Source organism: Limibacillus halophilus (assembly GCF_014191775.1).
Classification (GTDB): domain Bacteria; phylum Pseudomonadota; class Alphaproteobacteria; order Kiloniellales; family CECT-8803; genus Limibacillus; species Limibacillus halophilus.
Genome location: NZ_JACHXA010000011.1, coordinates 1 through 57671, shown reverse-complemented (window position 1 = coordinate 57671; position 57671 = coordinate 1). Strand labels below are relative to the sequence as shown.

Genomic DNA, 57671 nt, shown 5'->3' with positions numbered 1-57671 from the left:
AATTCCCTTGAGGCGGGCTTCCGGTGAGAAGTAAGCGGGCCATTCCCAAGCTGCGATTGCGACGTTGATCGAGTTGTTCTGGGCGGATACACCCATCATCTCACTGCCGCGCCAGGCAACCGGGCGGACATAGCCATCCGTGATATTGTTGGCCTGAACTACTTCGCGGGCCGCTTCGTCGAGTTCTGCTACGCTGTAGGGAAGTTTGAAGCCCAGGATTTCCGCGGAAGTTTGCAGCCGTTGATGGTGCTCGGTCATCTTGAAGATGTTGCCGCCGTAGACGCGTTCCCCTTCAAAGACGCAGGAGGCATAATGAAGGCCGTGCGTGAGAACATGCACCTTCGCGTCTCTCCAGGGCACCAGTTGCCCGTTCTGCCATATTTTTCCGTCGCGGTCGTCAAATGGGAGCATTGCCATGGCTCGTTGCCTCATTCCTTGATAGAAAGGCCCGGCATGATCACTTGCCGTGCCCGTGGGTTCCTTTTATAAGCACATCAATCCTCGGTGACGAAAGCTACTATCCTGTCCAAAACAGGGGCAGAAGAGTTACTTTCTTACCCAAAGAGTTGACGACAGGTAACATCTTGAAGAAAATATGTCAACATGGCTGACGTAAAAGCAGGCCCCAATCCACTCTTTCTTCGCGAGGAGGAACTTCGGCGAGCGATTGAGCTGTTGTTTTTCGCTTATCGCGATTTCACCGGTGAACCGGATCGCATTCTGGCCAAGTACGGTTTTGGCCGCGCTCATCATCGCGTCATCTACTTCGTGGGCCGCAACGACGGAATCAGCGTGAGCGATTTGCTGCGCATTCTGAAGATCACAAAGCAGTCGCTGTCGCGCGTTCTGGGTCAATTGGTCGCGGAAGGCTTTATTGTGCAGGAGCAGGATGACTCCGACCGCCGCCGCCGTCTCCTCACACTGACCGATAAGGGGCGGATGCTAGAGCGTAGTTTGACGGAGCGCCAAGCGGCGCGGATCGCCCGAGCTTATCGTGCAGCCGGTCCGGATGCGGTAGCAGGGTTCAGCAAGGTGCTGGAAGAAATCATCGATGAGCAGAACCGCCGTTTCCTGGATTGACGCCCCGATGGCCGCCCCGATGGCCGCCTCGATAAGTCGGCGTGCCGGGGGGTGCTGCCGTGAGTTTCAGGATGCGGTATGATGCTGCGATGATGGACGACACACCACATATCCTGATTGTTGATGACGACACACGGTTGCGGAGTCTCTTGCGCAAGTTTTTGAGCGAGCAAGGATTCCGTGTCACGACGGCTGCCGATGGGGCGGAGGCGCGTGAAAGGCTGCGCGGTCTGTCGTTTGATATACTGATACTCGACATCATGATGCCCGGCGAAAGCGGCCTCGATCTGGCTTCAGATTTGCGGCGCCAAAACGATGTTCCCATTTTACTGCTAACGGCGCGCGATGATGTCGCAGACAGGATCGAAGGCCTGGAGGCCGGGGCCGATGACTATCTTTCAAAGCCCTTCGAGCCGCGAGAGCTAGTTCTTCGACTGAAAGCGATTCTGCGTCGTCGCCCGCAGGAGATCGAGGTTGAAGATGAGGTCTGTTTCGGGGAATTCACCTTCGATCTCAATCGCGGGGAGCTCCGTCGAGGCGATGCCTTCGTGCACTTGACGTCGAGTGAGGCTCAGCTTCTGAGAGCTTTGGCCCGTCGGCCAGGACAGGTGGTCAGCCGCGAGGTTCTGGGTGAAGACACCGCCGCGGGGTCCGGTGCGCGCACCGTCGATGTACAGATCACCCGCCTGCGTCGCAAGATTGAAGACGACCCGCGGTTCCCTCGGCATCTACAGACGTCTCGAGGAATCGGATATGTACTGATGGTGGACCGGGTCTAGCCCCGCCGTTAGGCTACAAGTTTGCAGGTCGACACAGCCGGCCAATTATTGGCGCGGCGATAAGGGCGAAGCGCGATGACGGTTGGTAACCCTACGGAAAACACCGGCGCCGAACGTCCTGCCAAGGCTATGGGCCGAGGCGAGGGCATCAGCGACTCGCGCGGTTTCGATTGGCGCGATCCCTGGCGGTTGGGCAAAAGGATAAAGCATATTTTGCCCCGTTCGCTGCTCGGTCGTGCGTTGCTGATCATGGTGATGCCACTAATTCTCGTGCAGATTATAACCGCTTGGGTCTTCTACGACCGCCACTTCGACTACATCACCGATAACCTCGCGCGCGCGCTCGCCAGCGAAATCGCGGTCGTGACCGAGCATCTGCTGCGTGAGGAAGACCCAGCCAAGCGTCAGGAAATCTTCAACCTGCATGGCAACCTCTTATGGATGAAGCTCTCCTTCAAGCAGCACGAGACGCTGCCACCCGACCACGCCACGCGGAAAGGCTACATGGTCAGAAAGCTGCGCCGGGCGTTGAACCGCCGCGTTTCCTTCAATGTCTCCATCGACAGCGAACAAGCCGGCCAGAATGTGGTGGTCTTTGTGCAGATGCTCGACGGTGTGCTTCGGGCGGAGATACACCGCGAACGTCTGTTCAATTCGACATCCGATCTCTTCGTAATCTGGATGGTCGGCAGCTCGATCTTGTTTTTTGGCGTCGCCACGATGTTCATGCGTAATCAGGTGCGGCCGATCCGGCGCTTGGCGCGCGCCGCCGAACGCTTTGGCAAGGGACGTGATACGCCGTCCTTCACGCCGGAAGGGGCCACCGAAGTACGCCAGGCCGCTGCGGCCTTCATTCAGATGCGCGACCGTATCCGGCGACAGATGCGACAGCGCACGGAAATGCTGGCTGGTGTCAGCCACGACCTGCGCACACCGCTAACACGCATGAAGCTGAGCCTTGCCTTGATCGGTGATGGTCCCGAGTTGAAGGAGTTGCGATCCGATCTCGTGGAGATGGAGCGTATGATCGAGGGGTATCTGGCCTTTGCGCGAGGCGAGGGAAGCGAGGCCATGCGCCCGACGTCGCTTGGCGATCTGCTAAGCGAGGTCGTTGAGCAGACCCAGCGTGAGCTTGCGAATCAACAGGGTAAAACCCTGGACGTCCATATCGAGGAGCAGGTTTCTCTGCCGTTGCGGCGCAACTCCATGCGCCGCTGCCTTCAAAATCTGGTCAGTAACGCTCTGCGCTATGGCGACAACGTTTCGATTCGCCTGGGGCGCGAAGGGCCGCACGTCGTTCTTGTCATTGATGATGACGGCCCTGGCATTCCCGAGGAGATGCGCGAGGACGTCTTCAAGCCTTTCTTCAGGCTTGATACCTCGCGTAATCCGGAAACCGGCGGCACGGGCCTGGGCCTTACAATTGCCCGCGACGCCGTGCGCAGCCATGGCGGCGATGTGCGGTTGGAGGCGTCGCCCCTTGGTGGTCTCCGGGTGCGTCTGCGGGTCCCGGTGTAGGATCTAGGACGGGCGCTTAGTTACTTTGGAGTTGGGGCATGCAGTCCATGTAGGGAACGGCCCGGACGCCTCTCTCCTGATCGGGAAGCAATCGCATTTTCCAACTGTGGATGCCCACCTGCGGATTCCCCGGCCAAATTTGCAAACAATAGTTGGAGTTTTCGCGCCATTGGCGAACCTCATCCGGCCAGATTGCGCCCTGGAGTTTTTGCGTTTGATAGGAGTATGCGACGGTAGCCAGCAACAGAACCGTCAGCGGGTAACGCACTTGCGCCAACCAGGTATGGGGCCCGCGGTAAGGCAATAGGAGAAGCGGGGCGAGAAGCAGATTACCCATTACAAAGTAACGGCCGCCATTCTTGTGATGGAAGATCTGCTCCAGTGACGGCGCTTCGACTTGCAAGGACCCCGCGAAGCTCAAGGCGGAGCCCAGTAATAAGGCCGCATAAAGCCACAAGCCGGTCTTGCGAGGGCTATGCCAGGCCAAATGCAGAAGAAATGAAGCCAAGGCAAGGCCTGCCAGAAGATGGGGGATGATCGTATTGAGCCCTCCCTGCTCGACGGCGTCGGCGACATGCCGCGCGCCATCCAACATAAAGGGATAGAGCAGGAGTTTGAGGAGGAACCCTGCGAGGCGGGGCCCCAGTAGTTCCACCCCCCCTGTACTACGCAGCCCTTCGAGTAAGGCCGTCACCATGAACCAACTTTGCAATGCCGCGCAAAGCGTTAGAAGGAGCGCCAGAAACCACCAGTTCCTTTCTCGGCTTATAACGGCCCGCACTAGAAAAAGAGGCGTCAGGAAGACCGAAACAGGGCCCGTCAGCCCGGCAAGCAATACGAGCAAGGCGGCGATCATGAGAAAGCGGCGGCTGGAGAGATCACAAATCAGCAACAGGGCCGTGGCCATCGCAAAAAAGAACTGCGCGTTGATGCTGTTCAACCAGACGCCCGTGTTGACGTAGGGCAGCGTGAGAAAGATCGCGCATAGGGCCCTGCGTCCGGATGAAAGCTCAAAGCTAAGCGGAGCGTAGAGAATCAGGAGTGGTCCGGTCATCATGACCAGCAAGGTTGCGTACCCTGTCGCGAGAGGGGCGTAGTCGAGCGGTACCAGCGTTGCCAGCCCTACCGCCAACCAGACGAACAGCGAATAGTAGCCGTTGAAGGGCAGCAATGCCTGGGCCCAGAATCCTTCGTTCCAAACGAGAGAGAAATAAACAACACCTTCCTCGGCCCAGAAGCGGCCAAGGATGAGTATCTCGGGATCGCGTAGGAAGATGACGAGGAATGTTGCAAAGACGGCGGCCAGCTTAATCTGCTGACTTGCAACGTAAGCCCCTTTTTCTGTCAGATCGTCGGGTCCTGCCATTTGCATGGCCCTGTGATCGTCAAATCATTCAACGCACGGCCTGTTCGGGTCCCCGCCCTCTAAAACGATCGATGAAGGCAGCAACGATCTCCGGCTCGAAGCGTTCCAGCTGAATCCGGTGTCGCCACGCAGAGAGCACCATTCCTTCGCCCAATCCCGGGTCGGCGGTCACGACAATTCCATCCCATTGCCCTGTGTAGAGCCCTGCCCATTCTTCGATGGTTTTACGTACATCGGCGGCAGGCTGGTCAATATAGATGACAACATTACCGTGCTCGAGCGCATGTACGAGATTGATACTCGGTTGCGGGCTGTCGTGGACGCCGGTGCGGGTCCAGATGGAACTGTGGGGCCCGCTTGTCGGATAGCGGTCGCCGTACTGAAAAATCTCACCGAGGCCCAGATGGCGTCGCCCGTTATCCCGATGGCGCTCCAATCGTTCTTCCAGCAAAGGCTCGCCTTCAGCGGCCAGGGCGAGAAGCGTTTCCTCCAGTTTCTGGTCCGCTGACCATGACCAGATAAAGTATCCCACGCCTGCAAGCATTAACGCCACGATGGCAAGAGGTTCCCACCGGCTGGCTTTTTTCTTGGGGCCTCCCCAGTTCAGACCGCGTCCGTTGGAGCTCCGTGTTCTTCCTTGCTTTTTCTTGTTGGCCATTTTGTCCCCCACATTTTTTTGGCTCTACTTGCCTGTAGTTCTACAGGGCATGGACGAAAAATCACCTCACAAGACCTTGAGCGGCCCCGTCGGAGATGCAGTGAGAGAGGAAAGTTAGCGAGTCTGGCGGTTGCGACGGCCTCTAGGCTTGCCGCTTTTCGCGTCGCCGGATCTACGAGCCTTGGAAAGGGCATCTGCGCGCGCGATGCGGTCGACCAATCCGGTTGGACTGCCTGGCGGCAGTTCAAGCTCCTGGTTCTCCAGGCGCTTGATCTCATCGCGCAGTTTCGCGGCCTCCTCAAACTCAAGATTGGCGGCGGCGTCGCGCATGCGCTTCTCTAGATCGGCGATGTGAGCCTTCAGATTGTGGCCGACCAGATGCTGGGTGCCTTCGTCGCCGGTATCGACGGTCACATGATCCCGCTCGTAGACGGACCGCAGTATATCGGAAATCTGCTTCTTGATGGTTTCCGGCGTGATGCCGTGTTCCTGGTTGAAGGCCATCTGCTTTTCGCGACGCCGCTGCGTTTCGCCAAGAGCGGCCTTCATGCTGTCGGTTTCGTGGTCGGCATAGAGTATCACCCGGCCCTCGACGTTGCGCGCAGCGCGGCCGATGGTCTGGATCAGGGAGGTGGTCGAGCGCAAGAACCCCTCCTTGTCCGCGTCCAGGATGCAAACCAAGGCGCATTCGGGAATGTCGAGCCCTTCCCGCAGGAGGTTGATGCCGACGAGAACGTCGAAGACGCCTAGTCGCAGGTCACGAATAATCTCGATGCGCTCCAACGTTTCGACATCGGAATGAATGTAGCGAACCTTCAACCCGGCCTCGTGCATGTATTCCGTCAGGTCCTCGGCCATGCGTTTGGTGAGGGTCGTCACCAGCACCCTGAAGCCCTTTTCAACGGTGTCTCGGCACTCGGCGATGACATCGTCGACCTGGGTTTCGGTCGGTCTGATGATACAAACAGGATCGATCAGACCGGTGGGCCGGATGACCTGTTCCGAGAAAGCGCCGCCGGTCTGCTGTAGCTCCCACTTACCTGGCGTAGCCGACACGTAAACGGTCGCCGGGCGCATGGCCTCCCACTCCTCGAACTTGAGCGGGCGGTTATCGATGCAAGAAGGTAGCCGGAATCCGTACTCCGCGAGGGTTGATTTTCGGGCGAAGTCACCCCGGAACATGCCATTGAGCTGGCCGATGGTGACGTGACTTTCGTCCACGAACAGAAGCGCGTTGTCTGGCAGGTACTCGAATAGCGTCGGCGGTGGCTCGCCCGGCGCGCGCCCGGTCAAGAACCGCGAATAGTTCTCGATCCCGGCACAAGCGCCAGTGGCTTCGATCATCTCCAGATCGAAGGTCGTGCGCTGCTCCAGACGTTCGGCCTCCAGAAGGCGGCCAGCGGAACGCAGTTCCTCGAGGCGCGCCTTCAATTCGATGCGAATGAGCTTAGCGGCCTGTTGCAGCGTCGGGCGCGGCGTCACGTAGTGACTGTTGGCGTAGACGCGCACCTTTTCCAGTGGCTCGATCTTCTCGCCGGTCAGAGGGTCGATCTCGTGAATCGCCTCGATCTCGTCGCCGAAGAAAGACAAACGCCAGGCCCGGTCCTCATAGTGGGCGGGGAAGATCTCCAGCGTGTCACCACGCACCCTGAAGGCGCCGCGCTGGAATGCCACGTCGTTGCGTTTGTATTGCTGCTCGACCAGGGCCTTCATGATCGCCTTGGGCTCGATCTGCTGGCCGACTTTCAAATCGACGATCATTTTTGAATAGGTTTCCGGCGAGCCGATACCATAGATGCAGGATACCGAGGCAACGATCACGACATCCTCGCGCTCGAACAGGGCGCGGGTGGCGGAGTGCCGCATGCGGTCGATTTGTTCGTTGATGGAAGATTCCTTTTCCACGTAGGTGTCGCTGCGCGGCACATAGGCTTCCGGCTGGTAATAGTCGTAGTAGGAAACAAAGTACTCGACCGCATTATCCGGAAAAAAGCTTTTCATCTCAGCGTAAAGCTGGGCGGCGAGCGTTTTGTTGGGCGCCAGGATCAAAGAGGGCCGTTGGGTGTTGGCGATGATCTTGGCCATGGTGAAGGTCTTGCCCGAACCGGTAACCCCCAGCAGCACCTGATCCCGCTCGCCTTGAACCAGTCCTTGGGTCAACTCGTCGATGGCGCGCGGCTGATCGCCCGCAGGTTCATACTCGGAAACCACGCGCAGAGGCCGCGAATCCTGTTTTTCAAAGGTTGCGGGGACGAGATCGAGAGGGACGGGACTGCTTTCCTGCATGGCCGACAATGTAGTGCGCCCGGCCCGGGAAGGAAAGGCGGCGGGGCCTAGTTCGCGGCAACTTGTCTGGCACGCACGAGGTAGCGCAAAGGCGTGTTCGGATCAAAACCGTCGAAGGGGTAGCAGGTGACCAATGTCAGGGCCGGTCGGTCGGGATCGAAGCGGAACAGCTCGCGGCGTGTGTCGATCAGCCTGCCGGCTTCCATCTCGTAAGTATGCCAACCCCCATCGGGGCCTTGCAGGCGAAGTCTGTCGCCGGGCTTTAGGTCCTTCAGGAAAGCGAAATGGCTGTCCCGGTGCGCGGCGAGGACGCTGTGCCCCGAGCTGCCGGGCAGGGCGCTTCCTGTCAGGTGGCCAGGGCCGAAAGCCAGGCTGTCGCCACCGGTGCCAGCCAGCACATAGCGGCTGATCCCGAGACTCGGTATGTCGAGCCTGGCGACCGGATAGGTATCCGACCAGGGCCAGGGCGGTACCGGTGATTGGCTTTCCAGACTCTCCTCCCAGGCTTCCGCGATCAGGAGCGGTGCCAGCCAGGCTTTGGCTTGGAGAAGGGCCGCGCCGCCGAGCTGCCAGCCCGCGAGGACCAGCAGCAAGGCGGCGGGCAGCAGCAGCCGGGCCCGCTGTCGGGGAAGGTTAGCCGACATCGGGCACCAGGCGCCGCCGGGGGCGAGGCATCCTGAGCGCCAGGAGCAAGAGGGTGAGGCCCACCCCTAGCAAAAGGACGCCTGCGAGGAATTTTTGGAGCGCTGGCGAGGCCGTTTGGGGCAAGCCCAGCGTCTTGCCTGCGGTCTGGCTGGCCTGAGGCAGAACCACTTCGACAAGCTGTAGACGTTCTGCTTCCTGGGACGGCAGGAAGGACTTCCGCAGCAAACCGTCGTCGGGCGCTCCCGTCGGGTCGCTGTCCAGTCCGCTGTCCGGGCCGAAGACCTTGTCGGCCTCCCAACCTTTTGGCAGGGGGCGCTCGACGTCACCGCTCACGAGGCCATCGTCCTTGGGACGGGCGATCTCTGAGTCATCGACAGCGACCAGGCTTGTGTAGCGAGTCACCAGCTCGTGGGCCAGGGCCACCTCGGTGGCCGCGCTCCGCAGGGCTTCCTGGTCGCCGCTGAAGCCGGGTTGGTACGCCTGGTCCTCGATCTCCTCGATCTTGTCGCGCGCCCAAAGGGCGGCAAGACCGCGACCAGGGTTGACGACCTCCATCGGGAGGACGGCGCTCCAGGCCTCTCCGCCTAGGCCACCGCTCAGAAGGAGACTGCCACGCAGGTCCGCAAGACGGGCGCCCGGCAGCTTGACCGTGAAGCGCAGCGGCTCACCGGCATAGAGGTCAGGCAGCACCTTTGGATAAACCTCGGCGTCTTTTCGCAAGTGGTTGGGTAAGGCAAGGGAGAGGTTCGTCATAGCCGGGTTTGAAAGTTGACTGAGAAGCCCCGCGACCTTCGCCTCGACCTCTTCGACCTTACCGATCCAAGTGAAGCTCCCGCGGCCAACCTCGGCGGCCTTGCGCATGAAGAAGCCATTTGGAGCGGATCCGATGCCGACGGTGAACAGCCGGTTTCCACCAAGACGGCGCGCAATGACCTGGAACAGCTCGTACTCGTTGCCAACGGCGCCATCGGTCACGAAGACGACCTGCCGCAGGCGACCGGTAGCCGGACGTTCCGCGAGCGCAGCTTCCAAGGCAGGGCGCATCTCGGTGCCGCCGTCAGCCGTCAGGCTATCAACCGCCTTGCGCGCGTAAGTTAAGTTGCTGGGCGTCGCCGGCTGGGCGCTGGCGTAGAGTTGAGAGAAGTCGTGAGAAAAGCGTAGAACGTTGAAGCGATCCTGCGGCGTCAGTCGATCCAGGCTTGCCTTCAGGGCGGCCTTGGCTTGGCGAATTGATGGCCCGGACATAGAGCCGGAGGTGTCTACCACCAAAATCAGATCGCGCGGCAAATCCAGCTTTTTCCTATCGGGCAAACCCGGGGGCAACAGGTCCACCATCAGATAGGAATCGCCGTCGCGCTGCTCACCGAAAAGCGAGGCGTTGGGCAGGGCTGAGGGCACCGGTCGCCAGGTGAGAACGAAATCACTGTTTGGCGCGACGCTTTTCTCGGACAGCGTGATCACACGTTTGCCAAGACCCATATCGTCGATGCGCACCGGGTGGTTGAGGCTTTGGATCTGATCCAGCGGCAATCCTGCGTTGAGCCTGACCACCAAACTGAGGCGATTGCCGGGTGTATCGCTGTTTCGCGAAACGGGTCCGAACAGGTCGCCTTGGCTCTGCGGCAGGCCGCTCCCGACCAGATTGGCAGTCGGTTGGCTGGCCGGTGTGTAGCGAGGTGCGACGACCATCGGGAAGCGATAGCTGTACTGCCCTTCGCGAAAGTCGGCGCGATCCTGGTATCCGATCTCGACGGCGATCTCCTCGCCGGGCGCGATGTTTGCGACGGCGGTGGCGAAAACATTCGGGCGCTCGCTTTCCAGCAGGCTCGCCTTGCGGCCCTGGCTGGCGGCCTCGTTATAGACCTTACGCGCTTCCGCTTTGGGGAGGATTTCGCCTTCGATCCTGCGCTCGCCGACCAGCAGTGTCAGGCGATCGACCGCCGAGCCTTCGGGCAGCGGAAAGACGTAAACGCCTTCCAGCCAGCGCTTGCTCGGGTTGCGAAAGCGCTGGCGCAAGGTGACGCGCGCCACGGGGCCTTCCAGGTCGATAACCACATCGCTTTTGAGCAGCGGCGCCGCATAGGCCTTACCGCTTTCGCCACCCTGGAAGAACAGCCCGGCGGGCGGCGCTTCACTTGCATGGGCGCGCAGCGTGTTGGGACCGGTCAGGATCATGAGGGCCGTCATGATGGCCATCCAAAGCAACACCAAAATAAGCGTCGTGCTCATCTGCTTGAGGAACGCTTGCTGGCGTTGCGGGATAACCTGCCGGTAGGTGAGATTACTGTTTGGCTCAAACATCGCTTTAGTCCCCTGTTCTCATCGCTTCTAGAACGCTTCGATGAAACAGCAGCCAAGGGGCGTGCTTTGGACCGAAAAGCGGCGATCTGGCGGGACTTAGTGGCAAAAGCGAGGCATGGAGGCTCCGCATAGAGATCGGGCGAATCGGCGAAAAATGGTCGTCATGCGGCTTGCCTTGCAAACCTGCGTTCGATAGCTTCGGCGGTGTTGCGGCTGCCTGGCGCCGCTTAATCTCACTTTACGATACCTTGAGGAAATCTCCTGATGCCGTTCCTTGCTTCACGCCTGTCCCGTATCAAGCCCTCGCCGACAATTGCCGTCTCCAACAAGGCGCGCGAGTTGAAGGCTGCCGGCAAGGATGTCATCGGTCTGGGTGCCGGCGAACCGGACTTCGATACGCCGGAGAACATTCGCCAGGCTGCGATTGCCGCGATTAACGGGGGCGACACCCGTTATACCGCGGTTGATGGAACGCCGGCCTTGAAGGACGCTATCTCGGCCAAGTTCAAGCGCGAGAACGGCCTGGAGTACAGCCCCGAGGAGATCACGGTCGGAACCGGTGGCAAGCAGGTGCTTTACAACGCGCTGATGGCCACACTCGATGAAGGCGACGAGGTGCTGATCCCGGCGCCCTACTGGGTATCTTATCCAGACATGGCGCTGTTGGCGGGCGGTGAGCCGGTCGCTATCCCCTGTACCGAAAAGCAGGGCTTCAAGCTGCAACCGGATGACCTGGAAAAGGCCATTACCAAAAAGTCCAAATGGTTGATTTTGAACTCGCCGTCCAACCCGACGGGTGCCGCCTACAATTTCGACGAGATGAAGGCCCTGACGGATGTACTCAAGCGCCATCCGCAGGTTTGGGTTATGACCGACGACATGTACGAGCACTTGGTATATGACAACTTCGTCTTCTGTACGCCGGCTCAGGTGGAACCGGAGTTGCGGGATCGTACGCTAACGGTGAACGGTGTTTCCAAGGCCTACTGCATGACGGGGTGGCGTATCGGTTACGCCGGCGGTCCGAAGGACCTGATCACGGCGATGCGCAAGATTCAGTCACAGTCGACCTCTAATCCCTCGTCGGTCAGTCAAGCGGCGGCGGTAGAGGCCCTGAATGGTCCGCAGGATTTCATCCCGGCCCATAACAAGGTGTTCAAGGAACGGCGCGACATGGTGGTCAAGATGCTGAACGACTGCCCGGGGCTGCGCTGCCCCATGCCGGAAGGCGCATTTTACGTCTATCCCTCCTGCGCCGGTTTGATCGGCAAGAAGACCCCACAGGGCAAAACCATCGAGTCCGATGGTGACTTTGTTACCTACCTTTTGGAGTCCGAAGGCGTTGCCGTAGTGCAGGGCGAGGCCTTTGGCCTGTCGCCTTTCTTCCGGATTTCCTATGCGACTTCCACCGAGGCCTTGCGCGATGCCTGTCTGCGAATAAAGCGTGCCTGCGAGGCTTTGGCCAAGTAAGTCGGCGGAGGTGGTGTCATGCGCGTTCTGGTGGTAGGTGCGGGCGGCGTCGGGGGCTATTTCGGCGGTCGTCTTGCAGAAGCCGGGCATTCGGTTGTGTTTGTGGCCCGCGGGCGTCATGCGGACGCCATGGCGACAGCCGGGCTCAAAATTCGTTCCAACGCCGGCGATTTGCATCTGAAACCGGTGGTCCTCCTGGATCGCCTGGACGAACCGGGGCGCTTCGATCTGGCGCTGATTTGCGTCAAGCTAAAGGACACGACCGAGGCGGCGGAGTTGGTGAAGCCGCTGTTGGCGCCCAAGGGGCTCTGCATTTCGCTCCAGAACGGCGTCGAGGCGGAATCGATGCTGGCCGATGTTCTGGGGCGCGAAGCCGTCCTTGCGGGAATCGCCTATATTTCCGCCCATATCGTTGCGCCCGGCGTCATCGAGCATGTCGGTCAACGCGCCAAGCTGACCTTTGGTGAATTGGAGGAAGGCGTAAGCGATCGGGCGCGTGCGGTTCTGTCACTGTTTCAGACAGCGAAGTTTGACAGCGAATTGTCGGGCGAGATGGAACTTCAGCTGTGGCTGAAGTTTATCATGCTGACGGCTTTTTCGGGGGCATGCTGTTACCGGCGCGAGGCCATCGGCGTTTTGCGCAGCGATCCTGAAGGCAAGGCGCTGTTCCAGGCGTTGATGGAAGAAGCGGTAGCGGTAGGCCGGGCGCGAGGCGTCAAACTGACCGAGGAAGTCGTTGCGCAGCGATTGGATAACGTGGAGCAGCTTCCGCCGGAGATGAAGCCTTCCATGCTGGTGGATCTTGAGCGCGGCAACGCACTGGAGCTTCCCTGGCTATCCGGCGCTGTGGTCCGCTTGGGACAACAGGCGGGGGTGCCAACACCCGTCAGCAGCAAGGTCGTTGATGCGTTAGAGCCGCTTGCCGGGGGGCGTTTGGGGGCGGCATAGCTGGAAAGGTTGTTGGCCCGCCCTACATCTTGCTGCAGTAATTTCATTGCAGCGGAACAAGAAGGCATCATGGCCAAGCCAGAGACTCCCGACGATAAGACGAAAAGCTTTCAAGGCGAGGATTCCCGTGTGGGACGCCGGGTGCAGCGCTATGCCCAGGTCGGGACATCGGTCGGCGGGCTGGCGGCGCAGTTCCTGGGATCGCGCATGCTTGGCCGAAAACTCAATCGGGCTCAGCATTCCGAAGAGTTGAAAACGGCACTTGGCGGTCTGAAGGGTCCGCTCATGAAGGCGGCGCAGATTCTGGCGACCATTCCCGATGCCTTGCCGCGCGAGTACGCGGAGCAGCTTCAGCAGCTTCAGTCCAACGCGCCGTCGATGGGTTGGCATTTCGTGCGCCGTCGGATGCGCACCGAACTGGGACCGGCTTGGGAGTCGCGTTTTGCCAGCTTTGGGCGTGAGGCCGCCGCGGCGGCCTCGTTGGGTCAGGTACATAGAGCAGAAGACGAGGCGGGTCGGCAGCTGGCCTGCAAGCTGCAGTATCCCGACATGAGCTCCGCAGTGGAAGCGGACCTGAAGCAGTTGAAAATGGTGCTGTCGCTCTATCGGCGATATGACCGGGCCATCGACACCAGCGATGTCTTTCATGAGCTATCCGACCGCCTGCGAGAGGAGCTGGACTACGAGCGCGAGGCGCGCCACATGAAGCTTTACGAGCGGATGCTGGCGGAGGAGCCGGGGGTTCGTGTGCCGGAGGTGGAAGACCCGCTTACCACGCGTCGGCTCCTGACCATGACCTGGCTCGATGGCGACGGACTGCTGCGCTTCATCGACCGCCACCGGGACGATCAAGCCATGCGCGACCGGGTGGCAATCAACATGTTCCGGGCCTGGTACGTGCCATTTTATCGGTATGGTGTCATTCACGGCGATCCGCATCTTGGCAATTATTCGATCACCGAGGCGGGCCTTATCAACCTATTGGACTTCGGCTGCATCCGTATCTTCCCGCCAGCCTTCGTGAAGGGCGTCATCGACCTTTATCACGCCCTGGAGAACGATGACGAGGATCTGGCGGTCGAGGCGTACCGGAGTTGGGGATTCAACACGATCAATCGCGAACTGCTTGAGGTGCTGAATATCTGGGCAGGGTTCCTATACGCGCCACTTCTGGAAGACAAAGCTCAACCGATCATGGCGGGGCAGAGCGGTATCTACGGCGCCGAGGTGGCGGGCCGGGTTCACAAGGAGCTGCGCCGCTTGGGCGGCGTGAAGCCGCCGCGTGAATTCGTCCTGATGGATCGCGCGGCAATCGGCCTTGGCTCGGTCTTCATGCACCTAAAGGCGAATGTGAATTGGCATCGGACTTTCCGGGGACTGATCGATGATTTCGATGCCGCAGCGCTCGGCCGTCGGCAAGAGAAAGCATTGAAGGCAATCGGACTTTCCGAAGAGACCTGAATCCAGCGATAATCGGACTGTCCGGTCGAGTCCTGCCACCCACGCTGTTTTCGGAGTGATTGCGCCATGGAACTGCTGCTCGATCCGCAAATCTGGATCGCCTTCATCACGCTGGCGACTTTGGAAATCGTGCTGGGCATCGACAACCTGATCTTCCTGTCGATCATCAGCCAGCGCTTACCGGCGAATCAACAGCCCCTGGCCCGCCGTTTCGGGCTTGTCGCCGCCCTTGTTACACGCCTTCTTCTCCTGCTAACGCTGGCCTGGATCATAGGCCTGACGGCGCCGCTGTTCATGGCGTTTGGCGAGCCTTGGTCCTGGCGCGACATCTTTCTGGCTGCTGGCGGCCTTTTCCTGATCTACAAGGCAACCTCAGAAATTCATCATGAGGTGGAGGGCGGTCCCCGGGTTGTGCCGGTTGGCAAGGCTGTGGCGCAGGGCTTTGCCCTGGTGGTTCTGCAAATCGGTATCCTCGATATCGTATTCTCTCTTGATTCGGTTCTGACCGCCGTTGGAATGGTCGACGAGGTGCCGGTAATGGTGGCGGCGATCGTCGCCGCCATGGTCGTCATGCTGTTCGCCGCCGAACCGGTCAGCGCCTTCGTGGAGCGTCATCCGACAGTCAAGATGCTGGCCTTGTCCTTTTTGCTGATGATTGGCATGGCGTTGATTGCCGATGGTCTGCATTTTCATATTCCGAAGGGCTATCTGTACTTCGGCGTTGCCTTCTCTATCCTGGTTGAAAGCCTTAACCTGTTGCGCAACAAACGCCATGGAGTTCGGGAGGACCGCTAATGACTGGCAAGCCTTCAGATGTGAACCAGCCCGCAACAGCAGGGGCGGTTTCCAAGGGCGTTATTTTTGCAGGATATCTGGGCGGTGGCACCATCAAGGACTGCGGCTTGGCGGACCTTGGCACGGCAGAGGACAAGCCGCCTTACTGGGCGCATCTGGATCGCAGTGAGAGCGATGCGCAGAACTGGTTGGTCAGGGAAAGTGGCCTGCCCTCAGCCGCATTGCACGCCATCCTGGCCGAAGAGACTCGTCCGCGCCTTGAGTCCTTCGATGGGGGCGGACTGCTCCTCATTTTGCGCGGCGTCAACCTCAACCCGGGGGCCGATCCCGAAGACATGATCACCCTGCGCATCTGGGCCGAGGAAAAGCGGGTCATCAGCCTGCGTCGCTTTCGCATCATGGCCGTTCAGGATGTTCGCGATCAGTTGGAGAAAGGGCAGGGACCCTCGACCATCGGCGGCGTCGTCACTCAGGTTATCGGTGGCTTGCTGCAACGCATGGAGCCAACGATACAAAGCCTGCAGGAAGCCATCGACGATGTGGAGGTGGAGACCCTCGAGGAAGAGACCCCCGATATCCGGCAAAAACTTTATGGGCTGCGAACTCAGATCGTGCGCTTGCGACGCTACGTCGCCCCCCAGCGTGACGCCTTGAAGCAGCTTCTCGAAGGTCCGCCATCCTGGTTCTCCAAGGATGACCGAAATCGGTTGCGCCATGCGCTTGATCAGGTCACGCGCTATGTCGAGGCGTTGGAGGCCGCACGGGACCGTACCGCCGTGGTGCAGGACGAGATGGCTAACCGCATTGGCGAAATGGCCAACCGCCGTATCTACCTGCTTTCGATCGTCGCCGGGATTTTCCTGCCCTTGGGGCTCTTGACCGGGCTGTTGGGAATCAACGTCGCTGGCATGCCGGGGGCGGAAACGCCCTGGGCCTTTTGGGCTGTATGCGGGCTGTTGGGTGTGCTGGTGGTCTTCGAGATTTGGTTGTTCAAGAGGTTGAATTGGGTGTGATTCAGCCTGAATGATGATCAAATCACGTTTAAATAACGGCGAGCCCTTCACAAATGCCGCCGCAGTCGCCATTCTCTTGCATCGACTAACATAAGCTCACAAAGGGGAAGTCTACGACGATGAAAGTCGCGATCCCGAAGGAACGGCGCGCTGACGAGCGCCGTGTTGCCGCCTCGCCGGAGACGGTAAAGAAGATGATCGGCCTTGGGTTGGAGGTCACGGTTGAAGCAGGCGCTGGACTAGCTGCCTCCATAACCGATTCCGCCTACAGCGAAGCAGGGGCCACCATTGCAAAAACCGCCAAGGAAGCTCTCACCGCTGCACAGATTGTGTTGAAGGTCAGTCGGCCTTTGGATAAGTCGGAGGGCGAGGACGAGTTCGCACTACTGCAGAAGGGAGCCGTTCTTATCAGCGGCTTCGACCCCTTCCGGGCGGGCGCAGGCCTGAATCGCGCTGCCGAGGCTGGTGTGACGGCTTTTGCCATGGAGTTGATGCCCCGCATCACCCGCGCGCAATCGATGGACATTTTGTCCTCTCAGGCCAACCTTGCTGGGTACAAAGCGGTTCTCGACGGGACCGAAGTCTTCACCCGCGCATTTCCGATGATGATGACGGCTGCGGGCAAGATATCCCCGGCCAACGTCTTCGTAATGGGTGCCGGTGTCGCGGGATTGCAGGCCATCGCGACCGCCCGTCGTTTGGGTGCGGTAGTCTCTGCAACCGACGTTCGACCTGCGGCAAAGGAACAGGTTGAAAGCCTTGGGGCGAAGTTCATCGCTGTTGAGGATGAAGAGTTCAAGCAGGCCGAGACCGCCGGCGGTTACGCGAAGGAAATGAGCGACGCGTACAAAAAGAAGCAGGCGGCTTTGGTTGCCGAAACGCTCAAGAAGCAAGACATGGTGATCACCACGGCTCTCATTCCCGGACGTCCGGCGCCAAAGTTGGTGACCGAGGAAATGGTCAAGTCGATGAAGACAGGCTCGGTGATCGTCGATCTGGCCGGCGACAACGGCGGCAATTGTGAGCTGTCGGAGCCTGGCACCGTGGTACAAAAACATGGCGTGACGATCTTGGCGCATCGCAACGTGCCGTCTCGTCTTGCGCGTGACGCCTCGGAGCTTTTCGCCCGTAACCTGTTCAATTTCCTGCAATTGATGATCGACAAGGAAAGCAAGTCCTTGAAGCTCGATTGGGAGGATGAACTGATCAAGGCGACCTGCATTACGCATGGCGGCAAGATCGTCCATGAAGGATTGAAGGAAATCGCGGGCAAGACCGGTCGCCCGGCGCCCAAAAAGCCTGCTGCGCGCAAGGCGAAGCCGTCAAGCGGCGCCAAAGCGGCTGCCGGCGGAAGCGCCAAGAAAGCGCCGGCGGTCAAGAAGCCCGCCCAATCGGACAAGCAAAAGAGTTAAGGAGAAGCAGTGATGGATCCGCAAAGTTTCCAGTCAAAGGCCGGGGAACTGGCCGACAAAGCCGCACAGCTCTCCAGTGATGCTTCCAGCCTGGCGATGGAAAGCAGCCGTCTGGCTCTCGAGGGCACCGGGGGCGCCGCGAGTGGCCCTTCCATGCTGGTACTTGGGCTAACGGTCCTGGTGCTGGCGGTCTTTGTCGGCTACCACGTGGTCTGGCGCGTGACGCCGGCGCTGCACTCGCCGCTCATGGGCGTTACCAACGCGATCTCCTCTGTGATCATTGTCGGCGCTCTTATCGCTGCCGGTCCTGCAGAATTCAACTTCAGTCAGGTCATGGGTTTCCTCGCCGTTACTTTGGCTTCCGTCAATATCTTTGGCGGCTTCATCGTGACCCAGCGAATGCTCTCCATGTTCAAGAAGAAGCAGCGGTAAGGAAACAAATCATGGGTCACGATCTTTCGGCACTTCTCTATCTCGTTGCTTCGGTCTGCTTCATTCTGGCATTACGCGGTCTGTCGCACCCGGAAACGGCACGTCAGGGCAACATGTTCGGCATCGCCGGTATGGCGATTGCCGTCATAACCACTCTGTCGCTGCCCGCGGTGCAGTCCTACTGGATTATCCTGGCGGGCATCTTGATCGGCGGGTCCATCGGTACGGTGACCGCGCTCAAGATCAAGATGACGGCCTTGCCCCAGCTTGTGGCTGCCTTTCATAGTCTGGTCGGTCTGGCGGCGGTCTTCGTGGCGGCTGCGGCGTTCTACTCGCCGGAAGCTTACGGCATCGGCAACGCAGGCGAGATTCATACCAACAGTCTGGTTGAGATGGCTGTCGGCACCGCTATCGGCGCCATTACCTTCACCGGCTCAATCATCGCGTTTGGCAAGCTGCAAGGCTTGATTTCCGGCAAGCCGGTTATCTTCCCCATGCAGCACTGGCTGAACCTTGGTCTCGGCATCCTTGCGATCCTGGTGGTTTCCTGGTTCGTCGCAGACCAGTCGGCGGCGGCCTTCTGGCTTTTGGTTCTGCTGTCCTTGGCGCTCGGTATTCTTATCATCATCCCGATCGGCGGCGCCGACATGCCGGTGGTGATTTCGATGCTGAACAGCTATTCGGGCTGGGCGGCTTGCGGCATTGGCTTCACGCTGGAGAACACGCTGCTGATCGTGGCGGGTGCCCTGGTCGGCTCTTCTGGTGCCATCCTCAGCTATATCATGTGCAAAGGCATGAACCGCTCCTTCTTCTCGGTCATCCTGGGTGGCTTCGGCGGTGAGACGGCAGCCGGGGGTTCGGGTGGCGATGATGGTGGTGACAAGACCTACCGTGCGGGCGCGGCAGCGGACGCGGCCTTCCTGATGAAGAACTCCGACCGGGTGATCATCGTGCCGGGTTACGGTATGGCGGTCGCGCAAGCCCAGCACGTGCTTCGCGAGATGGCCGATCTGCTGAAGGCCGAAGGCGTCGAGGTCAAGTACGCCATTCACCCGGTTGCGGGCCGTATGCCGGGCCACATGAACGTTCTTTTGGCCGAGGCAAACGTGCCTTATGACGAAGTCTTCGAGATGGACGAGATCAATCGCGAGTTCGGTGAGACCGACGTGGCTTTTGTCATCGGCGCCAACGACGTCACGAACCCGGCGGCGAAAACCGACAAGACTTCGCCGATCTTCGGTATGCCGGTGCTCGACGTCGAGAAGGCGCAGAACGTCCTCTTCGTAAAGCGTTCCATGAGTTCGGGCTATGCAGGCGTCGACAATCCGCTGTTCTACATGGATCAGACCATGATGCTGCTGGATGACGCCAAAAAGATGTGTGAGCAGATCGTCAAGGCGCTGGAGGCGTAGGCGCGAACTCGCCTTCCGGCAAGTCCCCTATGTGGGCTTGGTTTTAGCAAACGAAAAAACCCGCCGTGCTGATCGCTGCGGCGGGTTTTTCTTTGACGTCCGTAAAGACGTGAACTGGCTTAGAAGCCTTCGCGTTCCATGCGCTTGCGCATAAGCTTGCGATGCCGCCGAACGGCTTCGGCACGCTCGCGCTTGCGTTTCTCCGAGGGTTTCTCGTAGTTACGTCGAAGCTTCATCTCGCGGAACACACCCTCGCGCTGCAGCTTTTTCTTAAGCGCGCGCAGGGCCTGATCAACGTTGTTGTCGCGAACAGTTACGTGCACGGTTTCGTCACACTCCTTCCAGGCCAGTAGGTTGATCCAAAATCCTTTTCCGCTCACTTGGCAACCCGCCGAGCCCCTCGAAAGCGGCTCGTTGTGTCTTGCTGCACAAGAAAGCGAAACAGGCGCCTTTCGGCGCCGGTGCAGTTTGGTATCACAAGCTGCAGGCTTTGTGAAGGGGAAAGCGGCAGAAAACCGTGCTTGTGGATTCTGGATTCAGATCGCTGGAAACCGCCGCGCCTTCACGCCATATTGCTAACATGAGCACAAAGAAACGCAAAGCCGATACCGGTATCGATCTGCGCCAACAGTTGCTGGCAGCATTGCTACCCATCGTCCCTTTCGAGGGTTGGAGCGAGCGCGCGCTGTTACAGGCGGCGGCGGCCATCGGTGTTCCCGCGCCGCAAGCCTTGAATGCTTTTCCAGGCGGCGCGGCGGAGATGATCGCCTTTCATAGCGCCGAGGCTGATGCCCGCATGCTCGAAGCATTGGAGCGCGAGGATATGGCAGCTCTTAAAGTGCGCGAACGGATCGCTCTGGCGGTCCGCACGCGCCTGACCCAGAACGAACCAGATCTGGAGGCCGTGCGCCGGGGACTGAGTTATCTCGCCATGCCGCAGCATGCCGCGCTGGCAACCCGGTTGCTTTATCGGACCGTAGACGCGATGTGGTTGGCGGCTGGCGATCGCTCCACCGACTACAACTTCTACAGCAAGCGTTTGCTGCTGGCGGGTGTTTATAGTTCGACCCTGTTGGTTTGGCTCGACGACGGCACCCAGGACAAGGTGCGCACCTGGGCATTTCTGGAGCGGCGAATCGATAATGTTCTCATGATCGGTGGTAAATTCGGTCGTGGCATGAAAGCGCTCCTGGATTTACCCGAGCGGATGTTTGACCGGCGGTCAGGTGGCCTTGTGTCGCGCGCGCGGGCCGCCGGTTTCAAGTCGCCGCGCCGATAACCGGAGCGCCTTACCGTTACCCTGATACTCTTGTTTACTCTTTGGGGAGCAAACGATTGACGTGCCCCATCTTGCGTCCGGGTCTGGCTTCGGCCTTGCCGTAGAGATGCAGGCGCGCCGTGGGATCACCCAATATTTTCTCCCAGGTATTGGCCTCATCTCCTAGTAGGTTGCGCATCACTGCATTTGAGTGCCTCTCGGTAGAGCCCAATGGCAGCCCCGCAACGGCGCGCACAAATTGCTCGAATTGGGAGGTGAGACAGGCGTCCATCGTCCAGTGTCCCGAGTTATGAGGACGTGGCGCCATCTCGTTGACCAGCACCTCGCCTTTGCCGGTCACAAACATCTCTACCGCCAGCAGTCCGACGTAATCGAATGCATCGGCCAAGCGTCGAGCAATGACTTCGGCACGTTCGGCAACATCCTGTGCGATACGGGCGGGCGCAATGGTTTGGTCAAGAATATGATTACGATGTTGATTCTCGACCGGGACATAGGTGGCGGTCGCGCCGTCGAGTCCCCTGGCGACGATAACCGAGATTTCCAAGTCGAAATCAACGAACCCTTCCAGGATACCGGAGACACCGGTCGCGCCGCCGGTCATGCGCGCCCAGGCTTGCTGTGCATCCCGCTCATTCTGGATGGTCACCTGACCTTTGCCGTCGTAACCGAATTCCGCGGTTTTCAGCACCGCCGGCATGCCGATCTCGCGCAGGGAGCGCGCCAGGCTCTCCTGACTGGTCACCTCGGCATAGCGCGTCGTCGGAATCCCTTTGGAGGCGCAGAAATCTTTCTCCCGCAATCTGTTCTGGCAGGTATGCAGCGCTTGCGGATTCGGGCGGACAGGCTTGATGCGCGAGAGAATTTCACCGGTTTTCGAGGGCACATTCTCAAATTCGAAGGTGACGACATCGACAGCCTCTGCGAAGCGTGTCAAGGCGGCTTCATCGTCATAGGCTGCGATCGTCGAGAGCGAGGTGACCTGTGTTGCAGGTGCGTCGGCGTCGGGGCAGAAAATATGGCTGCGATAGCCCAGATTGGCGGCGGCCAGGGCCGTCATGCGGCCAAGCTGGCCGCCGCCTAGTATGCCGATTACCGAACCTGGAGGTAGGGCCTGCCGCTTCTTCGCCATCTGCTGGAATCTTCCTCTCTCATCGTAAATATCAGGCTGTGCCGTCGCTGGGTTGTTCGGCGACGGCGGCTGTCTGCCGGGCTCGCCAAGCATCCAGAGCTTCGCTGACGGCCTTGTCTTCCAACGCGATAACCGCCGCGGCTAGGAGGGCCGCATTGATGGCACCGGCTTTTCCGATCGCCACCGTACCGACCGGAACGCCACCAGGCATCTGGACAATGGACAAAAGGGAATCCAGGCCCTTCAAGCTTTTGCTCTCGATAGGCACACCAAAAACCGGCAAGGGAGTCATCGCCGCCGTCATACCGGGCAGATGCGCCGCACCCCCGGCGCCGGCGATCACGACCTTCAAACCTCGTTCGCGTGCGGAAGTCGCGTAGCTTACCAGGCGATCAGGTGTCCGGTGGGCGGATACGATACGGGTTTCGTGGGCGATACCCAGCGCCGTCAAGGTCTCGCAGGCATGGGTCATGATCGCCCAGTCCGATTGGCTGCCCATGATAACGCCCACCAGGGCTTGCTGATCGCTCATCGTTCGTTCCCCCAAAGGTAACGGAGTGAGCGCGGATTATTGGGAGTCGCGCCAATCCTGGCAAGTCGTTGCAGAAGCATTCGGGGTTCCATCAGGCAATGATGTTTGGATAAAGGCGAGATTGCAGCCGGGAAATCTGGTCCTTGAGTTGCAGCTTTCTCTTTTTCAGCCTCCGAATCTGAATCTGATCTACCACCGAGTTATCGGAGAGGCGCTCAATGACGTCATCGAGGTCACGATGCTCGGTTTCCAGTTCCAGGAGCCGTTGTCTGATGATCTCCTGCTCTTGTGATTCTACCATGCCTTGACCCGTTGACTGATTGGGTTGCCATTATAGACGAGGCCAGCAGCGGATTGGAGTCCAACCGGCACTGATGCGACAAACGAACAACCCATTTTGGAGCTTCTCCCTTGAGACTTACGCCAAACCCGGCGTTGCAGAGGCTTGTTTGGCATTGCAGGACAAATATGGCCTGGACGTGAACTTGCTGCTTTTCTGCTGTTGGGCGGCGCGCAATGGTCGCCGCTTGTCGCAGGAAGACCTGGAACGATTGGACGGGCTTTCATCACCTTGGCGGCGGCATGTGGTTTTGCCCTTGCGCGAACTGCGGCGCTGGCTGAAGACCCGGGAAGTCGATGAACAGGTAACCCGCTTCCGGGCCGCGATCAAGCGGCAGGAGCTTGAAGCAGAACGATTGCAGCAAGATCAACTCCACGCAGTGCTGCCACTTGATGTATCGGTCGCGGATTGCAGTTGGCTCACGTTAGCCGAGGCCAATTTGCGGCAGTACCTGGAATTCTCGGCTTGTCCTACGGTGAACCTTGATCCGTTGCTTCAATCGCTTGGGTAATATCGGCTCGCGTCGACTCGTCGGCGCCATCAGGACTTGCCGGGCCGCCGCTTGCCCTGCCCCTGCCAGCGCGCAACGGTGCCTGAATCGAGGTCGAAGAGGTCAAGAACGCGTCCCAGCGTTTGATCAACCATCTCTTCAAGATTACCCGGTCGCGCATAGAAAGCGGGAACCGGCGGCGCAATGATGGCGCCCATCTCGGTAGCCGCCAGCATGTTCTTCAGGTGACCGGCATGAAGAGGCGTTTCCCGTACCATCAAGACGAGACGGCGGCGTTCTTTCAGCACGACGTCGGCGGCGCGCGTCAACAATGTCGTGGTTACGCCGCTGGCAATCTCGGCCAGAGATTTGACGGAGCAGGGCGCGACCACCATCCCCAAGGTCTTATAGGAGCCGCTGGAAATGGCCGCACCCATGTCCTCCGCACCGTGCACGGCATCGGCTAGGGCACGGACGGCAGCAACTTTCCGGTCCGTTTCGTACGCCAGCGTCACTTCGGCGGAGCGGCTCATCACGAGATGGGTCTCCACCGGCAAGGGCTTCAGGATTTCCAGCAAGCGTATGCCGTAGATCACGCCGCTGGCGCCCGAGATGCCTACGATGAGGCGCTGTTGTTCGGCCATATGAAATTTCCTTTGCCGCACTGCACGGCGAGTGCCTTCACAAACTTGAACCAAAGGCGCTACGATACCAAGTGCATAAAGTAGCAATTAGCAAAGGAGGCTCAAGCATGGTTAATCCAGAGCACGTGCAGGCTCTTCGCGAAAAGCACTCCACCCTGGAACGTCGAATTAATACCGAGAACCAACGCCCGCATCCTGACGATGTCAGAATCGCGGAGCTTAAGAAGAAAAAGCTTCAGTTAAAAGACGAGATCAGCCGTTTGGAACATTAGGTTCCGACGGCTTTTTTGATCCCTGGCGTCAAAAAGCGGGTTGATCAAGCGCTTCCCGTCGCCGTGTAGCCTTTGGTTCATCGGCAATACGCGGCGGCGGGGTGTGTTCAGGTTTTGACGTCAGGCCTTGACCGGTACGGTGTAATTCAAGGCCATCCGTCCGCCGTCCGGATAGATCGTCTGGCCGGTTATATAGCTCGAATCCTTGCTGGCCAGGAAAAGCGCCACGCTAGCGATTTCTTCAGGCTCACCGACGCGGCCCATTGGCGTACGCGAGAGAATGCCGCGTATTTTTTCCGGATCGTTTGCGACCTGCTCGAACACCTCGGTACGGATGGAACCCGGGCCGATCGCGTTGACGCGTATATCGTGCTCGGTCAAGGACAGGGCCATCACCTTGGTCAACTGCATCACGCCGCCCTTGGAGACCACGTAAGGGGTGATGGCTGGGATGGCCATGACGGCGTTCACGGACGACATGTTGATGATCGTGCCACCGCCGCCTTGCTTGACCATCTGACGGGCTGCGGCCTGTCCGGTGAGAAAAACCCCTTTCAGGTTGACGCGCAAGACGCGGTCGAAGTCGGCTTCGTCCAGGTCGAGAAAGCTCGCCGCATGGACGATCCCGGCATTCGCGATGGCACAGTCGATGCGCCCGTAGCCTGCCACGGTGGCGGCAATGAGGCTGTCCACCTCTGCTTTGCTGCCGACATCGCAGGACACGAACAGCGCTTCACCGCCAGAAGCTTGAATCTCCTCGACTGCTTCCTCGCCGCGGGCGACGTTGACATCGGCCAGAACGACCTTGGCGCCTTCCTCGGCAAATCGTTTGGCGCAGGCCTTACCGATGCCGGCCGCGCCGCCGGTGATGACCGCAACCTGATCTTTCAGACGCATATTCTTCTCCCTCCAGCATACTCGTCGCTACTGGTTCTATCGGTGCCGGGAGAGGGCTGCAAGAGGGCAGACCGGCAAAGCGGCGACCTTTGATCAAAGTTATCTATCTGCGAGCGTAGCCCAGGCCCGAAAGCGCCGCGGCTATTTCATCGAGAATGGCCGGATCGTCGATGGTTGCCGGTGGCTTGAAGCTCTCGCCATCGGCGATCTGCCGCATGGTGCGCCGCAGGATCTTTCCGCTACGGGTCTTGGGCAGTCGTTTGATCACGGCGACCAGCTTAAAAGCCGCTACCGGGCCAATCTTTTCCCGCACCAGCTTCACCAGCTCCGCCTGAATTTCAGAATCCACGCGCTGGCAGCCGGCATTCAAAACCACGAACCCAAGCGGCACCTGTCCTTTCAAGCTGTCAGCCACGCCGATAACAGCGCACTCCGCGACGTCCGGATGGCTCGCCAGGACTTCCTCCATGCCGCCTGTGGACAGGCGATGTCCGGCGACGTTGATGATGTCGTCAGTCCGGGCCATAACGAAGATATAGCCGTCCTCGTCGATGTACCCCGCATCACCGGTTTTATAGAAACCGGGATATTCAGCGAGGTAGGCTTCGTGGAAGCGATCCTGCGCTTGCCATAACGTCGGCAGGCTGGCAGGCGGAAGCGGCAGCTTGCAGACGATGGCGCCAATGGTGCCGGGCGCCACCTCGTGTCCGTCTCCGTCAAGAACCCGAATATCCCATCCGGGGGCCGCCACAGTGGGCGAGCCGGGTTTGACAGGTAACGGCTCGACGCCCATGGGATTGGCGGCAATCGACCAACCGGTTTCGGTTTGCCACCAGTGATCGATCACCGGCACCTTGAGTTTCTCCTGTGCCCATACAAGCGTGTCCGGATCACAGCGCTCTCCCGCCAGGAACAGGGCGCGGTAATGAGTGAGATCATAGTTGGCCAGCAGTTTGCCTTCAGGGTCCTGTTGCCGAATGGCGCGAAAAGCCGTCGGTGCGGTAAAAAGCGTTGTAACCTTGTGTTCGGCGATGACGCGCCAAAAGGCGCCGGCGTCGGGCGTGCCGACCGGCTTGCCCTCGTACATGACCGTGGTATTGCCGTTCAAGAGCGGGGCGTAGACGATGTAGGAATGTCCGACGACCCATCCGACATCCGACGCCGCCCAATAAACTTCGCCTGGCTCCACGTCATAGATATTTTTCATCGACCAGTGCAGGGCGACAGCATGACCGCCGTTGTCGCGCACGATTCCTTTGGGCTGGCCGGTGGTGCCGGAAGTATAGAGGATGTAGAGCGGGTCGGTGGCTGCAACGCTGACGCAAGGGTGCGGTGAAACGTCCTCCATCGCCGCCTGCCAGTCGAGATCGCGTCCGGCGGTAAGCGGCGCGGGCGATTGGGGGCGTTGCAGGATTACGCAGAATGAAGGCTTATGATCAGCCAGATCGATGGCACCATCCAACAGCGGCTTGTAGGCAATCACCCGGCCCGGCTCGATTCCGCAGGATGCTGTCACGATGGCCTTGGGTTTGGCGTCATTGATGCGTGTGGCCAACTCGTTGGAAGCAAATCCGCCGAACACCACGGAGTGAATGGCACCAAGACGCGCGCAGGCGAGCATGGCAATGGCCGCCTCGGGCACCATCGGCATATAGATGATGACGCGATCGCCTTTGGCCACACCGTTCTTAGCCAGCAAACCGGCAAACCGCGCCACGGCATCGCGCAGTTCGCGGTAAGTGAAGCGCTGCTGGCTTTCGGTCAGGGGCGAGTCGTGAATGAGAGCCAATTGATCGGCTCGACCATTTTCAACGTGACGATCAAGAGCGTTGTAGCAGGTGTTCAGCATGCCACCGGCAAACCAGCGACTATAAGGCGCGTTGCTATCGTCGAGCACCTTGTCCCATTTTCGATCCCAATGCAGAGCTTCCGCGGCCTCGGCCCAAAACCCTTCTTTATCGTCGATGGAACGCTTGTAGAGTGCGTCGTACTTCGCCATCAATCGTTTCCTCCCCGCTTAAGGTTTCTTATCCTTTTGCCTAAGGACTCTAAGACGCTCTGGCCTTCGGCGAAAGGGTTGAGCAATCGCCGACCTGCCGCAGTTTTATATTGCATCTGCAAGGACGGCTTTTAAAAGTTAGGGTTGATTGCAGGAGAATGTCTATGACCGCAGCTTACGAATCCGGCCTTGGCAGCAATGCTGCAAACTATGTCCCGCTTTCGCCAATAAGCTTTTTATTCAGGACTGCCGAGGTTTTTCCGGACCGCTTGGCTGTCGCGCATGGCCGCCGCCGCTACACTTGGACGCAGACAAAGGAGCGCTGCTGTAGGCTTGCATCTGCTTTAACCAAGCGAGGAATTGGTAAGGGCGATACCGTAGCGGCCTTTTTGCCCAATATTCCGGAAATGTTCGAGGCGCACCAGGGCGTCCCCATGACCGGCGCCGTGCTCAACGCTATCAACTATCGTCTCGACGCGGCTTCCGTCGCCTTCATCTTGAAGCATGGCGAAGCCAAGGTCTTGATTACAGACAGTGAATACGCGCCCTTGATGCGTGATGCGCTGGCGCAGGTATCGCAGCCAATTCTGGTGATCGACGTAGAGGACAGCGAAGGGCCTGGCGGTGAGCGGTTGGGCAGTCTGGATTACGAGAGTTTCCTGTCGGAAGGCGAATCGCACTTCGATTGGCAGCCGCCGGTCGACGAGTGGGATGCCATCTCGCTCAATTACACTTCCGGCACGACCGGTGATCCGAAGGGCGTCGTCTATCACCACCGCGGTGCCTATCTCAATGCGGTAGGTAATGCGCTCACTTGGTCCTTGCCCCAGTTCCCCGTCTATCTCTGGACCTTGCCGATGTTTCATTGCAATGGCTGGTGTTTCCCTTGGACCATCACGGCCAAGGCCGGGACCCACGTTTGCTTGCGGCGGGTCGAAGCTGGCTTGATTTATAAGGCCTTGGCGGAGGAAGGCGTAACCCATCTGTGCGGTGCGCCGATCGTCATGCAGATGCTGGTGAACGTTGGACCCGACGAGAGCCGTGAATTCGATCAGAAGGTCAAATTCATGACCGCCGCCGCACCGCCGCCGGCGAGCGTTCTAGCGCGCATGGCCCAGATCGGTGTGGAGGTTACGCATGTCTATGGTCTGACGGAAGTTTACGGCCCGGCGGTCGTATGCGAGTGGGACCCACGCTGGGACGACCTTCCGCTAGACCAGCAGGCCGCGCTGAAATCACGCCAAGGGGTTACCTATCCCGTCCAGGAGGCCTTGATGGTGGCGGATCCGCAAACTCTTGAGCCGGTGCCGCGCGACGGTGAGACCATTGGCGAGGTTTTCTTGCGCGGCAATATCACGATGAAGGGATATCTGAAGAACGCCGAGGCGACGGAAGAAGCGTTCGCTGGCGGGTGGTTCCACAGCGGTGATCTCGGCGTCATGCATCCGGATGGCTATATCGAACTGAAAGATCGTTCGAAGGACATCATCATTTCGGGTGGCGAGAACATCTCCTCGATCGAGGTCGAAAACGTGCTCTATCGGCACGTTGCGGTGGCAGCGGTTGCGGTGGTGGCGAAACCCGATGAGAAATGGGGCGAGACGCCCTGCGCCTTCGTGGAATTGGTCCCGGGCGCCGAGGTCGATGCCGAGGAACTGATCGCGTTTTGCCGCGAACGCATGGCGCGCTTCAAGGCACCGCGCAATGTGGTCTTTGGCCCTTTGCCCAAGACCTCAACGGGTAAAATCCAGAAGTTCGAACTGCGGTTGCGTTTGCGGTCCGAATCATAATCTGGGAAAAGAGAACCGACCTGTGCGGTGATGCAGGGAAGATAAAAGCCCATAAAAAAGGGGCTCTGGGGGGTGAATGCGCTCTGAGCGTGTATTCAGGCCGGATATTGAAGGGCTCCGCGGCCTTTCCGTACTTCTGATCGTGTTTTACCACCTGGAGGTTTCACTGCTTCCAGGCGGCTTCATCGGCGTCGATGTTTTCTTTGTCATCAGCGGATTTCTGATCACCCGGCTGATTATTGACGACATTTCCGCCGGAACATTCACCTTCCGCGCCTTCTACCTTCGCCGCTTAAGGCGGCTTGGACCGGCTCTGCTCTTTACGCTTGCGGTGAGCTTGTTTTTGGCTGCTCTAAGTCTGTCCGGCGGTCGGCTTCTCGATCATATTCTGGCAACGCTTTGGGCCCTTTTGGGCCTGTCGAACATTTTTTTCTGGATCCAAACGGATTACTTGCAAGAGCCGGGCGGGCTCGCCCTTTTGCATACCTGGTCCCTGGGTGTCGAGGAGCAGTTCTATCTAATCTGGCCAGCGGTTCTGGTGTTGCTTTCCGGAAGCGGTGCTTTTGCTGGGCGCCGGTTTCTCCCCGCCATGTCGGCGTTTTTGATTGCCGCAGCGGCGGGGAGCTTGGCCCTAAGCGAATACTGGCTTGACCGAGACGCCTCGGCGGTCTTCTTTCTTACACCCTTTCGCGCTGCCGAGTTCGCTGCGGGCGCTTTGCTGGTTTTCTTCTCGCGCCAACCCATTCGGATTCCGGTGGTGATCAGGAACGCCATGGTGGTTTGCGGGTTGGGGAGCATTCTGTTTGCGGCACTGCGCTACAGCGTGGAAATGCGCTTCCCGGGGCTATCATCCCTGGTGCCGGCGATGGGGGCGGTTCTAATCATTGCCGCTGGCGATCCAAGTGTGCTCAGGATGCCACTCGGCAATCGGCCATTGCGTTGGATCGGTCGAATTTCCTACTCGCTCTATCTCATCCATTTTCCGGTCATCGTGTTCTTCGGCCTATGGTCCTTGCTGCCAAATCCTTTCCTGGACGGCCTTGCGATGTTCTTGCTGTCGGTGCTGTCGGCGTGGGGCATCCACCATTGGATCGAGCAGCCCTTCAGAGCCCGGAGTATCGTGGCAACAAACACCGGCTCTAAGCGATTCCTGGCTGGACTCGGCGGCTTTGCGGGCGTGATTGCCGTGGCGTGTGCAATCCTATGGCAAAGCGGTGGGCTCTATGACCGCCTTGCTGAGCAATCCCGGGCCTTGGAGGCGCACCGCGTGGACATTTCCCGTCTTCGCCGCAGGAGCATCAGATTTCCCGAATGCCACATGGATTTCAGGGTCGACGACTGGAAGAGGTACTACAGCGTGGCATTCGAATCCTGCAATCCTGTGTCGCCGGGCCGAAGCTACACGATGGTTGTCGGCGACAGTACGGCTGCGGATTTCTGGCGGGCGCTGCGGGAGGCTTATCAGGTCGAGGTTCTGCAGTTTACCGGAAACGGTTGTGTCCGTAATGAGAAAGCGCATTGCGCCTTCCTGTACCGCGCGGCGGAGACGTTCATCCTTGCCCACAAGGACCAGATCGATACGGTTTTCGTCACGGGTGCATACCGGGATGCTACCCATCATTTCCACCTCGATTGGGCGCTTCTTTTGCAGAAAAAGGGCGTCCCGGTGGTGCTGGTCGGCGCCCCTCCCTATCTGCCCTTTCGGGTGATGCCGACAGCTATTCAGCTCGGCTCGGTTGAAGCTCTGGTCAGAAAAACGGGTGGCAAGGTGTCCGACATGTCCGCAGCGGAAAACGGACGCCTGGCCGCCAAGGCCAGGAAATCGGGGCTTCCCTACCTATCGCGCAGCACCCTGTTCTGTCCGTTGGAAACCTGCGAACTCGCCAATGCACAGGCCGAAGCCTACTTTCTGGATCACCGTCACATGACCCCGGCCGGGATTTCCCAACTCGGCAAAATACTACGACGGCGTTTCACCTCGTTGGACGACGTGATCGCATACGCCTTTGCAACGCTGAAGTAGCGCCTGTTGCTATTCGGCTGCTGCGGCCACCTCGTTCTCGGCCAGGAAACGCTCGGCCTCGAGCGCCGCCATGCAGCCCATACCGGCCGCCGTCACGGCCTGACGGTAAATCTTGTCCTTGACGTCGCCGGCGGCATAGACGCCCGGCAAGCTGGTCGCCGTTGAATCCGGGGCGGTCACGATGTAACCCTCGTGGTCGAGATCGAGCTTGCCCTTGAACAGAACCGTCGCCGGATCGTGCCCGATGGCGATGAACAGGCCGTCGGCGGGAATCTGGCGGGTACTGCCATCGACGGTGCTCTTCAACGAGACGCCGGTAACGCCCAAGGGATCTTCGTCGCCGATCACGTCTTCGACGACATGGTTCCAAATAACCTCGATCTTGGGATGCTTGAAAAGCCGGTCTTGCGTCACCTTTTCGGCGCGCAGTTCATCGCGCCGGTGGATCAGCGTCACCTTGGTTGCAAAGTTGGTCAGAAAGAGCGCTTCCTCGACGGCAGTGTTGCCGCCGCCAACCACTGCCACTTCCTTGCCGCGATAAAAGAAGCCATCGCAAGTCGCACAGGCCGACACGCCGAAGCCACGGAACTTTTCTTCGCTCTCCAGGCCGAGCCAGCGCGCTGTGGCGCCGGTGGCGATGATTAGAACGTCGCAGCTATAGTTTCTGCCGGAATCGCCTTTCAGAAGATAAGGGCGCTTGCTGAAATCGACCTCCAGGATGGTATCGGTCACGAAATCGGTGCCGACATGAACAGCCTGCGCTTGCATCTGCTCCATCAACCAGGGACCTTGAATTGTCTCGGCGAATCCCGGGTAGTTCTCGACATCTGTCGTGATGGAGAGCTGGCCGCCGGGCTGCAGTCCCGAGATCAGACGCGGCTGAAGGTTTGCGCGCGCGGCATAGATTGCCGCGGTGTATCCGGCCGGGCCGGAGCCCAGGATCAAGACCTTGCTGTGGTCGCTGCTGCTCGTCGAATCGCTCATGCTGTCCTCTATGAAACTTAGCGGTCAAAGATAGGAAGCCGATGCGCCTGCTGCAACCCCGGGGAACGCGCTTTGCCGGCCTAGTGCGCGCTGGCGTCGTTGCCGCCGCCCTAGAAGCCAAACATGTGGTCCAGGCTGAAGGCGTCGCTGCCTCGCTCGACGCCGTGATACCCAAAAAGGCGGCAGCTGGAGTCGCGGATGATCACATAGGCGTTTGGCCCCGCAGATTCCAAGGTCTCGGAACCGTACAACGTGGCGGGGTCCCAAAGTCGAGAGCCGCTACAGGCAATCTCTAGGTTCTCGCTTGCAACCGGTCTGCCGGTGCCATCGTGCAGCGTCAATGTGGTTTGGCTGTGTGGGTGCCAGGGGGTCGAAGCGGGGTAGATCAAATGGCAAAAAGTCCGCCAGGGCAGGGGAGCCACGGGCAGATACAGCCGCGTCGACAGGCCCGGCGGATGTCCCGCATAGGATTGCGGCTCGCCTTTGAACGTTATCACGCTGTTGAAGATATGCGCCCCAAAGGAGGTGTCCGCCGCATGGCCCGATTGGCGGTCGTGATAGCGGAACAGGGCATGCAGCCACCCGTCTGCTTCGCCACCGTCGCTAAAGTCGTAGAAGAGTTCCATATGGCCCCAGCCGCCGGACTCCGGATGCTCTTCCCCGGCTAATCCATCTGGCAGGAGTGCATCCATGTCGAGCTCCAACGCATGGTCACGCGGTAGTAGGCCCAGAGGCTGACGGAGCAGTTCCTTTCCCTGCGGGTCGTAGAGGGCAACGGCCAACGGCAGGCTTGTTTGCGCACTGGACATAGGTGTCGCAAGCGCCAAGCTGCGATAACGTTTGATCGGGAGGATCGGCGCCGGGAGCAAATACCCCTTGCCAAGCGCAGGCATGGCCTTGCGAATGGCCGGGTCGAGGGTCAAATCCGACCTTTCGACGTTCGGATGCGCGATCCGGCGCCGGAAGGGCGCTTTGGGCCCGTCTGCCTCGACCCGCCACAAAACCTCGTAGCGGGGGCGAACCATGTGCTTGCCCGCGTGAATCTCTATCTGTGCCGGCCATCGGACCTCAGGCAGTAGCCGTTTGGTATCGAGCGGCAGCGTGGCGAAGGCGGGAACCTGTTCATCCAGCGTAACGATACGCTCATCACCCATACGGCTGAGTCCGATGGCCCCGGCGGGGATGGGGCAGGGATGGCTGTTCTGAACCCAGAGCAGCACCTCCTCGCCCGCCGCCGGTGCGGGCAGGCCAGCGTATCGATCGGCCGGCCAAGCATTGGCATCGTGGGTTGCCGACAGGACGTTATCCAAATCGCCATAGGTTTCCAGCGCATACTTGACCACATCGTGTCCGGCCGAGCCGATCACGTGCAAAAACAACTGCCCGGTGAAGCCTGCCAGCCCGAAGCGTTCACGCACCGTCTCGCTTTCGATTGCGATGGCTGCATAGGAGTCGGCCGGCTCCTCGTTCCACTGAGCCAGGACGCGCCCCTGCTGGTCGAAAAGGCAGCACCATATCTGCGGCGCCTCGGCGCCGTAACCGGACCAATAATTCGTCGTCGTCAGGCGTGTGTGTAGCCCGCCATCATCCCGGAAAAAGGCGAAGTTGGTGGCAAAATTAAGTGGAGCCAGATAGCTGTTCCGGTCCGTCAGGAAGCCGTCCGGCAACCGTAAACCGTCATCCAGACTAACCAGTTCGGCGGTCTCGGGAAGCAGATGGCGGATGTGTTCCTTGAGCCTGTCCGCATCGTAGGCGATCAGCAAAACACAGTCGGCGTCGCATCGCGGCAACTCCGTCACCGGTCGCGTGGTTTGACCGCACAAGGTCTTGCCGACGTCGCCAAGGTCTTGCACGTAAAGCCCCGAGATCTTCAAGCCGGAAAGGTCATGGATCTGATGGAACGTGGATAGCAGATCAAGAGGGTCGTAGAGCGCGACTTTGCGATTGCTCAAGCGCTCCAGGAAAGCTTCGGCATCACGTGCTACGAGAGGATGGCTGATCGCCTTATAGAAAGTGTTACCCCCCTTTCGGCTACTGAAAGTCTCCAAATTCAGCGCCATATCATTCCCCTGCTCACGTTCCGAAACTCTATCCCGGGCCGGTATGGCATCAGGTGTACCCGCAGTTGGTGCTTCATGTTGGCCGAACCTTGGAGAACAAAGTCTTTATCCTCGCAGAAAACCCATGGCGCCACTGCTCGCGTCTGACGACCGCTGCGTCGGTCACCCAGTTGATTTGCAGGACCTGTCGAACGCCCTCGTATGGCTTATGCCCGTGCCATGACCTGGCCGTGCAGCGAAAGACCAATAGGGTGCCGGCTTGCGGCTCTACTTCGACGGCATAGTCTTCGATGTCCGCCGGTCCCTTCAAAAGGCGCAAGCGGCCATTGTCATCGGACCAGTCGTCGTTCAGGTAGAGAAGGGCGGTTAGCAGCTTATCGTCGGAGTCCCGATGGATGCGGCCGTCTTTGGCTCGGCTCCGGGCGCGCAGTGTCATCAAGGTCGGATGCTTGGACAAATCGAGCCCGAACTTACGGCCGAGGGCGATGGCAACCTGAGACCCTTGCAGCTGCTCTGCCAGGCGCGTAAGCGCCGGTCCGCACGGCAGGCTGGAGAGCGGAAAGCTGCCGCCCTTGGCAACCGCGGGAAAATCCTGAAGCACCGCCTGGACGTCAGCGGGCGCCAGGAAGCCAGACACGATGCAGTGGTCGAACGGCTGGGCGACCAACGGCGCACCTTCCAGAGCGTCGAGGTTCAGCATTGGAGTTTCTTGTTGTCGCGAGAGAGGCATTTCGCCGCCTTCTTTGTCATTACGCCCATTCCCCCTGCCTCATAGTTCCAAATCGGGCGCCGCCTGCTTCTGGAGGATCATTATCCACTTGCCCATGATCCCGCAACCGCCACCCTTCGCTGGGCAACCATCAGGAGTCGGCGCGACGGCCTAAATGATCCGCGATCCGGGTTGCCAGAATCGCGGCAACACGCTGCGCTTCTTGCAAGGGTTCATAGTGCCAGTTCTCTAGCCGTCCAGAAAAGACGCGCGTAATTCCCCTGTCCCGGAGGTTTTTGTGAAACCGCGTAAACTTGCGCGATCCGCCAGGTAAATTGAGCACCATCAGGGGCTTTCCGGTGGCCGCCGCCTCGCAGAGCATGTTCACGCTGTCAGCTGTGACCAACAGGTAATCCGCCAGCGCCAGGTAGCTCAGGTAGGGATTCTCGCCGTCACCGGCATCGCCCCATACCGGACAACCCAGTTGTTCGCCCGCATGGCGAAGCCGCGCCTTGATGACATCCGGCGTACGATTGGACGCGGAAATCATGAGGCTGCCGTGCAGGGCCTTGCTTGCGTCGATTGCGGCGGTGAGGTGTTCCTCGATAACGGCAGTGGGCATAGTGTAGACGCCGTTGGGACCGCCGATCAGGACGGCAACGCGGGGGTGTGGGAGGTTTTGCAGGTAGGGTGCTGCCTGCGCTGCGGCCTGTGTCAACGCTGTCGGCGTCACGCGACCGAGGGCCCCCGTGGTTGTGATAACTCCGTCTCTTGCTCCCTGGCCGTCGTGATCCGGCAGGATTACAGCATCGAAACGATCCGTTGGCAGTGTTGGGTTTTGAATCTGCACGGTGTAGCAGCCGCCGCCCGACGTTTTGCGAATGGCCGCTGCCAGGGCAGCGGTTTTGCGGCCGGTGGCGATCAGTACCTCAGGCCAGGGCGGTTCAAGATTATCGCCCGTTGGGCTGAGGCTTGCGAAAGGCAGTGGCTGTAGGATCGGCGGCAACCAGCGCCAGGGCGCGCGGAGGTCGATGCGTTTGATCGTCGGTGCCATACCGAGCCGCTCAGCCAAGCCAAGGCATTGAGTTTCCATTCCGGGACGACCGTCGCTCAGCACCCAGCAGCGCGTGCGCTCAGTGAATTCCTTGTTCATGCCCGAAAGAAACCCCGGTAATTATTGCGGCGCAATGCCAAAAATCTCCTGGCCGGTCAAAGTTGGCCCTTGAAGTTCACAACGATCGTGAAATATTATTGCGCAGGAAAGAATTTACTTGGAGTCTTAATACATGCGGCGAGTGAAGCTCGACGGCATTGATCTGCGCATCCTGAAGGACCTTCAAGCTGATGGACGCATGACCAATGTGGACCTTGCAAAGCGCGCGGGTATCTCCGCGCCGCCTTGCTTGCGTCGGGTGCGTGCGCTTGAGGAAGGCGGGTTTATCAAGGGCTATCACGCGGATCTGGATTCGGAGGCTCTTGGCTACGAGGTGGTGTTTTTTGCCCTTGTCGGCCTCAATGGACAGAGCGAGGCGGTGCTGTCCGCCTTCCAGGCACAAATCGCCAATTGGCCCGAGGTGCGTGAGTGTCATATGGCGCGCGGAGCGGATGATTTCGTTTTGAAGCTCGTGGCTCGTAATACGGCGCACGAGAACGAGCTAACTGAAAAACTGACTTCCGCGCCGAATGTGGCCACGGTGCGGACCATCCAAGTCATCAAGACTTCCAAGGACAAGCCGGGTGTGCCAGTGCCCTCAACGCCGGACGAGGATTGATCGAAAGAATTTAAGCATCTGCACGCCGAAAACAAAAAGGGCCGCTTATGCGGCCCTTTTCCATTGTTGCGGGCTAAAGGGCTTGTTCAGACCCAGGTGACGCCCAGAATTTCATACTGTTTGGCGCCGCGCGGGGTATCGACCTCGACCGAATCCCCGACGGACTTGCCGATGATCGCGCGCGCGATCGGCGATGTGATGCCGATGCGCCCTTGCTTTACGTCGGCTTCGTCCTCGCCCACGAGCTGATAGGTCATCTCCTCGTCTGTGTCTTCGTCGACCAGAGTGACGGTCGCGCCGAATTTAACGGTGTCCCCGGACAGCTTCGAGACGTCGATAACCTCGGCGCGCGAAACCTTGTCTTCCAACTCGGCAACGCGGCCCTCGATAAAGCTTTGGCGTTCCCGCGCTGCATGATACTCGGCGTTCTCGGAAAGATCGCCATGCTCGCGCGCGGCGGCGATTGCCTTGATTACAGCGGGACGCTCGACCGAACGCAGGTGCCTCAGCTCTTCCTGGAGCTGTTCATAGCCACTGGCGGTCATGGGCAGTTTGGCGGTCATTAATTGCTATCCCCAGAGTCTGCCTTCGCGGGTCATCGGGACCCCCCCGATTACCCGAACGAGAGTAAAAGAAAAACACCCCGCCGAACGACAGCTCAGCGGAGCGAAACTTAGAACGAACCGCTAAAATAAGCCTGCAGCGGCGCAACTTCAAGCTGTCCGGTTTTCAAAGCGCGGATTGCCTTGGTCGCAGCGAGGCTTCCGGCGACGGTCGTGTAGTACGGTATACCGGCGTTTAAGGCCGTTTGGCGGATTTCAAAGGAATCCTGGATGGCCTTGGCGCCTTCGGTTGTATTAAAGACCAGCGCGATGCTGCCGTTCTTCATGGAATCAACCACATGGGGCCGGCCTTCGCGAACTTTGTTGATGAGGGAAACCTCAAGCCCCTGGGCCCGCATATAATCGGCGGTTCCCACCGTGCAGACTACCTCGAAGCCCATATCAACCAACTCTCGCGCAACGACCGCCATTTTTGCCTTGTCCGCATCCTTGACCGACAGGAAGACCGATCCTTCGGTCGGCAGCTTTACGCCCGCACCCAATTGCGACTTGGCGAAAGCATGGGCGAAGTCCTTGTCGATGCCCATGACTTCACCGGTCGACTTCATCTCAGGACCCAGGATCACATCGACACCCGGGAAGCGGGCGAAGGGGAATACGGCTTCCTTCACGGCGACATGCTGCGAGCGGGCGCGGTCAAGCTGGAAGGACGATAGCTTTGCCCCTGCCATGATGCGGGCGGCAATCTTCGCGACAGGAAGACCGGTGGCCTTGGCGACGAAGGGGACCGTGCGGCTGGCGCGCGGATTAACCTCCAGGATGTAGATATCCTCACCGACAATAGCGAACTGCACATTCATCAACCCGACGACACCCAGCGCCAGAGCCAGTTGCTTCGATTGGCGCTCGATCTCTTCGATGATTGCGGCAGACAGGCTGTGCGGAGGCAGGCTGCAGGCGGAATCGCCAGAGTGAATTCCGGCTTCTTCAATATGCTCCATAATTCCGGCGACATGAACCTGAGCGCCATCGCAAAGGACGTCTACGTCGACTTCGGTAGCGTCACGCAGGTAGTTGTCGACAAGCACCGGGTTGCGTCCGGATACCTTCACGGCGGTGTCGATGTAGCGTTCCAGTTCGGCTTCGCTGTACACGATCTCCATAGCGCGACCCCCCAGGACGTAGGAGGGACGCAGCAAAACCGGATAGCCGATACTTTCGGCGGCGCGCTTTGCCTCGTCTTTCGAGCGGGCAATGCCGTTGGCGGGTTGCTTGAGGTTGAGCTTGTTCAGCAGAGCCTGAAAGCGCTCCCGGTCTTCAGCCAGATCAATGGCGTCCGGAGGCGTCCCTAGGATCGGCACATCGGCACGCTGCAGCGCTTCTGCAAGCTTCAGTGGCGTTTGGCCGCCGAACTGAACGATAACGCCCAGCAACTGACCCTTGCTCTGCTCTTTGCGGGCGATCTCGATCACGTCTTCAGCGGTCAGCGGCTCGAAGTACAGCCGGTCGGAAGTATCGTAGTCGGTCGACACGGTTTCGGGATTGCAGTTGACCATGATGGTCTCAATCCCGGCCTCCTTAAGTGCGTAGGCGGCGTGAACACAGCAGTAGTCGAATTCGATGCCCTGCCCGATCCGATTGGGCCCGCCACCCAGGATCATAACCTTCTGCCGATCGCTGGGGTCGGCTTCGCACTCGCTTTGGCCGCTGGCGTCGCCTTCGTAGCAGGCATACATGTAGGGCGTGGGGGAGGGGAATTCGCCCGCGCAGGTATCAATCCGCTTGTAGACAGGTAGAGCGCCCGCCGCGCGGCGAATCTTCGATACCGCGTCTTCATCGTGGCCGGTCAACTCGCCAAGGCGCGCGTCGGAGAAGCCCATCTTCTTGACCTTGAGCCAAGCCAACCGACTTTCCGGAAGGCCTTGTTTGCGAAGCCGTTCCTCGGCGCTGACGAGCCCGGCAATCTGCTCCAGGAACCAGGGGTCGTACTTCGTGGCGTTCTGGATTTCCGCCACCGTCATGCCGTGACGCAACGCCTGGGCTATGGTCAAAATCCGATCTGGCTTGGGTTTTGCCAACTCGGTCCGGATCGCATCCTTGTCGACGACGCCTTTGGCGTCCAGCGCGCCCGGAATCTCGACTTCGTTCAATCCGTTGAGGCCGGTTTCCATCGACCGCAAAGCCTTTTGCAGGGATTCCTGGAAACTACGGCCGATCGACATCGCCTCGCCAACCGACTTCATGGCCGTGGTCAGATAGGGCTGGGCGCCCTTAAATTTCTCGAAAGTAAAGCGCGGCATTTTGGTGACGACATAGTCGATGGTCGGCTCGAACGACGCGGGCGTCACCTTGGTGATGTCGTTATCAAGTTCGTCGAGGCGGTAGCCGACAGCCAGCTTGGCGGCAACCTTGGCAATGGGAAAACCGGTTGCCTTGGAGGCCAAGGCAGAGGAGCGCGACACCCGCGGGTTCATCTCGATCACCACCAGTTCGCCGCTGTCGGGGTTGACCGCGAACTGCACGTTCGACCCGCCGGTATCGACGCCGATCTCGCGCAAACAGGCGATCGAGGCGTCGCGCATAATTTGATATTCCTTGTCGGTCAGGGTCAGGGCCGGTGCGACCGTGACGCTGTCTCCGGTGTGGATGCCCATCGGGTCTACGTTCTCGATGGAGCAGATGATGATGCAGTTGTCGGCGCCGTCGCGCACGACTTCCATTTCATATTCCTTCCAGCCCAGAACGGACTGTTCGATCAACACCTGATGAACCGGCGAGGCGCGGAGGCCGCCGGTCACGATCTCCTGGAACTCCTCGGCGTTGTAGGCGATGCCGCCGCCGGTGCCGCCCAATGTAAAGGATGGCCGGATAATGGCGGGCAAACCGACGATTTCCAGCGCCGCAATCGCTTCGTTGTAGGTTTTGACCAATCGCGAGGTCGGCGACTTCAGGCCGATCTTGTCCATGGCCTCGCGGAACAATTGGCGGTCCTCGGCTTTCTCGATGACGTCGGCCCTGGCGCCGATGAGCTCCACACCCAAGCGCTCAAGCACGCCCTCGTTGGCGAGCGTCAAACCGGTGTTGAGCGCGGTCTGTCCGCCCATGGTCGGCAAAAGCGCATCCGGGCGCTCTTTTTCCAAAATCTTGGTAACGACCTCAGGTGTGATTGGTTCGATGTAAGTCGCATCGGCCAGCCCGGGATCGGTCATGATTGTCGCCGGATTGGAGTTCACGAGAATGACCCGGTAGCCCTCTTCGCGCAGCGCTTTGCAGGCCTGGACGCCTGAGTAATCGAACTCACAAGCCTGCCCGATAACGATGGGGCCGGCGCCGATGATCATGATCGATTTGATGTCTGTCCGTTTGGGCATGCACGCGCTCTAAATAGGCGCATTCTGGCCATTCGCGGCCGAACGCGCAGGGAAAAACCAAAGGGCCTATTGCTAAAGTCGGACTTCTGCCATGCCATCGCCGCCATGAAAAGGATATTCTGGCCTGCCAGGGGCGATTCTGTCCTTTGCCGTCCCGATTGCCTCACGAAACTGTCAAGCAAGGTGTTTCGGATTCTATTCTCGATTAAGCAATGATGGACGGTGAGGGACGTGCAAAGGCGACTTAAAAAAGGCCGCGGTCAAGGTCGTGCCGACACGGCCCGGAACAGGAAAGGTCCGGAAAATGTCTGTTTCCCGTCAAATCCTCCAATCCGCTATGGCGCTGGGACTGTTCATGAGCGCCAGCTTTGGGACAATCATCACAATGCCTGCCGGGCAAGCTAAAGCCGCCAAGCCTGAGGCGGTCACACTCACCGGTGAATTGATCGATTCCTTCTGTTACTTGTCGGGCGTGATGGGCGGACCGGAAGCTGTTGTCGGCACCGCGCATCACAAGTGCGCTCTCTGGTGCGCCGCCGGCGGCATCCCTGTTGGGCTGCTATCGGAAGACGGCACGGTTTATATGATCTTGCAGGTGGAAGGGGATTCCTCCGCAGCGCCGCCGCCGTCGCTCTTTCCTAAGATGAGCCATAAGGTCACCGTCGATGGCGAGGTCTACCGACGGGACGGAATCAATTATCTCATCATCCGCAATCTATCCAGCGACGCGGGCATCGTGAACATGACGCATGAGGATTTTGGCGTTGTGCCTCCCTTTGCCCTGCCGGCGGAGTAGTGACCATGAAAACGTTGATAGCAGCTTTGACAATAACGGCGGTCTACGGATTTTCCGGCCCATCGATGGCAGCCAACGAGTGGGGGCTGACGAACGAAGAGGTCGTGCGCTTCGACGGCACGGTCGTGGACGTGCTGGCGACCTTGACGGGTGAGCCCTCATCGGATTGTGGCGGGGGTCACCGTCAAATCGGAATTCTCAAGGCGGATGGCGCGTTGGTGCTGACCGGCAAGAATAGCCTCAACTTTACCGGCACCACTCATGAACTCGCCGAATTCTGTGGCCAGGAGGTTACGGTCGACGGCCTGATGACCGGCCACTCTGGGACGACGTTCATGGTGGTTCAGTTCGTGCGCCCCAAGGGCGGCGAATGGCGTTCTACCAAGCGCAGCATCGGACAGTGGAGCAAGGCGGGGTGGGCCGAGGCCAACGGGTATAAGGCCGATGGGCCGGAGAGCAACCGGTGGTTCGATAACGATAAACGCATACTGGAGGCCCTTGGTAAGGACGGCTTCCTGGGTGTTGGCAAGGAAGCCGACGAGGCTTTCCTGAAAGAATGATGCGGGCGGCTTTCCTGGGCTGGCTAGTGGCTCTGGGACTGGGTTTGTCCAGCCAACCGCTGTTGGCGCATGAAAAGCACAAGCACAATCCGTTGACGCCTTCCGTAACACCGGGAGACACCCAACCCGTGGCAATCGGCGGGGATGATCTGCCTTTTACCGTCGGCGGACCCTTTTCGCTCATCGATCAGAACGGCAGGACGGTGACGGAAGCGGATTTCCTTGGGCGGCCTTTCCTGGTCTTCTTTGGGTACAGCAACTGCGAGGATTTCTGTCCGGTCGGACTGCAGGTCATGCTGGAGGCGTTGGATCACCTTGGCGCGCGCGGGGCGGCCCTTCAACCTGTGATGATCACCGTCGATCCCGACCATGATACGCCGGAGGTCCTTGCGGCCTTTGCTGCAGAGCTGGACCCGCGTTTGACGGCCTTGACCGGCACGGCGGAATCCTTGGCGTCCGTCCGGAAAGCCTACCACGTGAACACAAAAAAGTTGCCGCCCAGTATCCTGACCGAACAAACCGTTTTTGCACACGACTCCTATCTCTACCTGATGGGATCGAAGGGTGAGTTTCTGACCCTTCTTCCGCCGATACTTTCCGCATCGCGCATGGCGGAAATCATCGCGGCTTATCTAGGGGCGCCTCAGGGTTAGGCGGGAGCTAGGCCTTCGCTTTCTCGATGTTGGCGATAAAGCGCTTGAAGAGATAGTGGCTGTCATGCGGTCCGGGGCTGGCTTCCGGGTGATACTGCACCGAGAAGATCGGCTTGCCGATAACGCGCAGTCCCTCATTTGACCCGTCGAACAGGCTGACGTGGCTAGGCTCCACGCCTTCGGGCAAGCTCTCGTCAAGGACGACGAAACCGTGGTTCTGGCTGGTGATCTCGACGCGGCCCGTCTCCAGGTCTTTGACCGGATGATTGGCGCCGCGATGCCCCAGATGCATTTTCTCCGTTTTTGCGCCCAAGGCCAATGCCAGTATCTGGTGGCCCAGGCAAATACCGAAGATCGGTAGCCCTTTCTCCACCAAACCTCGGACGACGGGGACGGCATAAGCACCGGTTGCCGCCGGGTCGCCGGGGCCGTTCGACAGGAAAATCCCATCGGGTTGATGTACCAGGATATCCTCCAGGGTTGCCTCGGCGGGCACCACGGTCACCGCGCAATCCAAACCCGCCAGATTGCGCAAAATGTTGCGCTTGGCGCCATAGTCGACGGCCACGACCTTGTGTCGCGGCGCTTCCGCTTTGCCATAGCCTGCTTCCAGCGTCCAGGGCGTCTCGTCCCAATGGTAGGTCTGGCGGCAGGTCACGTCCTTGGCCAAATCCATACCTTCCAACCCGGCAAAGGCCTTGGCCTTGGCGCGGAGGGCTTCGATATCGAACTGGCCTTCCAGATTATGGGCGATACAGCCGTGCGGCGCGCCGGAATCGCGGATGTGGCGGGTCATGGCGCGCGTATCCAGACCGGCGATGCCGGTTAGGCCGTTGCTCTTGAGCCAGGCGTCGAGATGCTGAACGGAGCGCCAGTTGGACGGGTCGGTGATATCGGCGCGCAGAATTAAACCGCGTGCAGAGGGTGTCGTTGTTTCGAGATCTTCCAGATTGGCCCCGACGTTGCCGATGTGCGGAAAGGTGAAGGTGATGATCTGCCCGGCGTAGGAAGGATCAGTCAGGATTTCCTGGTAACCTGTCATCGAGGTGTTGAAGCAGACCTCGCCTACAGTGTCACCCTGGGCGCCTATTCCTTGCCCCCAGAATACGTTGCCGTCGGCCAGAACCAGAACTGCTGTACAGCCTTCTGGCACCTTTCCCGAGGTGGACGATTTGGGTGGGGTTTCTATGGTCACGGGCATTGCTTCCTCGTCTCACCTGGGATTGGTTTCCAGCCATTACGCGCACAAAAGCGCCGGATGTCCCAAGGGTCCATCTTGCGATTTTCCCGCGACGCCCGGCTCGCGACTGCGCATCCTGGCCAGTCACGCAATCAAAACTTGCTGCTAAGCCGCTTTGATAGAAGATGGGAGCCGCTAGGTCAAGGTAAGTTCCGGGAAAAAAATATAGCAAAATCAATAAGTTAAAAATTCATTCAAGAATTTGCCTTCTTTCGGCCTTTGCGTTAGTCTCCGCCGCCTTCGAAGACCGGTTGTTTTTGAGCAAAAAGAACTCAGGAGTTCGCCCATGTTGCGAAGCGATTTGAGCGAGGCGCTTAAGCAGGCGCTTAAACAAAAAGAGCAAACGGCCACCTCGACGCTGCGTCTTATCCTCGCGGCGCTCAAGGACCGGGACATCGCCGCGCGAAGCAAGGGGCAGATGGAAGGCATCGAAGAGGCCGAGATTCTGGAAATGCTGCAGAAGATGATCAAGCAGCGTGAAGAGTCCATCGCAGCATTCGACAAGGGCGGCCGTCCGGATCTGGTGGAAAAGGAACGCGCCGAGATAGAGGTCATTCGTCGTTTCCTGCCCCAAGGACTTTCCGAGGCTGAATCGCAAACCGTGATCGACGAAACGATCGCAGAACTGGAAGCGGCAAGCATCAAGGACATGGGGCGCGTCATGGCGTTGCTGAAGGAACGCTATCCCGGGCGCATGGATTTTTCGCTGGCCAGTCGATTGGTAAAGGAACGGCTTGCCTGAGGTCTTGGCAATTGAAGCCTGCGCACAGGATAATCGCGCCGGACGCGTTCCATCCACAGGTTAACCACAGAACCATCCCGAACTTTCTGATAACGAAACCGAAGACGCCGTCCGCGGCGGGTGGGTTCTGCCGTGCTTTTTGTTACAATGCGTTCCCCTTGGACAGTCCTTTAGGGCATCAGCCCTGGACGCACCTCCCCTCCGTGGGGGGCTCTCTTGGACTCGGAATGAACTGATGGCTTTTCCTGTTGCCTTCCTCGATGAGTTGCGCCAGCGCCTGCCGCTGTCCGACGTCGTCGGCCGCCGCGTGCGCCTGGTCAAGCGCGGCCGGGAGCACAGCGGTCTTTGCCCGTTCCACAATGAAAAATCACCGTCCTTCACGGTTAGTGACGACAAGGGGTTCTACCATTGCTTTGGCTGCGGTGCGCATGGTGATGTCATCAAGTTTGCGCAGGATACCGAGGGGCTTTCGTTCCCCGAAGCCATTGAAAGGCTAGCGGCGGAGGCAGGTCTTGAAGTGCCTCGAGAATCGCCGGAAGAACGGCAACGTGCCGAACGGGTCGCAAGCCTGCATGACGTTGTGGAAACGGCCTGTCTGTGGTTTGAGGAGCAGTTGGGAGGCGCCGCCGGAAAATCGGCGCGCGATTACCTGGACGGCAGGGGACTCGTCGGTCCGGTATTGAGGCGCTTCCGCATTGGCTATGCGCCGAACCAGCGCGGATCGCTGCGTAAGGCGCTAAACGCCAAAGGCATTCATGACGACAAGTTGGTTGCAGCCGGACTGCTAAAGCGTGCCGATGATGGCAGTCTGCGCGACTATTTCTTTGACCGTGTGATGATTCCCATCACCGACCGCCGTGGTCGCATCATAGCCTTTGGTGGACGTGCACTGGGGGATTCGCCTGCAAAGTATCTCAACTCTCCCGACGGTGACCTGTTTCATAAGGGCAGGATTCTTTATAACCTCGCGGGCGCCCGACAGGCCTTGAGCGCGCGCAGCGGTGTAGAAGCGGCGCGTCTGGTCGTGGTCGAGGGTTACATGGATGTCATCGCCCTGGCCGAGAACGGATTTCCGGCCGCTGTAGCGCCGCTGGGAACGGCCGTGACGGAAGATCAAATACGCGAACTCTGGCGTCTGGCCGACACACCGTTACTCTGTTTGGATGGGGATGCCGCTGGACTGCGGGCAGCCAGTCGGGCCGCTGAGCGCGCCCTACCGTTGCTGCGGCCCGGACGTTCTTTGCGTTTTGCATTTCTTCCCTCCGGCGAAGACCCGGACAGTTTGGTGCGGACCCAGGGTCCCGCTGCCTTGGCAAGCATTCTGGATAAGGCCATCCCCTTGGACGAACTCTTGTGGCGCCAGGCGTTGGACGGACGAGCCCTGACCACACCTGAAGAACGCGCCGCTCTTCGCGAAGCCTTGCGGCATCTTTCGTCCAGTATTTCGGATAACGATGTGCGTGAAGCCTATGCGCAGGAGTTTCGCAAACGGTTGGAACACTTGTTCAATCCGCAAACGCAATCGACGGCGCGGGATCGTCGCCAGGGCGGTTTCGGCCGGAGCTACGGCCACGGGCTTGGCCCGGGCGACAAGCGCAGGAGAGGGCGGCATGCAGCGTCGATGCTTGGATCGGGCGCGCAGGCAGCGACCTTGTTGCGCCAACCACCCGAGTTACTTCGGCGGCGCAGCGAGGAACTGCTGCTCGCCACCTTGATCAATCATCCGGCCTTGATCGAAGACCGCGCCGAACAGTTGGCCGAGGCGCCGCTGGGCAGTCCTGATCTGATCCGTCTGCGCGCAGCCCTTTTGGACAGCCAAGCAAGCCACCCAGGACTTGACAGAGAGGCGCTTCAATGCCACCTCTGCGAAGCGGGTTATTCCGGTCTTTTGGAACGATTATTGAGCCGAGACGTTTATGTGCATGGCAGTTTTGCCCGGCCGGAGGCCGCCTTGGATCAGGCTGGAAGCGGTTGGCAGGACGTATTTGCTCATGTTCAGAGCGAACGTTTGCAGCGCGAACGCGATGAAGCCGAGAGGCGGTGGGCGGAAGAACCAACGGAAGAGAATCTTGCGCAGTTGAGCGCCTCGCGGTCGGGTGATGGCGTATAGAGGTAATCGGGCGGCAGGCAACAGCGGAGCGCTCATGGCTCTCGTACAAATGTACGAATTGGGAAAGTCGGGTTAATTCAGCATGGCAAAGCAGGCAAACGAGAAAGACGCAACCGAGAACCGTGAGGAAGGTGCTGATGGCCCACTGGGCGATGTCACTGCCGCCGCGGTCAAGAAAATGGTGGCGCGCGCGAAGGAGCGCGGCTTCATCACCTACGACGAGCTCAATCAGGTTCTGCCTCCGGACCAGGTTTCTTCCGAGCAGATCGAGGACGTTATGTCCCTGTTATCTGAAATGGGCGTGACCGTTATCGAGAGCGAAGACAACGAAGACAGCGAATCCTCCGACAACGAGGAGGAAGCGAGCAGCAGCCGCGCCGGTGGGAACGTAGACGACGAGGATATCGGCCGGACCGACGATCCTGTGCGCATGTACCTGCGCGAGATGGGCTCGGTGGAGCTCCTGTCCCGCGAAGGCGAAATCGCGATTGCCAAGCGTATCGAAGCCGGTCGCGAGAAGATGATCGGCGGAATCTGCGAAAGCCCTCTGACGATCGAAGCCCTGCTATATTGGCGTGAAGCTCTTCAGAACGGCGACATCCTGCTGCGTGACATTATCGACCTGGACGCAACCTATGGCGCCGGTCCGGATGCGCCGGAAGCGAATGCAAACGACCCGGAAGCGAATGCAAACGACAATGAGTCGGACGATGCCGAGGATGCCGATGACTCGTCCCTGAGCGCCGAGGAGACTGACGGCGAGGACGAAAGCGCCTCGTCCGGCAACGGCAAGCTCAATGGCGTGCGAACCAAGAGCGACGACGACGATTCCGATTCCGACGATAAGGAAGAGGGCGCCGAAACAAGCGAAGGCGACGACGAAGAAGAGGAAGAGGAAAGCAACCTCTCTCTTGCCGCCATGGAAGCGGCACTGCTGCCGCAGGTTGTCGAGAATTTCGATCAGATTTCCGCGACCTACAAGAAGATCTCCAAGGTTCAGGAAAAACGGCTGGACCTCTTGTCCCAGGGCGAGAAGGTGCCGCCGGCAACCGAAAAGCGGTACGAGAAGCTCAAGGACGAGCTGGTTGAGTTAATGGACCAGGTCCATCTGAACAACGCACGTATCGACCAGTTACTCGAGCAGCTATATGGCATCAACAAGCGTCTGATGAATCTCGAAGGCGAGCTGTTGCGCCATGCCGAGAAGTCAAAGGTCGATCGTGCAGACTTCCTCAAGCACTACTATGGCAAGGAACTCGATCCTAATTGGCTAGAGGAAGTCGCCACCCTGAAAGGGAAGGGCTGGAAGGACTTCGCCACCAACAACCCTGACAAAATCACGTCCATTCGCCATGAGATCGCTATCGTCGCCGCCGAAAGCGGTCTGCCGATTTCTGAGTTCCGCCGGATCGTCAACACGGTGCGAACCGGGGAAAAGGAGGCCAGCAAGGCCAAGACCGAGATGGTCGAGGCCAACCTGCGCCTGGTTATCTCTATCGCCAAGAAATACACGAACCGAGGGCTGCAGTTCCTGGACCTTATTCAGGAAGGCAACATCGGCCTCATGAAGGCGGTCGATAAATTCGAGTATCGCCGTGGTTACAAGTTCTCCACCTATGCGACTTGGTGGATCAGGCAGGCGATAACCCGCTCCATCGCCGATCAGGCACGCACGATCCGTATCCCGGTTCATATGATCGAGACGATCAACAAGCTGGTTCGTACAAGCCGTCAGATGTTGCACGAAATTGGCCGCGAGCCGACGCCCGAGGAATTGGCCGAGCGCCTTGTCATGCCGCTGGAGAAGGTGCGCAAGGTGATGAAGATCGCCAAGGAGCCGATCTCCCTGGAAACGCCGATCGGCGACGAGGAAGATTCACATTTGGGCGATTTCATCGAAGACAAGAACGCTGTCATTCCCTTGGATGCCGCGATCCAATCCAATTTGCGCAACACCACGACCAGGGTGCTTGCGACGCTCACCCCGCGTGAAGAGCGGGTCTTGCGCATGCGCTTTGGTATCGGCATGAACACCGACCACACCCTGGAGGAAGTCGGCCAGCAGTTCTCGGTGACACGCGAACGTATCCGACAGATCGAGGCCAAGGCCTTGCGCAAGCTGAAGCATCCCAGCCGTAGTCGGAAACTGCGTAGCTTCCTTGACACCTGATCGGTTGGCGTAGGGCGGAAACGGACCCGATGGAACTGACCCTGCTTGGTACTGGCTGTCCTTCCGCCCACCTGGAGCGCTATGGCCCTGCCGCCTTGGTTCACCATGCCGGGCAGACGATCCTGGTTGACTGCGGATCGGGCGTCACTCAGCGTCTCATCGCCGCCGGCAGCTCGGGCCGGGATGTGGATGCTCTCTTTCTGACTCATCTTCACAGCGACCATATCGTCGATCTTTACCAACTCATCATTTCCTCCTGGCACCAGGGGCGGGAGTGGCCGCAACGGATCTTTGGCCCGCCGGGGACCAAGCGCTACGTCGATGGTCTGATGAAGCTGTGGGAGCCGGAACGGACCTTGCGTATCGCTCACGAAGAAAGAGACTCCACCGAAGGCTTGGAGGTGGAGGTTATTGAACTTTCACCCGGCGAGGTTCACCAGTTCGGTGGACTTTCGGTCGAGGTCGTCGAGGTCGACCACAAGCCTGTGCGCCACGCCTTCGGCTTCATCTTTGCCGGCGGCGGACGCCGGTTGGCAATATCGGGGGATACCAGGCGCTGTCAGACACTTATTGATGCGGCACGGGGTGTCGACCTCCTGCTGCACGAGGTATTTATTCATTACGAGTTGCCGGTCATCCCAGGTCTGCGAACCGAACGGACCGTATCCAACGTTGCCTCCTACCACACGCTTTCCAGCGACGTCGGCAAGATCGCCGGCGAGGCTGGTGTCGGGTGTCTGGTCTTGACCCATTTCGTGCCGCCGTCTTGCGACCGGGATGCTGTTCTCGATCAGGTGAAAGCGGATTTTTCAGGGCCTGTCATTGTGGGCGAAGACCTTATGAGCTTTGACTTACAGGCCGGTGTCCTGTCCTACGGGCAGGCGCGTATGAGCTTTCCGCTGATCACGCGCACTTGACGCTGCCGCCTGCCTGCGCCAAGAAGGCGCAGTTCAATCCCTGGGGAAGGGCCCGTAGTTCAGTGGTCAGAACGCGCCGCTCATAACGGTGTTGTCGCAGGTTCGAATCCTGCCGGGCCCACCACCTTCCCTCCCTGCCTTATCTCGCCACGGACGACAGTGATTGGGCGTGCGGAATTTCGGGAGATGCATGTTCCCGCACTTCTTAGGGCGCGATGTTGGCGTTCGCTCTGAAGAAGTTGGTCGGATCATAGGTCCTTTTGATTTCCCTCAGCCTACCCAGATTCTCACCAAATGCCGCGATCACCGTCGTGTCCTCATCGGCACCGATGTAATTCAGATATGTGCCGCCCGCCGCGAATGGCGCGAGTGCATCATGAGCCGCTTTGGCCCACGCAATCTGGGCCTTATCATCTGCAGGGCGAGTCCATAGAGGTAAAAGGGCGATCAAGTAGTCTTGGCCTCTTTGCGCGAAGGCGTTCTCTCCCATCGCCTTTGATTTTGTCGCGCCGGTGCAGTGCTCTATCAGGATACCTGAGCCGGGTACCGTCATGCCCTTGGACTGTTCCACAATCGTATCGATGGCATCGTCGGTCAGGTCGCTGAGGTAGGCAGACTTCCAGTAGTTCCGGCTTCCGGGGCCGTAGGCGGCGTCCAACATCGACTGCATCGCGGTGAACGGCATTTCATGAAGGTCAACGACTAGCGGTTCGTCGATCTCGGTTAGCGCCTTTATCGCTTGCCTTCCAACTTCCTTATCGTCTCCGATCCAACAAGGCACCAGTGCGGTTAATGGCGTTCCGTCGGGTCCCCAGAGAAGGGCGGCGTAAACTGTAAGCTCATCGGGCGCATCGCGGATAATATCTCTATAGCCTCGCAGGATCTTGGGCGCCGCTGCGCGGGGATAGGCGATCATTCCACCAAGTACGGTGGAAAGCGGATAAGCCCTGTAGAGGAACGATGTAACGATCCCGAAGTTTCCGCTGCCGCCACAAATACCCCAGTAAAGATCTGGGTTCTGTCCTGCGCTTGCGGTCTTGATAGAGCCATCGGCGGTGACAACTTCCGCCTCGATGACGTTGTCGCAAGTTGGGCCGTACTTTCTGGCAAGCCATCCAAACCCGCCCCCGGTCGTAAGGCCGCCAATCCCCGTCATGGAAACGACGCCAAGTGGTACAGCCAGGCCGTGAACATGCGTCTCTCTATCTACGTCCCCGAGAAGCGCGCCTCCCTGGGCCCGGACAGTTCTGCTGGTCGGGTCCACATAGATCGCACGCATTCTGGACAGGTCGATCACCAGACCGTCGTCACAGACGGCGCGGCCGCCAACATTATGGCCGCCGCCTCGCACGGATACTAAAATGTCATGCTTGCTTGCGAACTTGATGGCCGCCGAAACATCTGCTGTTCCATGGCAACGTAAAATGGCGCCGGGGTGTTTATCGATCAAAGCGTTCCAAATTCGACGGGCAGTTTCATACTGCTCGCTACCGGGAACAATCAGATCTCCACGAACAAGGGACTTTAACTCGTCGATGGCCTCCGTTGGCACGGCGTCACCATCACGAGTCTTCAATCGTGTGGTAGACATATCGCCCTCCATTAGGGGGTTCCTCCCAGTGAGATTATACACACTTTTGCCGATTGACGGCTAACCGCCGAGATTTCAAGCCGGCACTAGTTAACAGCCGGGTCGTTGCCGTTCCGGAGTTTTCCCCTTCTCAGGGAATTCTTAGCGGCATCGGCCCATAAAGAATCAATGCTGGCTCCACCACTGTTTCCTGCATACAACTGAATTTGGACCGCAGTCATGTCAGGTCGATCTCCGTCCAGACTGGCTTGTGGTCGGAAGCGGTTTCTGCCTCATCGATCCACATACTTCTGACATTGCCGACGAGCTCGGCGCTGACGAAACAGTAGTCGAGCCGTCTTTTCCGCAGCCGTCCTTCGGCATCCTTGCCTTCATGGCTGGTGAACGTCGAGGGATTTTGTCCCGTTGCCACCGCTGAATCGACGAAACCGCCCACGTAGGACGCGCCAGGATGATAGGGGTTGTTGCCCGTCACTCGCTCATACTCCGGGCTTCCAGGCTCGCTGTTGAAGTCGCCCATCCAGATTGCCGCCGTCGGGCAATCGGGCTCCGGTTCGCAATTGGTCCAGTTGCGGTGCGTTTCGTCATCCCTACCGCTCCAAGGCCCGCCTTCAAGGCCTACGCGCCGGTGCCGGGCCAGAAGAAACTCAAGTTGCTCCATGCGTTCCTCGGAGCCGACATGAGCCAGATGAAGGGAGAGGATGCGCAATGGGCCGCCTGGCGTTTGAACCAAGCCCTCCAAAGCCGGGTTCTGGGTGTTCAGAGGATGAAGCATCTTGCGCATCGGCAGCAGATGCAGCCGCGACCAAGCGATCGGATAACGTGACAGCAGCATCGTTCCGAACTGCCGCCTGCGGTTGACGATTTGACCGTCCTTGCCGCGCTTACTGGCATCCATGTCGAAGGCCGGGCCGTAAACCCAATAAAAATCCGGGAGTAGGCTGGAAAGAATCGCAGGTTGATCGTCCTCGTTCGTTCGTTCCCAAAAACGCTCGACCTCCTGAAGCGCGATAATGTCCGCGCCAGCGACAACCTTTGCGGCGCGTGCAAGCTCATAGCGCCCGTCCTCACCAAATCCGTACTGAATGTTGTAACTGACGAGTTTCATGAAATGAGCCCCGGCCGATGGCTTCCGCATGTTGTCGGATGCTAGACGAGAATGCCGGCTGGGTTCTACCGGTATTCCCAGCATTGTTGCCTGTCCGGTTGCTCCCTGGCTAAGCTGCCGACGCAGCAACGGGGAAGGAAGCGCCATGTATGCGACCGTCGAAGAGCTTAAGGAGTTTCTCACACGCCATCCTGAGGTCACGCATCTGGACGCCTTCGTGATTGATCTGTGCGGACAGGCTATCGGCAAGCGCTTGCCGCGTGCGCAAATGGAGCGCCTTTACCGTTCGGGTACACCAATCTGCGCCGCCATGCAGTTGGTCGACGTGCTGGGCAACACCGCCGATCCCATGGGCCATGGCTTTTCCGACGGCGACCCGGATGGAATCGCCCGACCGTTACCCGGTGGAATTCAGATTGTGCCCTGGACCGGCGGCAGTTACGCGCAGGTCCTGTGTGAGTTGACTCGCGCCAGGGATGGAGAACCCTTCTGGTACGATCCGCGCCGGGTTTTGCAGGGCGTCGCGGAGCGCTATTCGGAGTTAGGATTGACGCCGGTCGTGGCCTTGGAACTGGAGTTTTATCTGATTGATCTGGACCGGGGCGAGAATGGCGCGCCTTTACCCGCTCATTCGCCCTTGACCGGTGCGCCCGAAGCGCAGGGCAAAGTCTTATCATTGGCCAAACTGGACGAGTTTCAGCCGATCCTGGAGGCTATCGAACAGTCCTGCCTGACTCAGAATCTGCCCGTTACCACGATGATTAGCGAGTATGGCGCCGGGCAATTCGAAATTAATCTGGAACACCAGAGCGACCCGTTGCTGGCCGCCGATCACGCCGCCCTGCTGCGGCGCGCGGTGCAGGGGACTGTCCGCGAGCTCGGTTATGATGCAACCTTCTTGTCAAAGCCCTTCCCAGGTCAGTCGGGCAGCGGCCTGCACTTGCATGTCAGCCTGTTGGACGAGGCGGGACACAACGTCTTTGACCCGGAGCGATCCGATGGCGAAACGCGGCTCGGGCAGGCTGTAGCCGGTCTGCAGGCGACGATGCACGAGGCCATGGCTATCTTCGCACCCAACATCAATGTCTACCGCCGGTTCAAGCCAGATGAGTTCACGCCCGTGACCAGGGATTGGGGCGAGAACAACCGCTCAGTCGCCTTTCGCCTGCCGGCGTCCGACGGCGCAAGCCGCCGTCTGGAGCACCGGATTGCCGGGGCGGAGGCCAATCCCTATCTCGTCACCGCCGCTGTGCTGGCCGGCATCCACCATGGCCTGATGGCCAAGCTTGATCCGGGTGAGAAACACAGCGGCAATGCCGGTTCCGAGGTCGACGCGAGCTTACCGCTCAGGTTCTGGGATGCTCTGGCGGCACTCGCGCAGGCCACGGTCTTGCCAGGGTACCTGGGCGCGGATTACCTGAAAATTTATCACGAGGTTAAGAGCGCGGAGTTGGAAGCCTTTTTCGAGGAGCCGTCTCCCCGCGAGTTTGCCTGGTATCTATAATTCCGCACTCATGTCAGGCGCGAGCAATGTCCACGAAGGTCTCGTTGAAACAGGCGCCTCTTTCTATATCGGTCCTGATGTCGCTGGGAATCAGGGCGTTGATCGTCTGACCCGAAGCCCCTGCCGCCATCCAGGTTCCTTTTGGACTGTAGAGTACGCCCGGGCGTACGGCGTCCGTTACCCGCGCAACCAGCAAGGTTTCTCCGCGCGCATTCCACAGCCGGACCAGATCACCGTCCGAAACCCCTTTCGTAGTGGCATCCGCCGGATTGATCTCGATACGCTCGCGCCCTCGCGAGGCGTCACAACCACCGAAGGTGGCGTTAGTGCGCTTCGAGGAAGACGGTGAAATCAGGTTGAAAGGCAGATCGCGCGGCACCGCTTCGAAGCGAGGGATGCCGTAACCGTAGCGCCGCTCCAGGTCCTCCGAAAAAAGCTCGATCTTGCCGGATTTCGTCGCAGGTTGAACGGTCTTGCAAAGGATCAGTTCTTCACCCTCCGGCGTCGTCATCTCCAGCGCCCGATCAAGGGGAATCTGGCTCGGCCGGAACCCGCCCAGACGAGGGTCTGTCGCGTCGAAGGCGGCATCCATTAACGCGTCGTCGCTGTCCTGGAACAGAGGATCGTCAAAGCCAAAACGGGCGGCCAGCCGCCGGAAAATCTCTGTGTTCGGCAGCGATTGGCCAACCGGCGGAATGACCGCTTCGGCCCGCTGCAGATAGTTTTGGCCGTAAGCGCCGTAGACGTCGGCATACTCGAAATGGCTGGCCGCAGGCAAAACCACGTCTGCAAAAGCCATGCTATCCGTCATCACGATATCGGCGCCGACGACGAAGAGGTCGTCGCGCATCAGGGCGCGCTTCAAGCGGTTCTGGTCCGGGTGCGTGCAGACCGGGTTATGGTTGTAAATGAAAAGAGCGCTGACCGGCGGATCGAGGTCGCGGTCCAATAGCTTGTCGGTTACATCGACGATGTTGAAGGTTCGCGTGCCCGGGGGCACCAAATCCGGTCGCTGCAGTCGATCAGTCGTCTTTGGCGAGGCGAGTCCGGGCTTGGCGATAACGCCCGCGCCACGGCGGCCGTGATTACCGGTCAGCGCTTGCAGAGCCATGGCGGCGCGCAAGGATGAGCCACCGCTGTGTCCACGCTCTATGCCGTTGCCAAGCGACACCGCGACCCGCTGCGCGGTGGCATAGTGCTCGGCAAAGCTGTGGAACTGCTCTTTCGAAAGTCCACAGAGCTCGACGACGCTATCGGCGTCATACTTTCGCGCCTCAGTCATGTAGGGTTCGAAGCCGCTTACCCAGCGGCTGATGAAATCCTGGTCCAGTGCGCCACGGCGTTCCAGTTCAGCCGCCAGGGCCTGAGCCAGCACCACATCGCTGCCGGGTGTTATTTGCAGGAAAAGGTCTGCCTGCTCGGCGATGCGGGTGCGCTTTGGGTCGATGATCACCAGCTTGGCGCCCTGAGCCCGCGCCTCCTTGATGACCTTCGCCATATGCAGGTTTGATACTGTGATGTTGTTGCCCCAAACCACGATGAGGTCGGCTTCGCGCGCTTGTTCCGGGGGCATGCCGGGGCAAGGGCCATAAAGGCTGAGATAGGCCGTGCCACGCACCGCGCCACACAGAGGCCCTCGGTCGAGGAGGGTCGCCCCGAGTTTATGGAAGAACCGCCGGTCCATGGAGCCGCCGGCCAACTCGCCGTGCGGTCCGGCATAGTTGAACGGCAGGACGGACTGCGGGCCGTGCTGCGCTATGGCTTTTGATAAGCCGGTATGAACGAGGTCGAGTGCCTCGTCCCAAGACACGGGCTCAAAGCGCCCGCTACCGCGTGGCCCGACCCGTTTGAGAGGCTGCGTCAGCCGCCCCTTACCATGGACGAACTCAGGATAGGAGCGGGTGACTTTGTTGCAGATGACGCCGTCGGTATAGGGGTTGGCGTTTGATCCACGCACCGCGGTCACCCGGTTTTCGGCAATGGTCACCGAAAGGCTGCAGGTGTCGGGACAATCCAGCGGGCAGACGCTGGGTTTCAGGATGCTGGGTTTCAGGATGCTGGGGCTCAGGGTGCTGGGCGTTTCGTTTGTGGCCATTTCGGTCGGTCCGCATCATCAGGTTTTCTGTGAGGTCCAGAATTCACTCAAAGGGGCGGCGAGGGGAAGGGCCAATTCTTCAGTTTCTCCAGGCACCACTGGAGCCTTATCGGTAGCGCAGGGTAACTTGCTATAGGATCGCTTGGCTGGCAGCCTATGGGAAGGATTCGACAGGGGAGGGAGAAGACCATGAATGCCGCTGGGACTGGACGAACCGTGTTGGCTGCGGGCAGGGATTGCCGTGGCGTGCCACTGTCCTGCGGCAGTCCGTCGGCAATCGAAGGTCTGGAGCGCGCGCTGGAGTGTGCGCTGTCTTTCCGTGGGGATGCGATCGCGGAAATTGATGCCGTGCTGGCCGACCATCCGGACTTCATCATGGGGCACCTTTTCAAGGCAAGTTGGCTGACCCAGGCCATGGAGACCCGTGTCTATGACGAGATGTTGGCGGCCATCAGCGCGGCTGAGCGGCTTTCCGACGGCGCGAACGATCGCGAGTTGGGTTACCTTGCTGCCTTGAAGGCTTGGGCGCGCGGCGATTTCTACGGGGCCACGCAGTGTTGGGAGGAAGTTCTGACACACTTCCCGCGCGATCTGCTGGCCCTGCAGCTTGTGCACTTGACGCATGTACTGTTGGGGGATGTAACCGGCCAGCGTGACAGCGTCGCCCGGGTCTTCAACCTCTGGGACGAAAGCATGCCCGGCTACGAGTTCGTGCTGGGATTCTATTCCTTCGGGCTGGAGGAGAATCGCGACTTCTTCGAAGCCGAGGAAATGGGCCGCCGGGCGCTCGCCATGCGGCCGGACCATCCCTACGCGGTGCATGCCGTCGCCCACGTCATGGAAATGCGCGGCCGTCAGCCCGGCGGCATTCGGTTCATGAAGGATCACGTCGATCTTTGGAGCACGTCCAATTTTTCCAATCATCTCTGGTGGCACACGTCGCTCTATCACCTCGATCTCCAGGACCACCCTCGCGTTCTTGAGATATACGACAATCACCTGCAATCGGCGGCGCATGAGGGCGATCGCTACGAGGAACTCGATGCCTCTGCTCTGCTATGGCGCTTGAAGCTGCTCGGCGTCGAGACCGGAGACCGCTGGCGGGCCCTCGCAGATCGCTGGGAGCCCGCCGCCCAGGACACCCTTTATGCTTTCAACGACGTGCACGCCATGATGACCTTCGTATCAGATGGTCGCCGCGAGGCGCAGGCCGCCTTGCTGGGTGCGAACGAGCGCTACGTGGAAACCGCAAACGACGCTAACGTCGCCATGACCCGCGAGATTGGCATGCCCTTCTGCCTTGCCATGCAGGATTTCCAGGACGAGCGTTATGGTGATTGCGTCGACCACCTGTTGCCGGTGCGCTACAAAACCCATCGCCTCGGTGGCAGTTATGCACAGCGCGACGTAATCGGTTGGACGCTGTTGGAAGCTGCGCTCCGCGCCCGGCGGTTCGATCTCGCCTTGGCGCTGGCGAACGAGCGCAGCGCCATGAAACCGACCAGCCCTTTGAACTGGCGCTATGTCGCGCGGGCGTTCCAAGGGTTAGGCGACGACAGCAACGCAAAACGCGCCGAAGCGCGCGCCCATTCCCTGATGGCCGCCTGACCCCTTTCCTGATTCTCCCGACCGCAGAAGAGAGGCCGCGAGTACTTTTGCTTGCTTGATGAAACAATAATAATTGACAATATAAATATATTACGCTATTTATATGGTTAATCATACAAGAAGATTGGCGATAAACCACAAAGA

General features: G+C 59.4%; 48 protein-coding genes, 1 tRNA gene and 1 pseudogene (1 of these 50 running past the window's edge). 27 read left to right on the top strand and 23 right to left on the bottom strand.

The window, feature by feature from the left end:
• Positions 1-417, bottom strand: partial view of a branched-chain amino acid aminotransferase gene (locus FHR98_RS15735; RefSeq protein WP_183417693.1) — the beginning only. It extends 483 nt beyond the left edge of the window; only the first 417 of its 900 coding nucleotides appear in the window; its start codon is at positions 415-417; its stop codon lies off the left edge, out of view.
• Between the two features lie 186 nt (positions 418-603).
• On the opposite strand from FHR98_RS15735, the gene FHR98_RS15730 reads away from it, so the two are divergent.
• The 3 genes from FHR98_RS15730 (at position 604) to FHR98_RS15720 (ending at position 3377) form a co-directional block, all read left to right on the top strand.
• Positions 604-1080, top strand: a complete 477-nt coding sequence (locus FHR98_RS15730) for a MarR family winged helix-turn-helix transcriptional regulator (protein ID WP_183417692.1) — start codon at positions 604-606, stop codon at positions 1078-1080.
• Between the two features lie 89 nt (positions 1081-1169).
• The gene (locus FHR98_RS15725) at positions 1170-1859 is read left to right on the top strand and encodes a response regulator (protein ID WP_183417756.1); all 690 of its coding nucleotides are present in this window, start codon (positions 1170-1172) and stop codon (positions 1857-1859) included.
• 75 nt (positions 1860-1934) lie between these two features.
• Positions 1935-3377: an ATP-binding protein gene (locus tag FHR98_RS15720; RefSeq protein WP_221205936.1), complete on the top strand. Its 1443-nt coding sequence runs from the start codon at positions 1935-1937 to the stop codon at positions 3375-3377.
• A gap of 16 nt (positions 3378-3393) precedes the next feature.
• Here the strand turns inward: FHR98_RS15720 and FHR98_RS15715 are convergent, their stop codons facing one another.
• From FHR98_RS15715 to FHR98_RS15695, 5 genes are all read right to left on the bottom strand, one after another.
• Complete coding sequence (locus FHR98_RS15715; protein WP_183417691.1) at positions 3394-4743, bottom strand: hypothetical protein; 1350 nt, start codon at positions 4741-4743, stop codon at positions 3394-3396.
• Between the two features lie 28 nt (positions 4744-4771).
• Entirely contained in the window at positions 4772-5401 is a 630-nt protein-coding gene (locus FHR98_RS15710; RefSeq protein WP_183417690.1) for a DUF3105 domain-containing protein, read from the bottom strand.
• Positions 5402-5515: 114 nt separating this feature from the next.
• Complete coding sequence (gene uvrB, locus FHR98_RS15705; protein ID WP_183417754.1) at positions 5516-7687, bottom strand: excinuclease ABC subunit UvrB; 2172 nt, start codon at positions 7685-7687, stop codon at positions 5516-5518.
• Between the two features lie 47 nt (positions 7688-7734).
• On the bottom strand, positions 7735-8331 hold the full coding sequence (locus tag FHR98_RS15700) for a class GN sortase (protein WP_183417689.1): 597 nt from the start codon (positions 8329-8331) through the stop codon (positions 7735-7737).
• Positions 8321-10633: a marine proteobacterial sortase target protein gene (locus tag FHR98_RS15695; protein ID WP_183417688.1), complete on the bottom strand. Its 2313-nt coding sequence runs from the start codon at positions 10631-10633 to the stop codon at positions 8321-8323. The genes FHR98_RS15700 and FHR98_RS15695 overlap by 11 nt, the downstream gene beginning before the upstream one ends.
• Before the next feature lie 264 nt (positions 10634-10897).
• Between FHR98_RS15695 and FHR98_RS15690 the strand changes: the two genes are divergently transcribed.
• The 8 genes and pseudogenes from FHR98_RS15690 (at position 10898) to FHR98_RS15655 (ending at position 19576) form a co-directional block, all read left to right on the top strand.
• Positions 10898-12103: an aspartate transaminase gene (locus FHR98_RS15690; RefSeq protein ID WP_183417687.1), complete on the top strand. Its 1206-nt coding sequence runs from the start codon at positions 10898-10900 to the stop codon at positions 12101-12103.
• 18 nt (positions 12104-12121) lie between these two features.
• Positions 12122-13051 (top strand): ketopantoate reductase family protein, encoded by a 930-nt coding sequence (locus tag FHR98_RS15685; RefSeq protein ID WP_183417686.1) that lies wholly within the window; start codon positions 12122-12124, stop codon positions 13049-13051.
• Between the two features lie 69 nt (positions 13052-13120).
• Positions 13121-14512 (top strand): ABC1 kinase family protein, encoded by a 1392-nt coding sequence (locus tag FHR98_RS15680; protein ID WP_183417685.1) that lies wholly within the window; start codon positions 13121-13123, stop codon positions 14510-14512.
• 66 nt (positions 14513-14578) lie between these two features.
• Positions 14579-15307, top strand: a complete 729-nt coding sequence (locus tag FHR98_RS15675) for a TerC family protein (protein WP_183417684.1) — start codon at positions 14579-14581, stop codon at positions 15305-15307.
• Entirely contained in the window at positions 15307-16320 is a 1014-nt protein-coding gene (locus FHR98_RS15670) for a zinc transporter ZntB (RefSeq protein ID WP_183417683.1), read from the top strand. Before FHR98_RS15675 ends, FHR98_RS15670 begins: the two co-directional genes overlap by 1 nt.
• A gap of 119 nt (positions 16321-16439) precedes the next feature.
• Positions 16440-17576 (top strand): annotated as a pseudogene (locus FHR98_RS15665) (Re/Si-specific NAD(P)(+) transhydrogenase subunit alpha); the annotation flags it as partial.
• 168 nt (positions 17577-17744) lie between these two features.
• Entirely contained in the window at positions 17745-18164 is a 420-nt protein-coding gene (locus tag FHR98_RS15660; RefSeq protein ID WP_183417681.1) for an NAD(P) transhydrogenase subunit alpha part 2, read from the top strand.
• Between the two features lie 11 nt (positions 18165-18175).
• Complete coding sequence (locus tag FHR98_RS15655; protein WP_183417680.1) at positions 18176-19576, top strand: NAD(P)(+) transhydrogenase (Re/Si-specific) subunit beta; 1401 nt, start codon at positions 18176-18178, stop codon at positions 19574-19576.
• A gap of 119 nt (positions 19577-19695) precedes the next feature.
• Here the strand turns inward: FHR98_RS15655 and rpsU are convergent, their stop codons facing one another.
• Positions 19696-19899, bottom strand: a complete 204-nt coding sequence (rpsU, locus tag FHR98_RS15650) for a 30S ribosomal protein S21 (protein WP_183417753.1) — start codon at positions 19897-19899, stop codon at positions 19696-19698.
• A gap of 257 nt (positions 19900-20156) precedes the next feature.
• Between rpsU and FHR98_RS15645 the strand changes: the two genes are divergently transcribed.
• A complete protein-coding gene (locus tag FHR98_RS15645) occupies positions 20157-20855 on the top strand; it encodes a COQ9 family protein (protein WP_183417679.1) in 699 nt (232 codons plus the stop codon).
• Positions 20856-20889: 34 nt separating this feature from the next.
• Here the strand turns inward: FHR98_RS15645 and FHR98_RS15640 are convergent, their stop codons facing one another.
• From FHR98_RS15640 to FHR98_RS15630, 3 genes are all read right to left on the bottom strand, one after another.
• On the bottom strand, positions 20890-21987 hold the full coding sequence (locus FHR98_RS15640; protein ID WP_183417678.1) for a 5-(carboxyamino)imidazole ribonucleotide synthase: 1098 nt from the start codon (positions 21985-21987) through the stop codon (positions 20890-20892).
• Positions 21988-22018: 31 nt separating this feature from the next.
• Entirely contained in the window at positions 22019-22519 is a 501-nt protein-coding gene (gene purE, locus FHR98_RS15635) for a 5-(carboxyamino)imidazole ribonucleotide mutase (RefSeq protein WP_183417677.1), read from the bottom strand.
• Between the two features lie 91 nt (positions 22520-22610).
• Positions 22611-22820 (bottom strand): YdcH family protein, encoded by a 210-nt coding sequence (locus FHR98_RS15630; RefSeq protein ID WP_183417676.1) that lies wholly within the window; start codon positions 22818-22820, stop codon positions 22611-22613.
• A 73-nt stretch (positions 22821-22893) separates the two neighbouring features.
• Between FHR98_RS15630 and FHR98_RS15625 the strand changes: the two genes are divergently transcribed.
• On the top strand, positions 22894-23370 hold the full coding sequence (locus FHR98_RS15625; protein WP_183417675.1) for a TIGR02444 family protein: 477 nt from the start codon (positions 22894-22896) through the stop codon (positions 23368-23370).
• 29 nt (positions 23371-23399) lie between these two features.
• Here the strand turns inward: FHR98_RS15625 and FHR98_RS15620 are convergent, their stop codons facing one another.
• Positions 23400-23993 (bottom strand): UbiX family flavin prenyltransferase, encoded by a 594-nt coding sequence (locus FHR98_RS15620; RefSeq protein ID WP_183417674.1) that lies wholly within the window; start codon positions 23991-23993, stop codon positions 23400-23402.
• 107 nt (positions 23994-24100) lie between these two features.
• On the opposite strand from FHR98_RS15620, the gene FHR98_RS15615 reads away from it, so the two are divergent.
• Positions 24101-24265 carry a DUF465 domain-containing protein gene (locus tag FHR98_RS15615; RefSeq protein WP_183417673.1) on the top strand — a complete coding sequence of 55 codons (165 nt, stop codon included), beginning with the start codon at positions 24101-24103 and terminating at the stop codon, positions 24263-24265.
• Between the two features lie 120 nt (positions 24266-24385).
• Here FHR98_RS15615 and FHR98_RS15610 read toward each other — a convergent pair whose 3' ends face one another.
• Together FHR98_RS15610 and FHR98_RS15605 are read right to left on the bottom strand one after the other, a co-directional pair.
• On the bottom strand, positions 24386-25162 hold the full coding sequence (locus FHR98_RS15610) for an SDR family NAD(P)-dependent oxidoreductase (RefSeq protein ID WP_183417672.1): 777 nt from the start codon (positions 25160-25162) through the stop codon (positions 24386-24388).
• Between the two features lie 103 nt (positions 25163-25265).
• The gene (locus tag FHR98_RS15605) at positions 25266-27161 is read right to left on the bottom strand and encodes a propionyl-CoA synthetase (RefSeq protein WP_183417671.1); all 1896 of its coding nucleotides are present in this window, start codon (positions 27159-27161) and stop codon (positions 25266-25268) included.
• A 164-nt stretch (positions 27162-27325) separates the two neighbouring features.
• Here FHR98_RS15605 and FHR98_RS15600 point away from each other — a divergent pair, with 164 nt between their 5' ends.
• Positions 27326-28951: an acyl-CoA synthetase gene (locus tag FHR98_RS15600; protein WP_183417670.1), complete on the top strand. Its 1626-nt coding sequence runs from the start codon at positions 27326-27328 to the stop codon at positions 28949-28951.
• A gap of 76 nt (positions 28952-29027) precedes the next feature.
• Positions 29028-30974 (top strand): acyltransferase family protein, encoded by a 1947-nt coding sequence (locus FHR98_RS15595; RefSeq protein ID WP_183417669.1) that lies wholly within the window; start codon positions 29028-29030, stop codon positions 30972-30974.
• Positions 30975-30983: 9 nt separating this feature from the next.
• On the opposite strand, the gene trxB is transcribed toward FHR98_RS15595, so the two are convergent.
• From trxB to FHR98_RS15575, 4 genes are all read right to left on the bottom strand, one after another.
• Complete coding sequence (gene trxB, locus FHR98_RS15590; RefSeq protein ID WP_183417668.1) at positions 30984-31958, bottom strand: thioredoxin-disulfide reductase; 975 nt, start codon at positions 31956-31958, stop codon at positions 30984-30986.
• Between the two features lie 110 nt (positions 31959-32068).
• Positions 32069-34018: a hypothetical protein gene (locus FHR98_RS15585; RefSeq protein WP_183417667.1), complete on the bottom strand. Its 1950-nt coding sequence runs from the start codon at positions 34016-34018 to the stop codon at positions 32069-32071.
• 73 nt (positions 34019-34091) lie between these two features.
• A complete protein-coding gene (locus FHR98_RS15580; RefSeq protein ID WP_183417666.1) occupies positions 34092-34718 on the bottom strand; it encodes a 2OG-Fe(II) oxygenase in 627 nt (208 codons plus the stop codon).
• 160 nt (positions 34719-34878) lie between these two features.
• Positions 34879-35880: a mitochondrial fission ELM1 family protein gene (locus tag FHR98_RS15575; protein WP_183417665.1), complete on the bottom strand. Its 1002-nt coding sequence runs from the start codon at positions 35878-35880 to the stop codon at positions 34879-34881.
• Positions 35881-36013: 133 nt separating this feature from the next.
• Here FHR98_RS15575 and FHR98_RS15570 point away from each other — a divergent pair, with 133 nt between their 5' ends.
• Positions 36014-36499, top strand: coding sequence for an Lrp/AsnC family transcriptional regulator (locus tag FHR98_RS15570; RefSeq protein ID WP_183417664.1), 486 nt, complete (start codon positions 36014-36016; stop codon positions 36497-36499).
• An 86-nt stretch (positions 36500-36585) separates the two neighbouring features.
• Here the strand turns inward: FHR98_RS15570 and greA are convergent, their stop codons facing one another.
• Together greA and carB are read right to left on the bottom strand one after the other, a co-directional pair.
• Entirely contained in the window at positions 36586-37062 is a 477-nt protein-coding gene (greA, locus tag FHR98_RS15565) for a transcription elongation factor GreA (protein ID WP_221205934.1), read from the bottom strand.
• A gap of 110 nt (positions 37063-37172) precedes the next feature.
• Positions 37173-40433: a carbamoyl-phosphate synthase large subunit gene (gene carB, locus FHR98_RS15560; protein ID WP_183417663.1), complete on the bottom strand. Its 3261-nt coding sequence runs from the start codon at positions 40431-40433 to the stop codon at positions 37173-37175.
• A 304-nt stretch (positions 40434-40737) separates the two neighbouring features.
• On the opposite strand from carB, the gene FHR98_RS15555 reads away from it, so the two are divergent.
• Genes FHR98_RS15555 through FHR98_RS15545 form a run of 3 tightly spaced genes read left to right on the top strand, consistent with a single transcriptional unit; the run spans position 40738 to position 42442 of the window.
• Positions 40738-41229, top strand: coding sequence for a hypothetical protein (locus tag FHR98_RS15555; protein ID WP_221205933.1), 492 nt, complete (start codon positions 40738-40740; stop codon positions 41227-41229).
• Positions 41230-41234: 5 nt separating this feature from the next.
• Entirely contained in the window at positions 41235-41789 is a 555-nt protein-coding gene (locus tag FHR98_RS15550) for a hypothetical protein (protein ID WP_183417662.1), read from the top strand.
• Positions 41786-42442, top strand: a complete 657-nt coding sequence (locus tag FHR98_RS15545; protein ID WP_183417661.1) for an SCO family protein — start codon at positions 41786-41788, stop codon at positions 42440-42442. Before FHR98_RS15550 ends, FHR98_RS15545 begins: the two co-directional genes overlap by 4 nt.
• 7 nt (positions 42443-42449) lie before the next feature.
• Here FHR98_RS15545 and carA read toward each other — a convergent pair whose 3' ends face one another.
• Positions 42450-43643, bottom strand: coding sequence for a glutamine-hydrolyzing carbamoyl-phosphate synthase small subunit (gene carA / locus FHR98_RS15540; protein ID WP_183417660.1), 1194 nt, complete (start codon positions 43641-43643; stop codon positions 42450-42452).
• A gap of 325 nt (positions 43644-43968) precedes the next feature.
• Between carA and FHR98_RS15535 the strand changes: the two genes are divergently transcribed.
• From FHR98_RS15535 to FHR98_RS15515, 5 genes are all read left to right on the top strand, one after another.
• Positions 43969-44424, top strand: a complete 456-nt coding sequence (locus tag FHR98_RS15535) for a GatB/YqeY domain-containing protein (RefSeq protein ID WP_183417659.1) — start codon at positions 43969-43971, stop codon at positions 44422-44424.
• A 235-nt stretch (positions 44425-44659) separates the two neighbouring features.
• Positions 44660-46534 carry a DNA primase gene (gene dnaG / locus FHR98_RS15530; protein ID WP_183417658.1) on the top strand — a complete coding sequence of 625 codons (1875 nt, stop codon included), beginning with the start codon at positions 44660-44662 and terminating at the stop codon, positions 46532-46534.
• Between the two features lie 82 nt (positions 46535-46616).
• Positions 46617-48704: an RNA polymerase sigma factor RpoD gene (gene rpoD, locus FHR98_RS15525; RefSeq protein ID WP_183417657.1), complete on the top strand. Its 2088-nt coding sequence runs from the start codon at positions 46617-46619 to the stop codon at positions 48702-48704.
• A 29-nt stretch (positions 48705-48733) separates the two neighbouring features.
• Complete coding sequence (locus tag FHR98_RS15520; RefSeq protein WP_183417656.1) at positions 48734-49621, top strand: MBL fold metallo-hydrolase; 888 nt, start codon at positions 48734-48736, stop codon at positions 49619-49621.
• A 48-nt stretch (positions 49622-49669) separates the two neighbouring features.
• Positions 49670-49745, top strand: a tRNA-Ile gene (locus FHR98_RS15515).
• A gap of 81 nt (positions 49746-49826) precedes the next feature.
• On the opposite strand, the gene FHR98_RS15510 is transcribed toward FHR98_RS15515, so the two are convergent.
• Both FHR98_RS15510 and FHR98_RS15505 read right to left on the bottom strand, forming a co-directional pair.
• Complete coding sequence (locus tag FHR98_RS15510) at positions 49827-51212, bottom strand: FAD-binding oxidoreductase (RefSeq protein WP_183417655.1); 1386 nt, start codon at positions 51210-51212, stop codon at positions 49827-49829.
• A gap of 217 nt (positions 51213-51429) precedes the next feature.
• Complete coding sequence (locus FHR98_RS15505) at positions 51430-52320, bottom strand: endonuclease/exonuclease/phosphatase family protein (protein ID WP_183417654.1); 891 nt, start codon at positions 52318-52320, stop codon at positions 51430-51432.
• Positions 52321-52465: 145 nt separating this feature from the next.
• On the opposite strand from FHR98_RS15505, the gene FHR98_RS15500 reads away from it, so the two are divergent.
• Positions 52466-53824 carry a glutamine synthetase family protein gene (locus FHR98_RS15500; protein ID WP_183417653.1) on the top strand — a complete coding sequence of 453 codons (1359 nt, stop codon included), beginning with the start codon at positions 52466-52468 and terminating at the stop codon, positions 53822-53824.
• Between the two features lie 13 nt (positions 53825-53837).
• Here FHR98_RS15500 and FHR98_RS15495 read toward each other — a convergent pair whose 3' ends face one another.
• On the bottom strand, positions 53838-55919 hold the full coding sequence (locus FHR98_RS15495) for a molybdopterin-containing oxidoreductase family protein (protein ID WP_183417652.1): 2082 nt from the start codon (positions 55917-55919) through the stop codon (positions 53838-53840).
• Positions 55920-56108: 189 nt separating this feature from the next.
• Here FHR98_RS15495 and FHR98_RS15490 point away from each other — a divergent pair, with 189 nt between their 5' ends.
• On the top strand, positions 56109-57527 hold the full coding sequence (locus FHR98_RS15490; RefSeq protein WP_183417651.1) for a tetratricopeptide repeat protein: 1419 nt from the start codon (positions 56109-56111) through the stop codon (positions 57525-57527).
• The last annotated feature ends 144 nt before the right edge of the window (positions 57528-57671 follow it).

Coding starts and splice junctions, on each gene's coding strand:
- FHR98_RS15700 (WP_183417689.1), bottom strand. CDS start 8,331: ATGTCGGCTAACCTTCCCCGACAGCGGGCCCGGCTGCTGCTGCCCGCC.
- FHR98_RS15720 (WP_221205936.1), top strand. CDS start 1,935: ATGACGGTTGGTAACCCTACGGAAAACACCGGCGCCGAACGTCCTGCC.
- FHR98_RS15680 (WP_183417685.1), top strand. CDS start 13,121: ATGGCCAAGCCAGAGACTCCCGACGATAAGACGAAAAGCTTTCAAGGC.
- uvrB (WP_183417754.1), bottom strand. CDS start 7,687: ATGCAGGAAAGCAGTCCCGTCCCTCTCGATCTCGTCCCCGCAACCTTT.
- FHR98_RS15500 (WP_183417653.1), top strand. CDS start 52,466: ATGTATGCGACCGTCGAAGAGCTTAAGGAGTTTCTCACACGCCATCCT.
- FHR98_RS15715 (WP_183417691.1), bottom strand. CDS start 4,743: ATGGCAGGACCCGACGATCTGACAGAAAAAGGGGCTTACGTTGCAAGT.
- FHR98_RS15695 (WP_183417688.1), bottom strand. CDS start 10,633: ATGTTTGAGCCAAACAGTAATCTCACCTACCGGCAGGTTATCCCGCAA.
- FHR98_RS15545 (WP_183417661.1), top strand. CDS start 41,786: ATGATGCGGGCGGCTTTCCTGGGCTGGCTAGTGGCTCTGGGACTGGGT.
- FHR98_RS15730 (WP_183417692.1), top strand. CDS start 604: ATGGCTGACGTAAAAGCAGGCCCCAATCCACTCTTTCTTCGCGAGGAG.
- FHR98_RS15670 (WP_183417683.1), top strand. CDS start 15,307: ATGACTGGCAAGCCTTCAGATGTGAACCAGCCCGCAACAGCAGGGGCG.
- FHR98_RS15660 (WP_183417681.1), top strand. CDS start 17,745: ATGGATCCGCAAAGTTTCCAGTCAAAGGCCGGGGAACTGGCCGACAAA.
- FHR98_RS15520 (WP_183417656.1), top strand. CDS start 48,734: ATGGAACTGACCCTGCTTGGTACTGGCTGTCCTTCCGCCCACCTGGAG.
- FHR98_RS15580 (WP_183417666.1), bottom strand. CDS start 34,718: ATGCTGAACCTCGACGCTCTGGAAGGTGCGCCGTTGGTCGCCCAGCCG.
- FHR98_RS15605 (WP_183417671.1), bottom strand. CDS start 27,161: ATGGCGAAGTACGACGCACTCTACAAGCGTTCCATCGACGATAAAGAA.
- dnaG (WP_183417658.1), top strand. CDS start 44,660: ATGGCTTTTCCTGTTGCCTTCCTCGATGAGTTGCGCCAGCGCCTGCCG.
- FHR98_RS15535 (WP_183417659.1), top strand. CDS start 43,969: ATGTTGCGAAGCGATTTGAGCGAGGCGCTTAAGCAGGCGCTTAAACAA.
- FHR98_RS15685 (WP_183417686.1), top strand. CDS start 12,122: ATGCGCGTTCTGGTGGTAGGTGCGGGCGGCGTCGGGGGCTATTTCGGC.
- FHR98_RS15645 (WP_183417679.1), top strand. CDS start 20,157: ATGAGCACAAAGAAACGCAAAGCCGATACCGGTATCGATCTGCGCCAA.
- FHR98_RS15505 (WP_183417654.1), bottom strand. CDS start 52,320: ATGAAACTCGTCAGTTACAACATTCAGTACGGATTTGGTGAGGACGGG.
- FHR98_RS15675 (WP_183417684.1), top strand. CDS start 14,579: ATGGAACTGCTGCTCGATCCGCAAATCTGGATCGCCTTCATCACGCTG.
- FHR98_RS15725 (WP_183417756.1), top strand. CDS start 1,170: ATGATGGACGACACACCACATATCCTGATTGTTGATGACGACACACGG.
- purE (WP_183417677.1), bottom strand. CDS start 22,519: ATGAGCGATCAGCAAGCCCTGGTGGGCGTTATCATGGGCAGCCAATCG.
- FHR98_RS15600 (WP_183417670.1), top strand. CDS start 27,326: ATGACCGCAGCTTACGAATCCGGCCTTGGCAGCAATGCTGCAAACTAT.
- FHR98_RS15575 (WP_183417665.1), bottom strand. CDS start 35,880: ATGAACAAGGAATTCACTGAGCGCACGCGCTGCTGGGTGCTGAGCGAC.
- carB (WP_183417663.1), bottom strand. CDS start 40,433: ATGCCCAAACGGACAGACATCAAATCGATCATGATCATCGGCGCCGGC.
- FHR98_RS15570 (WP_183417664.1), top strand. CDS start 36,014: ATGCGGCGAGTGAAGCTCGACGGCATTGATCTGCGCATCCTGAAGGAC.
- carA (WP_183417660.1), bottom strand. CDS start 43,643: ATGCCCGTGACCATAGAAACCCCACCCAAATCGTCCACCTCGGGAAAG.
- rpoD (WP_183417657.1), top strand. CDS start 46,617: ATGGCAAAGCAGGCAAACGAGAAAGACGCAACCGAGAACCGTGAGGAA.
- trxB (WP_183417668.1), bottom strand. CDS start 31,958: ATGAGCGATTCGACGAGCAGCAGCGACCACAGCAAGGTCTTGATCCTG.
- FHR98_RS15585 (WP_183417667.1), bottom strand. CDS start 34,018: ATGGCGCTGAATTTGGAGACTTTCAGTAGCCGAAAGGGGGGTAACACT.
- FHR98_RS15595 (WP_183417669.1), top strand. CDS start 29,028: ATGCGCTCTGAGCGTGTATTCAGGCCGGATATTGAAGGGCTCCGCGGC.
- FHR98_RS15690 (WP_183417687.1), top strand. CDS start 10,898: ATGCCGTTCCTTGCTTCACGCCTGTCCCGTATCAAGCCCTCGCCGACA.
- greA (WP_221205934.1), bottom strand. CDS start 37,062: ATGACCGCCAAACTGCCCATGACCGCCAGTGGCTATGAACAGCTCCAG.
- FHR98_RS15640 (WP_183417678.1), bottom strand. CDS start 21,987: ATGGCGAAGAAGCGGCAGGCCCTACCTCCAGGTTCGGTAATCGGCATA.
- FHR98_RS15550 (WP_183417662.1), top strand. CDS start 41,235: ATGAAAACGTTGATAGCAGCTTTGACAATAACGGCGGTCTACGGATTT.
- FHR98_RS15625 (WP_183417675.1), top strand. CDS start 22,894: ATGCGACAAACGAACAACCCATTTTGGAGCTTCTCCCTTGAGACTTAC.
- FHR98_RS15615 (WP_183417673.1), top strand. CDS start 24,101: ATGGTTAATCCAGAGCACGTGCAGGCTCTTCGCGAAAAGCACTCCACC.
- FHR98_RS15620 (WP_183417674.1), bottom strand. CDS start 23,993: ATGGCCGAACAACAGCGCCTCATCGTAGGCATCTCGGGCGCCAGCGGC.
- FHR98_RS15490 (WP_183417651.1), top strand. CDS start 56,109: ATGAATGCCGCTGGGACTGGACGAACCGTGTTGGCTGCGGGCAGGGAT.
- FHR98_RS15655 (WP_183417680.1), top strand. CDS start 18,176: ATGGGTCACGATCTTTCGGCACTTCTCTATCTCGTTGCTTCGGTCTGC.
- FHR98_RS15610 (WP_183417672.1), bottom strand. CDS start 25,162: ATGCGTCTGAAAGATCAGGTTGCGGTCATCACCGGCGGCGCGGCCGGC.
- FHR98_RS15510 (WP_183417655.1), bottom strand. CDS start 51,212: ATGTCTACCACACGATTGAAGACTCGTGATGGTGACGCCGTGCCAACG.
- FHR98_RS15630 (WP_183417676.1), bottom strand. CDS start 22,820: ATGGTAGAATCACAAGAGCAGGAGATCATCAGACAACGGCTCCTGGAA.
- FHR98_RS15555 (WP_221205933.1), top strand. CDS start 40,738: ATGTCTGTTTCCCGTCAAATCCTCCAATCCGCTATGGCGCTGGGACTG.
- FHR98_RS15710 (WP_183417690.1), bottom strand. CDS start 5,401: ATGGCCAACAAGAAAAAGCAAGGAAGAACACGGAGCTCCAACGGACGC.
- FHR98_RS15495 (WP_183417652.1), bottom strand. CDS start 55,919: ATGGCCACAAACGAAACGCCCAGCACCCTGAGCCCCAGCATCCTGAAA.